Here is a 57,671-nt window from a genome sequence, read left to right as displayed (position 1 = left end):
GACAGACATCACTTTCTCCCCCGCCGCGACGTTGGCTGCGGGAACACCGTCCTCAACCATCCACTCCGCGCCATTACCGACAGGCACAACGCTCTTGCCCGCCCCTTCCGGGGCGTCGGCGGCTGAAACATCGTCCTCAATAACGGCCCCCGGCCCGCTGGCGGCTGAAACACCGGCCTCGGCGGCAGCGTCCGAGCTGCCTCCGTCCCCCGGCCGTATCGCGCTTTTTCTTTCCGCCCAGCTTCGTCGCATCGGCAGCGACCCCCTATGGTTGATGGGCCTGTCGCTGCTGGCGCTGTTGCTGGTGCGCGGCGGCTGGAACGTCGATGCGCGCATCGGGCTGGTGGATCAAACCGTGTATGTGGTGGTGGGCCTGCTGATTCTGGCCGCTTTCGGGCTGTTGGTGCTGGAACGGCATCTGGCGGCCGGCTCATCGGAACAATGGCCGGAAGCCGCAGGACTGATACCCTTGGTGCGGATGGTCATCGCGGTGCAACTGCTCTGCGTGCCCTGTCTGCTGTTTGCCGCTGTTGCCTCGCCCTGGCCGGGATATCTGGCGAGCCTGACCGGTTTACTGCCGGCGCTGGTGGCGCTGGAGCTGATGGTCAGGGGCGCGCTGTCGTTATTCAATCCCCGCCGGGAGCGCCGGGAGCCGCGTCTGATTGGCGAAAGCATGCTGGCGGCGCAATTGCGCTGGCCGCCCCGTCCGCTGCAGTTTTTCCAGCATGAGCTGCAGCAGCGCTTTGGTATTGATTTGCGGCAGATTTGGGCTTTCACCTTTATGCGTAAAGCCTCTCTGCCGATTTTGGCGCTGCTGCTGCTTACGGGCTGGCTGCTCACCGGCGTCACCGAGGTTGCCTTTAACGGCCGCGGCATTTACGAGCGCTTCGGCAAACCGGTGAAGGTGATTGCCCCCGGGCTGAATATCGGTCTGCCCTGGCCGTTCGGACGCGTCCTGCCGGTGGAAAACGGCGTGGTGCATGAGATCACCACCGGCTCGGCGGATACCGCCGCCGGTAGCGCGCCGGCGCCGGCGGAAGGTCCGGCGCCGGACAGCGCCAATCGTCTGTGGGATGCCTATCATCCCAGCGAGCGGTCGCAGGTTATTGCCGGCGTGGCGGGGGACAAGCAGAGCTTCCAGATCGTTAATATGGACGTGCGGTTCATCTACCGCATCGGGTTAAGTAATAAAGCCGCCCTGGCGGCTACCTATAATACCGCCGACGTGCCGGCGCTGATCCGCAGTACCGCCAATCGGGTGCTGGTGGACGATTTCGCCTCCCGCACCCTGGATGATGTGCTCGGCCATCAGCGGGCGGATCTGGCCGCTGAAATCGGCAAAGTGGTGCAGGGGCGGCTAGACCAAATGAACAGTGGGGTGGAAATCCTGGCCATCGTGATTGAGGCTATCCATCCGCCGGCCGGCGCCGCCAATGCCTACCACGGCGTGCAGGCCGCGCAAATCGCCGCGCAGGCGCTGATTGCCCGGGAGCGCGGAGAGGCGGCGGCACGTCTCAACGCCGCACAGCTGGAGGCCAGCCTGGCCGCCGATCAGGCCGCCGCAGCCGCCCATGAAAATCTGGCGCAGGCGCAGTCCGCCTCCCTGCGTTTCGGCGCCGAGCGCCAGGCGTGGCAGAACGCGGGGCAAGCCTTCCTCACCGAAACCTATTTCAGCCAGCTCGCCCGGGCGTTGGGAAATACCCCCGCGCTTATCCTCGATCATCGCATCGGCGCCGGCGAGCCGCCGACCCTTGACCTCAGAAGCTTTGTCGCCCCTATCGATCCGGGCGTCACCAAAGCCAAGCCGCAATAAATGCCGGAGAATCGTCTTTGAGTATGTCACAGCCACCCGATCATGACGTCCATGCTTCCCGCGCCAGGCTTTGGCGTCGCCTCGGCCTGTCCGCCCTGCTGCTGGTGTTTGTCATCGCCGCCGCCTGCCTGGTGCAGGTGCGCTCCGGCGAAGCGACGGTCATTACCCGTTTCGGCAATCCGGTTAGGGTGCTGTTGAAACCCGGCCTGGCCTGGCGGTTGCCGCTGCCGTTTGAATCGGCGATCCCGGTGGATCTGCGGCTGCGTACCACCTCCAGCGGATTGCAGGATGTGGGTACTCGCGACGGGCTGCGGATCATCGTGCAGGCCTATGCGGTGTGGCAGGTGCAGTCCGATGCGGATCACGTGCAGCGGTTTATGCGGGCGGTGCAGAATCAGCCGGACGAAGCCGCGCGTCAAATCCGCACCTTTGTCGGTTCCGCGCTGGAAACCACCGCCAGCGGTTTTCCGTTGGCGGATCTGGTGAACACCGACGGGTCGAAAGTGCGTCTGGCGGATTTTGAACAGCGGCTGCGCGGGCAGATTGAACAGCCACTGGGACAAACCTACGGCGTGCGGTTGGTGCAGGTGGGCATTGAACGCCTGACGCTGCCGTCGGTCACCCTGGGGGCGACAGTGGACCGTATGCGCGCCGAACGGGAAACCATCGCCACCGAGCGTACCGCAGAAGGTAAACGCAGAGCGGCGGAAATCCGTTCCGCCGCCGAGCGTGATGCCCGCATTATCCAGGCGGACGCGTCGGTGAAAGCGGCGTCCATCGAAGCCCAGTCCCAGGTGGCGTCGGCGGAAATCTACGGCAGGGCTTATGCCAGCTCGCCGGCGCTGTATGACCTGTTACGTTCCCTGGATACCCTAAGCAGCATCGTTAACAGCGGTACCCGCCTGGTGCTGCGCACCGACGCCGCGCCGTTCCGGGTGCTGGTGGAAGGGCCGCCGCGTTTGACGCCGGCTCCTCCCGGCACGCCGTCGGTGTCTTCCGGTACGCCGTCGGTGTCTTCCGTGGTGCCGCCGGACGCGGCGACGCCCTCAGCCGGATTGCGACAGCCATGAGACGGCCGTTGATACAAGGTATCGGCCGGGGCGGCCCCTGGCTGCAGGCCGGACGGCTGGCTTTCCTGGCCCTGTTCGGGGTTACCCTGCTTACCGCCGGCAGCTGGCTGCTGAGCAATGTGCGGCAAATCGGTCCGGACAGCCAGGCCGTCGTGCTGCGCTTTGAAGCCCTGCAGCGCATCGAACACGCCGGATTACTGCTGGCCTGGCCGCAACCTTTTGAACGGGTGGTAATACTGCCCGCCGCCGACCGGGTGATGGAGCGCCGGGTCACGGCCCTGTTGCGCTCGTCGGAGGCTCAGCAGGCGGATTACGGCGATGCCGTCACCAGTGATACCCTGGCGGGTTCCGGCTATTTGCTCACCGGGGACGCCGGCGTGGTGCAACTGGATGTGCGGGTGTTTTACACAATCACCGATCCCTATGATTATGTCCTGCAAGGCGAGCATATCCCACCGGCCCTGGATCGGCTGGTGGAGCGCGCCGCCGTGGTGGTGTCCGCCTCTCGGGATCTTGATACCATCCTGGTGGCCCGCCCGGAGCTGGTGAGTAACGACAGCAATGTGGTGGAGCGGCGGGAGCGGATGCGCGGTGATTTGCAACAGAGCATCAACCGGAGCCTGACGGCGCTTAAAGCCGCCGGCAGCGGCTTGGGCATTGAGATAGAGCGGGTGGATGTGCAGTCGTCGCTGCCGGATAAAGCGGTAAGCGCCTTTAATGCCGTGCTCACCTCCAGCCAACTGGCGGAGCAGGTTATTGCCGCCGCGCAAAACGATGCGGCGCGCGTGACCCAGTCCGCCAATCAGTCCGCCGATCGGACGCTGCAAATCGCCCAGGCCAGCGCCAGCGAGCGGCTGGCCAAAGCGCGGGCGGATACCGCGACTATCACCGGCCTGGCCAATACCCTGAGCAGCGGCACGGACCCCGACATCCTCTGGCGGCTGTACCGCGATCGCATAGCGATTATTTTCGCCAAGGCGGGTTCGGTAACCGGCATCGATCCTCATGAGGATGCGCATCTGATCCTGCAAGGGGTCGACAACGCCACAACGGTGAAAAAATGAGCGAACCGGCCAATACCTCCCATTCCCACGATCGCCACGAACAGCACGGTGGCCATGTACACCATGGCCATCACGGCCACCATCATGCCCCTATTACCGGCACCATGCTGACCCGCGACGAACAGCGCGCCATTGCCCGTCAACTGACGTTAGCCATGGTTGCGTTCGGCCTGCTGGCGCTGGGATTGCTCTGGCGCTGGCTCGCCCCGGAACAGGAGGGCGTCAGCCAACTGCTGCTGGGCCTTGCCTCGCTGCTGGTGGCCATCCCGGTCTTTCGTTCCGGCTGGTACAGTCTGTTGCATCCTACTCTGCACGGTATTACCGACCAGTTGATCGCCCTGGCGATGCTCGGCGCCTGGGCCACCGGGGATCTGCTCACCGCCGCGCTGCTGCCGATTATCATGATTTTCGGCCATGTGCTGGAGGAACGCAGCGTTATCGGTTCGCAGGAAGCCATCGACGCGCTGGGCCGTCTGACCCGCAGCCAGGCGAGAAAAATCGAGGCCGACGGCAGCGTGCTTGAGATAGACAACGATCAATTGCGCCCCGGCGATCGGGTGGAAGTCCGGGCCGGCGATCGCGTGCCGGCCGACGGACTGGTATTGGCCGGGCAGGCCAGCCTGGATACCGCGCCCATTACCGGCGAGTCGCTGCCGCTGGAGATCCGGCCCGGTATGACGGTATTCGGCGGTTCCATCAATCTGGACGGACTGTTGCGTATTGAGGTCACCCGCATTGGGGAAGAATCCACCCTGGGCAAGGTGATTGCCCTGATGCAGCAGGCCGAGGGATCCAAACCGCCCATTACCCGTCTGCTGGAGCGCCACGCCGGTCAATACCTGCTGCTGGTGCTGCTTATCGCCGCCTCCACCTGGTTCGTCACCAATAACGCCCAGGCGGTGCTGGCGGTGCTGGTGGCCGCCTGTCCCTGCGCGCTGGTGCTCTCGGCCCCGGCGACGGCCATTGCCGGTCTGGCGGTGGCGGCGCGCCACGGTATCCTGATCCGCAGCTCGGCCTTTCTGGAAGAGCTGGCGGATCTCACCTCGCTGATTATCGATAAAACCGGCACACTGACCCACGGCGCCCTGCGTTTGCAGGATATTCGCGCCCAAGAGGGGGAACAGCCGGAGCAAATCCGGCGGTTGGCGGCAAGCCTCGGCGCCACGAGTAATCACCCGGTCAGCCGCGCGCTGGCCGCCCTGATCCCGCAGGAAAATTATTATCCGTTAACGGATATCGCCGAGCGGCAAGGCCTGGGTGTCAGCGCCGCCACCGAGCAGGGAGAAGCGGTGCTGGGCCGCCCTGAACTGTTTGCCCGGCAGGGCATTGTAACACCGCCGGTGCCGGAGCATGACGGCCCCATCGTCGGCCTGGCCCTGGCGGGACGCTTCCTCGCCTGGCTGCTGCTGGCGGATACGGTCCGTCGGGAGGCCGCCGAGGCGTTAAGCGAACTGCGGCAACTGGGTCTCGGCCGGCAGATGCTGCTTACCGGCGATCGACGGAGCGTGGCGCAGAGCATCGCCGGGGCGGTGGGCATCGGCGAGGTCATATCCCAGGCGTTGCCGGAAGACAAGCTCACCCGTGTGACCGCCGAAATCCGTAGCGGTTTTCGGCCGATGGTGGTGGGGGACGGTATCAATGATTCGCTGGCGTTAAAGGCCGGTGTGGTGGGGGTTGCCATGGGGGCCGGGGGTGCCGATATCGCCCTGGCCTCGGCGGACGTGGTGCTGATCGGCAGCGATTTGCGCCGTCTGGGCACCTGCGTTCGGCTCAGCCGCCGCTGCCGGCGCACGTTGCATATCAATGTGCTGATTGGCCTGGGCTGGACGGTGCTCATCGTCGCGGCGGCGGCGTTCGGCCTGCTGGGCGTTGCCGGAGCGATGATCGCGGCGGTATTGCATAATCTCAGTACGCTGCTGGTGCTGGGCAACGCCGGCCGCCTGCTGCGTTTCGATGAGCCGCTGGGGCAGGTTGAGGGCAGGGACCCACGGCGGAAATAATGGCCGACTGGCGGAGCCTCCAGCCGCCATCCGGTCTTTCCGGCCGTTCGTAATGTGAGAACCGGGGAAGTCCGGTTCGTTCCTTTTCGCCGCGCCTCACCGGCGTACCCGTTCCAGGCTGCTCTGTGCTGTTGTTCCCTCCAGATAGTCTTCCCTAGGATTCAACCCGACGTCCATGCCGATTACCCTTGTACCCTGAGGGTCACAGGTCTTCCAGGGGAATCTGTTTCATTATTTCCACCCGCATCAGCAGGTGATAAAGCGGCTCCAATTGTTGGAAAGTCCGCTGCAGATGTGGCGCCAGGGCCTGCGAGAACAGGGATTCCACCGCTGTATCCGTTGCCATGACGGCGAAGGATTTAAGGTTGTACCAGGCGGCAAGGGCCGGATCTTGATCTTTAATCAGCGGTCGTTTGTAACGTTCACCCTCCAATACAAGGGAGGCGCGGCAGCAGGCCGCCGCCTTGGCGAACTCTTCCGGCTGGCGCAACATCAGATGGCGGAAGCGATCCATGGTGGCCTTGCTGGCGGAATAGTAGCCCAGTCCGTAGCGAAAACAGTCAGGGGAGAGTTCAAAAAAATAGACCGGCGCATCGGTCCACTCTTTTGACGGGCGTTTGAAGGACAGCCACATCCGGTTACGGAAAAGGGATTTGTCGTTGGAGAAGCGGGTATCGCGGTATATGCGCGACAGGGTTTTGCCGATGGCCGGGCGCGTCTCGAACCGGTCGTCGATTTTCAGCATGGCAGGCGCCAGGGTTTCCACCAAGGCCCGAAAGGGCGTCAGCAGATTGTCATGGTAGATGCCGCGATGGGACTCGAGCCACTCTTTGCTGTTTTCAGCGACGATTTGCCGCAAAAAGCCTAGCCCCGCCGGGGTGAAGCCTTGAAAAGAAGAAGATTGCACAATGTATGCCCTGATATAAATAGCAAAGAATCTACTTGATCTGCACGCCGGAAGTCCAACGGATCGTGCTCTCACGCGCAATCGGCACGCTCTCCCTTTAACACGCTCGGTTGCATGTTCGGTGATCGCGGGCCTACCGTGCCATGGGGCGCTCGGTCGGGCGGAAAAACCACGCCCGATTCGACCCCATCGCCACGGTCTCCCTTTAACAGGCCCGGTTGCACGTCCAGGGATCGCGGGCCTACCGTGCCATGGGGCGCTCGGTCGGGCGGAAAAACCACGCCCGATTCGACCCCATCAGCACGGTCTCCCTTTAACACGCTCGGTTGCACATTCGGTGATCGCGGGCCTACCGTGCCATGGGGCGCTCGGTCGGGCGGAAAAACCACGCCCGATTCGACCCCATTGGCGCGGTCTCCCTTTAACACGTTCAGTGCACGTTCGGTGATAGTGGGCTTATAGCGTGCGATCCTGCCTGGCGATATCCTCGACCTGGCGGATGGCCGCCGCGATGTGCGCCGGTGAGACGGCGTCAACCGCCAGCACGAAGGTTTCCTGCCCGCCGGCGGCAAATTCCGACAGGGTGGCTATGGCGGTTTCATGGTCTGTGGTAATGCCCAATGTGGCAAAATTGTAGGGGAAACCGTTCTTTTTATAAAAGGGCATGAGTTTTTTCACCTCATCCGCATCACCGGTGGCCACCAGCTGCACCAGTATGCCGTAGGCCACTTTGACACCGTGCAGTATGCCATGGGTTTCCGGCAGATAACTCAGGGCGTTGTGAATGGCGTGGGCGCCCGCCATGCGGCCATATTCTCCGCCGCAGCCGCCCACCATTCCGGCGACGGCGACCACCGCCTCCGAGACTCGCTGGAAGGCGGGGGTAATATTGCCCGCGTCCATGTCGGCCAATGCCGCAGGTGTGTCGGCAAGCAGCGTATCCAGTGTGGTTTTCGCCGCCGCCAGGCCCATGGTCACGAACAGCGACAAGCTGTCCCGGGCGTATTTCCGGGTTATGGCTTCGGCTTCGTACCATTTTGCCAGGGTATCGCCGATGCCGCCGACAAAATACGCCCTGGGGGAGGCTATCAGTAACGACAAGTCCAGGAGGACCAGATAGGCGGCGCGATGGTAATAATCCACCTGTTTAAAAGTGTGGTCAGGGTGGTAGACCGCGGAGAGGGGGGTATAGGCCGAACAGGTGCCCATGACCGTCGGGATAATGATATTTTCCACATTCAGCAGTTCGGCGGTGCCTTTGGCGGTATCCAGCGCGCGTCCGCCGCCGATGCCGATAATTACATCCGCGTCCCGCGCCAGTTCGGACAGCCGCCGCATATCCTCATGGCTGGCGGTTTCATCGTAAAACAGCACCGGGATATCCAATTTTCCCGGAAGAAACCGTTGAAAAGCCGCATAGGCGTGTTTACCGGTAATGATATAGGGGCGGTGGAATGGAGTTAATTTTTCCGGTAAATACCGCAATGCCCCCTCTTCGCAGATATATTGCCCCGGACCGCTCCGTACAACCTGGCTTAATCGCATTTTACTGCCCGCTGATATAAATAAAATACGAGTATAATCGTTTGGCGGCGCCTCCCGCCAGCGGAAGCCGCTTTTGCCGGTAAACAATCTTGCAGTCGAGAAGGAAGGACGAAATGAGTGAGGGGTCAACCGTTCCCCAGGCCGCGCTCTCCCTTTAACACGCCCGGTTCAGATTCGGCGATCGCGGGTCTACCGCACCATAGGGCGCTCCGGCGGGCGGAAAAACCACGCCCGCTTCGACCCTATTGGCGCGCTCTCCCTTTAACACGCCTGGTTCAGATTCGGCGATCGCGGCCGTGTTTTGCGGTTACACATCTTCCGGGTCTTCTTCAAACCAATGGTGGTACCGCTCCGCAACCTGGGTCAGGGAGAAAATCATTTCTTTCAAATGCTGATGCATTGCCTGTTCGGCGGCGTCGGCATCGCCGGCAATGATGGCGTCAAGGATCCGGCTATGCTGCTTAATCAGGCTGGCCGGCGGCGATTCTTTGCTGAGGGTAAGAAACCGCACACGATCCATCCCGGCTTTGATGTTTTCGATGGTGTCCCAGGCCAGCTCACAGTGGACGCTTTGTGCCAGGCCGCGGTGAAATTCATCGTCCAGCAGCAGGAATTCGTAGGGATCGTCTTTTTCCGCCGCCAGCTTCTGCTGATCTATCATCGCGCTTAACCGGGCGATATCCGCCGGTTTGGCCTCCGCCGCCGCCCGCCGGACCACCGCTATCTCGATGGCTTCACGAATAAAACGGCCGTCGGCGACATGGCGTGCGGAAATCTTACGTACAAAGGTGCCCCGCTGCGGCAGGATCTGGACCAGGCCGGTCTCCGCCAATTTGATAAAGGCTTCACGCACCGGCTGGCGGGAAATTTTATAACGGCTTGAAATTTCATTTTCCGACAGAGTCGAGCCGGGATGGATAGTACAGGAGACAATATCTAGGCGTAAGAAACGGTAAATCTGTTTACTCACTGATTCGTAAGCGGTGATGTCTCGACTAAGGGGCATAAGTATTTCATTTTTATGTAGGCATAGAAGAATTCGATAAGTCTAAAGAGGAGTTAAGTCCAGCGCCAGTCATTTTGACGATTGGCCGGGTTATCCGTTGCGCGGTATAGCGAGGCGACGGGCGTCAAAACCGTCCGTCGCCAGGAGTCTTCAGGAAGCGGAAACCGGGTTGCCCTGGTGTTTCGGCGGCTTGATCACCACCAATACCAGTAGGGCGCCCAGGGCGGCCACCACCCCGGCCAGCACAAAGGCGCTGTCGAATTTACCGGTATGCTGCACGATATAGCCGGTGGCGACCGGACCCACGATACCGGACACGCTGCCGATAAGATGAATAAATCCGCTGGCGCCTCCGACCCGGCTTTTATGCACCACGTCCTGGATGATGGCCCAGTAAATGGCGCCGGTGATATAAAGGAAGAAAATCGACACCGACATCAGCACCACCGCAGGTATCACGCTGCTTACCATACCCGCCAGCGCCACGCAAATCGCCGCCGCGAATAACGATACCACCAGCACGATCTTGCGCGACAGCAGCAGCCTGCCGGTGACGCGGAAAATTCTGTCGGAAATCCAGCCGCCCAGCGCCAATCCCACGAACCCCACTATCCAGGGGATCACCGTGGTCAGGCTCATTTGCTTGATATTCAGGTTGTGGGCCTGCACCAGATAGCTGGGGAACCAGCTCAGGAAGAAGAACAGGATGTAGTTATAGCAGAAGAAAGCAAAGGCGGTGACCAGAATAATCGGCTGGCGCAGATAATACCCCAGACCGTGGGCCGACTGGGCCAGCTCTTCATCGGCGCTGATGACTTCCGCTTTCATCTGATTTACCAGCAGTCGTTCTTCTTCGCTGACGCGCTTGCTGCGGGACGGATTGTCCGCGGCGAAAAACAGCCAGCCCGCCATCCACACCAGGCCGATGGCGCAAATCACCACAAACGCCGGACGCCAGCCGAACGCCAGGGCCAGATAACCTACGATCGGCCCGCTCACCGCCCCGCCCAGCGGTGAACCGGCGCTGAGAAAGCCCATGGCGGTAGCCGCCTGTTTCTTCGGAAACCAGCCGTTGATGGTTTTATTGGCGGAGGCGCAAATCGGTCCTTCCGCCATGCCGAACAGCACCCGCAGGATCATCATCGACCAGAAGCCGGTGGCGAAAGCGGTTAAACCGCAGAATACCGACCAGAGCGTTACCGCCAGACCCATGACCAGCTTGGGGCCGAATTTGTCCGTTGCCAATCCGCCGATAAAGTTGAACATGGCATAGCCAAAAAAGAAGCTGCCGAAAATCAGGCCGAATTGCTCGGGGTTTATGGACAGGTCTTTTTCTATCATCGGTACGGTTATCGACAATGCAACCCTGTCGATGTAATTGATCATATAGACCAGGAACAGCAGGAAAACGATTGTCCAGCGTAAGTTACGAAGCATAGCAACTCCGGTTCTTATAAAGAATTTGTGGCACCGAGGCGGGGTATATACCGCACGGGGCGTATCAGCCGATGGTGAGAATCACCTTGCAGCAGTGCTGCGGATCCTGTTCAAACAGCGTCATTGCCTGCTCGATTTGCGCCAGGGGCAGGGTGTGGGTCACCAGCTTGGCCGGCGCGATAATGCCGCGCTCCATCCAGTCAATCACCGCCGGGAAACGTTTACTGTTCAACCGCGAGGTAAACAGCGAGATCTCTTTGCTGGTGAGGCTTTGCTGCGTCACCGTGCACGGGTCGCCGGAGAAACCCAGCAAGCCGATGCGGGCGGCCGGTGAGGCCAGCGCCACGGCTTCCGACAGAATGGAGGGATGGCAAGCGGCATCCACTATCAGGGTCGGCTGCTCGCCGTTAAGCTGTTCCGCCAAAGGCGTCGCGCCATTATCAAGCGTAAGGTCGGCCCCGCTGGCGCGGGCCATCGCCAGGCGCTGCGGAATGCGGTCCACCACGATCACCCGCGCCACGTCATAAACGCCTTTTAACACCTGGATGACCGTCAGCCCCATGGGACCGGCGCCATACACCAGCGCCACATCCCGCGCCGTCGGTTTGAGAAAGGCGGTGATATTGGCGGCGATGGTGAAAGGCTCCACCAGGCTGGCCAATGAGTCTGGAATGGCGGCGGGCAGGTGGTAGGCGTTATCGGCCGGGGCGCAGGCATACTCGCTGAAACCGCCGTCGCGGTGTACGCCTATCACCTGCAATGAGGTACAGACATTCGGGCGCCCTACGGAACAGGGGTAGCAGTGGCCGCAACTGACCACCGGGTCTACCGCGACCCGTTCGCCGATGCGACTTTTGTGCACCCCGGCGCCCACGGCGTCGATCACGCCGAAAAATTCATGGCCGATAACCCGGGGATAACGGGCGAAGGGATTATGTCCGCGCCAGATATGCACATCGGAGCCACAGATGCTGGCGGAGCGGATTTTGACCCTGACTTCACCGTCGGTGGGTTGCGGGATATCCCGTTCCTGTAAAAACAATTCACCCGGCTTATTGATGACTACACTTTTCATGACGGTCGTTTTCCTTTTTTTCTAATCTCTAGGGCTTAAAAGCTATGTCTTAAAGCTATACCTTAAAAATAATGCTTCCATTCTTCCATACAAGTATTCTTGAATGGAAATCAGAAGCCCATCACAAAATTAGCCTGCGAATGAGAATGTTTTCGGTACGGAAGACTGATTCCACGAAAGTCGGACGGCCTGGATAGCGGTTAACGTCGACGGAGGCAGACGTCGGATTTGACCGACGGCGTGTGAACGCCGGATGATTCACGCGCTGCTCTTTTAGGGGAGTAACAACAGGTGGGAGCAATCCGCCGAAGTAGCATTGTCGTGCTTTTCCGGCGGAGTATCAGTGCGGGTGGCCGTCGCCGAATTGTTAACGTTGTGCTTTTCCGGCGGCGGTTGTCAATGATGGGAATCTATCGAAACGGCGGCTCGTTGAAGGTGCGCAGCTTGCGGGAATGCAGGCGATCCCCCTCCGCGCGCAGCAGTTCGATGGCGCGAATACCGATTTGCAAGTGTTCTGAAATGGCGCCGTCATAGAAGCGGTTCGCCTGGCCCGGCAGCTTGATTTCCCCGTGCAGCGGCTTATCCGACACGCACAGCAGGGTGCCGTAAGGCACCCGGAAGCGGTAACCCTGGGCGGCGATGGTGGCGCTCTCCATATCCACCGCCACCGCGCGGCTGAGATTAAAACGCAGCGCCGAGGCGGAATAGCGAAGTTCCCAGTTACGGTCGTCGGTGGTTACCACGGTGCCGGTGCGCAGACGCAGTTTTACCTCCTCGCCGGGCATGCCGCTGACGGTTTTAGTGGCGTCATACAGGGCGCGCTGCACTTCGGCGATGCTGGGAATGGGAATATCCGGCGGCAGTACCGCGTCCAGCACATGATCGTCCCGCAGATAGGCGTGCGCCAGCACATAGTCGCCGATCATCTGGCTTTCCCGCAGACCGCCGCAGTGGCCGATCATCAGCCAGGCGTGGGGACGCAATACCGCGAGATGATCGCAAATGGTCTTGGCGTTGGACGGGCCGACGCCGATATTCACCAGCGTAATGCCCCGTCCCAGGCGTGAAATGAGATGATAGGCGGGCATCTGATGATTTTTCCAGGCGAGATCCGAGACCGCCTGTTCGGGATTCAAGGTTTCGGCGGTCACATAGGTGCCGCCGGCGCAGGATAGCGCTTCATACGGGCTGTCGGCATCGGCAATCTGGTCGCAGGCCCAGCGCACGAACTCATCCACATAACGGGTGTAGTTAGTGAACAGGATGAAGGGCTGGAAATGTTCCACCGGGGTGCCGGTATAGTGTTTGAGGCGTGCCAGGGAAAAATCGGTGCGCAAGGCGTCGAAATGAGATAACGGGAAGGTTTTGGCGTAGGTGAATAACCCGTCGGCGGTCTCATCGCCGATTTGCGACAGCTCGGTGGTGGGGAAATGCTGCGCAATGCCGGCGCTCATGGAGCGGTCGAGACTTAAATCGGAACCGTCAATCACATAGGGAAACGGGATTTCATGCTGCGACGGCACCACTTCTATGCTGGCGGCGTATTCACCCTCCAGCATTTCCAACTGATGTGCCAGGTAGTGCCGAAAAAGCTGGGGATGGGTAATGGTGGTGGTGTAGCAGCCCGGTCGGGCAAAACGACCATAAGCCCGGTTCTTGGGATGGCCCGGGGACACCCCGTCCCAGTTGACCCGCAGTTCGGGATAGGCGAACAGTCCATCGGCCCGCGCCCGATTGTCCGGAAGTCGGCCGTCCATTATAAAATCCTTGATAGCCTCACGCAGCGCCGTCACCGCGCCATCGTACAGCGACTCCAGTTTATCCAGGGCCTGGGCGGCGGTAAAGTTTATACCGGATGTAGAGTTATCCATTTTGTCTCCTTGGTTTTACCACTACGGCTATTTTCAGATATCTTCTTTTCCGATGGCTCTTAAGAATATAACAGCAGGCATTATGTTGATTTTATCATTTCATTGCCCTGTACAGGCCGCTTTCTCCCGGGATTATTGATAAAATTTCCCGCGGGGCATTTCTGTGGCGGCCCTGGCACAGGTAAATCACCGCTGTCAATCACCGCAGGCAGGCTGCCGCCAATGTCATAGTGTGCTTCTGTGGATTGAAAATGCTTTGAGCGGTATTAATATTTCCAATGGGAGAGTTTGAGACGATAATCCTTACCTTAAAGGGCTCAATTCAATTACACTTTTGGCGACGTTAAGATCAACGCCGGTCAGGTCAGCGCCGGTCAGATCAACGCCGGTCAGGATAGCGCCGGTCAGGATAGCGCCGGTCAGGATAGCGCCTGTCAGGTCAGCGCCGCTCAGGTCAACCCCACTTAGATCAGCTCTGGTCAGGTCAGCGCCGCTCAGGTCAGCTTTGCGCAGGTTGGCTCCGCTCAGGTTGGCCCCGCACAGGTTGGCCTCGGTCAGGTTTGCCCAACTCAGGTTTGCGTTGTTCAGGCCGACCCCGTTCATGTTCGCCTTTCTCAGATTCGTGTTGCCCAATTTAGCGTTTGTCAGGTTAGCCCCGCGCAGGTCAACCCCTATTAAATCGGTATTACCCAGTTCAGCTTCAGTCAGGATCGCCCACCTCAGGTCAATCCCTTTCAGGTTGGCCGCCGACAGGTTGGCGCTGTGCAGATTGGCTCCGCGCAGGTTAGCATGGCGCAGGTCAGCGCTGCTCAGGTCAGCCTCTGGCAGATCGGAGCTCATTAGGTTAGCATTCGCCAAGTCAATATGCCCCCTATCCGTTAAGGTTACGGATCTATGGGGAAGTCCGGTTCGGCGCTCGATCAGCAAAACGGTGCTGATGCGGCAATACATTTTTTTATCCACCGTTGACTGAATACTTTTTCCGTCCTTGTTCACCTCAATGGTGACCGGACCCACTTCAAGATGATTTTCTTCCGGCAGGGTGAAGGTCAGGGTGTAGCCGGCAAAATCGACGCTGAGCCGCGCGGGGATTTTACAGGAGTTACCGGCCGGGTACGCCAGGTCCAGGGCGGTGGCCAAGGCTTCAGAGAATGAATCATATTGCTCGGCGCGCTGCGTGCGCAGATAGCCGAAAGTAAAAAAATTAAGGATATGCTCCAGGATACCCTGAGGAGAGGTGGCCTCGTCTCTTGCCAAGTCGGTACCGATGCCGGAAATATATTCCGCCATCGAGCTTACACGGGCAATATTCATATTAATTGATGACATTATCCCTCTTAAGCCTCTGTGGCTGACTTATCAATACGTCTTAGAATTCAAGATGAATGTAACACGGTAAAGGAGAATGAGACTTTCAGAAAATACCCACTTTTTATGCCCGGATAAACATGGGCGAAGAGAAGCCGCGTGGGGTAAGAGCAACCGTATCATTACCATGCGGAACTGCGGTAAGATGGTGATTTCCGCATCATGATCGGGGAATACTCGTTTAATCACAGGGTTATAACATGATTCAGGATATCACTTTTGATAACCGAAAAATAAGCCGTGGGCAGTTGCGGGAAGACATCGTCCTGAATTGCCGTTTTCTTCGCTGTGACTTTGACCATGCGGATTTGTCGGAGTTACAGTTTATTCACTGCGTGTTTTATGATGAGCAGCAACAGGCCGGCTGCTCCTTTCAGCGGGCGAATATCAAAGATGCCTGCTTCAGGCACTGTGATTTAACCATGGCCGACTTCAGGAATACCGAGGCGCTGGGGTGTGAAATCCAGGAGTGCAAGGGGCAAGGTGCCGATTTCCGGGGGGCCAGCTTTATGAATATGCTGACCAGCCGCAGCTTTTTTTGCAGTGCTTCACTGACGCAAAACAATTTCAGCTATGCCAATTTCCAAAACGTTATCCTGGAAAAATGCCAACTGACGGGAAACCGTTGGAACGAAGCGAACATCCTGGGCGCCAATTTCAGCGGTTCCGATATGTCGGAGAGTGAATTCGGCCATATAGAGTGGCCGTCGGCGAATTTTACTCACTGCGATTTGACACATTCCGATCTCGGTGATTTGAATCTGCGCAAGGTTAATCTCGACGGGGTGAAAATCGACAGCTGGCAGCAGACCCAGCTGTTGGAAAAGCTGGGCATTATTGTGGTGAATGCCTAGCTCTTTTATAGCATGGCGAAGTCCGTCCCGGGCGGGACGGACTTCTGCAATTAGTATCTTTCCAGCCAATGGGCATAGGGCGCCGGCAGTGTCCAGGAGGGACGGTCGATACCCAGTTCCCGTGCGGCATAGTAGGACCAGTGCGGATTGGCCAAGTGCGCCTTGCCCACCATCACCAGATCCAGCTGGCCTTCGGCAACGGCTTTTTCCGCCAGATCCGGCGTGCCGAAGCCCCAGGCGGAAGCTACCGGAATGCCGGTTTCTTCACGCACCCGCTGTGCGATGGGGCCCATAAACGCCGGTCCCCAGGGAATGTTGGCGTCGGGAGTGGAAAAACCGATGCTGACGCTGAGCAGATCCAGTCCGGTGGCTTTAAAGCGACGGGTCAGTTCGATGGATTCGGTCAGGGTTTCCTCATCGCGGCCGTCGAATTCAATGACGCCGAAACGGGCGGTGAGCGGCAGATTTTCCGGCCACACCTCACGCACCGCCGCCAGGGTTTCCAGCATGAAACGGCTGCGGTTTTCCAGGCTACCGCCGTACTGATCGTGGCGTTGGTTGGAGTGCGTCGAGAAAAAACTCTGGCCCAGATAGCCGTGGGCGAAATGCAGTTCCAGCCATTCAAAGCCGGCGTCGCGGGCACGGCGGGCCGCCGCGACAAAATCATTGCGTACCCGGGCGATATCTTCCAGGGTCATGGCTTTCGGCTGTTTGGGTAAATTGGCTCCGAATGCGATAGCGGACGGCGCGATGGTCTGCCAGCCGCGAGGATCGCTGTCGGCTGTATGATCGTCGCCTTCCCAGGGGCGATTGGAGCTGGCCTTGCGGCCCGCATGGCCTATCTGGATGCCGGGTACCGCACCCGCTGCTTTAATGGCTTTTACCGCCGGTACGAAGGCCTGCGCTAAATCGTCGTTCCAGATGCCCGCGCATCCGGGGGTGATGCGGCCTTCCGACGCAACGGCGGTGGCTTCGACGATAACCAGTCCGGCGCCGCCGCGGGCCAGGGCGGCCAGATGTACCTGATGCCAGTCGTTGATAAGGCCGTCATCGGCGGAATACATGCACATCGGCGGAACGGCGATGCGGTTGCGGAGTGTGACATCCTTAAGCTTGAACGGTTGAAAAAGTGCTGACATGAAAACTTCCTTTTGAAAGTGGGATCGAACTTAGTAATATTTCTATATTTCGATATTATTCGAATAATGGATTTCTGGCAACCTTTTAGGTATAGTTAATTTATGAGACCTTTCAAACATCCTACCGCCAATGAATTCGTCCTCGAGCGTGTGCTCTACGCCCTGAGCGATCCGCTGCGTCTGGAAATCGTTCGGCGCCTGGCCACTCTGGGCGAGGCCAGCTGCGGTGAACTGGACGGCGGGCGGCCCAAATCCAGCGTTTCCCATCATTTTCGCGTTCTGCGCGATGCCGGGCTGGTGTTTACCCAAAACGTCGGCACCACGCATATGAACCATCTGCGCAGCGAAGATATGCAGACCCGCTTCCCCGGCTTGCTGGACGTGATATTGTCGCAGCGGGTTTAACTTTATTGCGCTTTCCCCCCGGCAGTGATAAAAAATTCTTCCCGTCGTTGATAAAGTCGCGATGTTGCTACGATGGAACTGCGATGGAACAGCAGCGAACTCACGGCGCAACAGTAGCGAGAAAACGATGACCAAAAACCGAATCCTGCGTGACGCCCTGGCGGGCGGAAAACTGCTTACCGCCATGGCGGCCCATAACCCCTTGGCGGCGAAGCTGGCGCAGGACGCGGGGTTTGATGCCATCTGGGGCAGCGGTTTTGAACTGTCCGCCAGCTACGCGGTGCCGGATGCCAGTATTCTCTCCATGGGCACTCACCTGGAAATGATGCGCGCCATCGCGTCGGTCACCGCTATCCCGCTGATAGCCGATATCGACACCGGTTTCGGCAACGCGGTTAACGTCAGCTATGTGATCCCGCAGTATGAAGCCGCCGGCGTCTCGGCAATTGTCTTGGAAGACAAGACCTTTCCCAAGGATACCAGCCTGCGCGCCGGGGGCCGGCAGGAACTGGTGCGCATCGAGGAATTCCAGGGCAAAGTGGCGGCGGCGGTAAATGCCCGCCGTGACCGGGATTTTATGGTCATCGCCCGAGTGGAAGCTTTGATCGCCGGCCTGGGCCAGGCCGAAGCGTTGAAACGCGGCCTGGCCTACCAGGAGGCGGGGGCCGACGCGGTGTTGATTCACTCCAAACAAACCACGCCGGATGAAATCCTCGCTTTCATCGCCGCCTGGCCGGGACAGGTTCCCCTGGTACTGGTGCCCACCGCCTATCCGCAGCTCACCGAGGCCGATATCGCCGCCTTGGGTAAAGTGGGCATCGTGATTTACGGCAACCATGCCATTCGCGCGGCGGTGGGCGCCATGCGCAGCGTTTTTGCGCAAATCCGCCGGGACGGCGGTATCAGTGAAGTGGATAAAACCTTGCCCGCGGTAAAAGAGATTATTGAATTGCAAGACGATGCGCGTATGCGCCGCATCGAAGGGAAGTTTTTACGATAGATGAGCGGCAATCAGGCCCTGATTTACATCAGGGCCACATTTTAATGACATAAACGTACGTTATGCCGCCGCTGAATTGGGATTATGCAAAAACAACATGACTAAAACCCCATTAACGTAAAGCCTTTGATGGCTCTCACGGTTTAGCCGGATATTCTTCAGTAAGATAAAAATGTGTATTATTCAGTGAAAAGAGAACGATCGTGGAAATACAACTTTTGCATGAATTTGTTTTATTGTCGAAAACACTGAATTTTAGCAAAGCCGCGCAGAAGATGAATATTACCCAGCCGGTATTAAGCCGGCATATGAAATATTTGGAGGAGTATTTTGAGGTCAGCTTTTTTAAACGCGATACTCATAAGGTTGAACTGACCAGCGCCGGGCAATTATTTTCCGAAGAAGCGGGTAAAATATTGTTTCAATATGAAACATCGGTATCGGCGATTCAGTCATTTACCGGGAAAAGCCGGCGCCGGCTTGCCGTCACTTTTCTGGGGGAGGCTATCCATAAATTTTTAATTACTTTTCTAACGCAGTTTCGCGCCAAGCATGAGGATATCGTCATAGAATGCCGCGACAGCGAGCTGGAAGAAGCCCTCTCTTTACTGGATAGTCACACCAGCGATATGGGATTTCTTATCAGACCTAATTTTATGGTCAATGAATCGAGATTTTGCACGCTGCCTTTTCAAACCGATCCGCTGTGCGTGGTGGTCAATAAATGCCATCCCCTGGCCGGTCGCGGCAGTGTTTCCCTGCGTGAGGTCAGCAAATGGCCGATAATGCGGGTCGATCCCCGGGAGTTTTCCCTGTCCGATGAATACAGCACCCGCTTCTTAACTATTCATAACATTGATTTCACCCTGGATAAAGAATATCCCAATCTGAAGACCTGCTGTTTCAACCTGGAATTTACCGACCGCGCGGTGCTCCTGATGCCCAGGCACCGGGGATATCTGGCCGGCCAGAACTGCGTCATGCTGGACATTGTCGAAGAGGACTGCTGGTTCAATCTGGAACTGGTATGGGATAATAAAAATACTAATCCCTCGGTGGCGATATTTCTGAAAGAGTTTAAAAACTTTTTAAAACAATAAGTAGAGTTGTGCCATCCATACCCCCCGTAAATGTATTTAAATAAAATCCTCATTTACAACCAAATCCTAATGTTAATTTAATTACACGGCCGCCTATCTATAGGCGGCTATATTCTTCGCTAAAGATCGCTTGTTTTCGGCAGCGTTGCCAAAACGGTTATGTTGAAAATGCATAGCCGAAAATATAAAAAGAATTTCCCTCGTTTTGCGGGCGATGGTACGTTTTTATTGCCAGAAAGCGCCAGATCTCAATGTGAATTACATGACTTAAATCTGTGTCGCTTCCAATAAATTCTTATAAAGCCATAAAGGAGTAAACCATGGCGATTAAAGCCAATTACGAGTCTGATCATGGAAAACGTAAAGAAATGTCCCATAAGGAATTGGGAACAATTCCCCATATGCGTTTCGAAGAGTATTCGGAAAAACTGAAACACTGCTTCACCATGAAACGGGAAAACGGAATTCTCGAAGCCCGGCTGCATACCAACGGCGACAGCCTCCAATGGGGTGCTCCCGCGCACCAGGCTCTTCACTACTTTTTCGACTGGGCCGGCAGGGATCCGGACAACGAGGTCATCATCCTCGGCGGGACGGGAAAGGACTTTATGAAGGGTATCGGCCGGCTTGACGAGAAGGGCAACTGGGGCCCGGCAACCGAGTTCAACTCCGCGCCGGAAGAAGCCTGGAAGATGTATGCGTATCAATATTATGACGGTACCAACGACATCGAAGGCCAGGTGTTTGATGTGGAAGTGCCTACCATCGGCGTATGGAACGGCGCCGCTTTCCACACCGATCTGGTGCTTTTCAGCGATCTTACCCTTTGTACCGAAGATGCGTGGACCACGGATATGCACTTCCGGGTCAACATGGTCCCCGGCGACGGCATCGGCATTGCCTGGCGGGAGCTGATGGGCCGCAAGAGATATGCCTATGCGGAACTGACCGGCGAGATCATCACGGCCCGCAAGGCCCTTGCCCTCGGTATGGTCAACGAGATCTGCCCCGATACGGAATCTTGCTATGCCCGGGCCCGGGAAATTGCCGAACTCATCATGTGCTCCGGCAGCCGTGTCACCCGCCGCATCACCACCCAGCAGCTCCGGAAAGCCTGGAAGGAAGATATCGCCAACGAGCTTCGCAACGCCTTCTCCACCGAAATGTTCGTGACCGCTACCGAACACAGTCCCCACGAAGTCAATTACTGGCACTGGGCGCACGAAGAGGCTGAACTGGTCAAGGCGGCCGAGAAGAAAGGTAAGGTTATCCGTCCGCGTGTCAATGGCGGTCAGGAAGAAGACGAAATCAAGTAATAGGCCTGTCTCCTTTGGTTCGGTAACGGATTACCTGTTATCGCATGTCGCCGGAGGTGGCCGTCTGTACGGTCACCAAACTGAAAAAACGGTGCATTGTCGACAATCGTTGTTGCCGCTGCATCGTTTTGGCAGCACGCGGGGTACTGGCCCGTCATCGCCCGGATCGGGGCGTAACGCCCTGGATGCCGGTGTATCCGGGTAACCTTTTACCGGCAAAAAAACTCATACAAATCGTAAGCGGGGCAGGTCCATGAATATAGGAAACGACGTCATCATTTCCGCCGCATTGACCGGCGCGGTGACACCAAAAGACATCAATGAAAATATCCCGCTGACACCGGAAGAAATTGCCGCGGACGCTTATCGCTGCTGGCAGCGGGGCGCCGCCATCGTCCATCTCCATATGCGCGACGATGGAGGGCTGGGTACGATGGACAGCGGGAAATTTGCCGAAACCATCCGTCTGCTGCGCGACCACCATGACTGCGATGTGATTATCAACTGCACCACCTCCGGTGATAACCGGGCCAGCGATAAACAGCGCCAGGAACATGTGGCCAACCTGAACGGGATAGAAATCGCTTCCTGGGACGCGGGGTCTTTTAACTGGATGCCCGGCGGCGTGTTTATCAATTCCCCGCAGTTTTTAGGCGCTCTCGGTGAAGTGCTGACCGCCCGGGGCATCAAACCCGAAGTGGAAATTTTCGATGCCGGCATGCTGGGCATCGCCGATTATTTTGTCCAGCAGGGCAAGCTGCCCAGGCCGCTGCATTACCAATTCTGCCTCGGTGTGCCGGGGGGAATGCCCGCCACGGTGGAGAACCTGCTTTATCTCTCCGCGCATATTCCTCCCGACGCCACCTGGTCGGCGTTCGGTGTCGGCAAAGCCCATATGCCCATGTTGTACGCCGCCATAGCATTGGGCGGACACGTACGCGTGGGTCTGGAAGACAACGTCTATTTCAGTAAGGGCGTAAAGGCGTCCAACGCGCAGCTGGTGGAACGCGCCGCACAGGCAATCCGGCTATTCGGCAAAGAGGTGGCCACACCCGAACGGGCAAGAAAAATGCTGGGGCTCCGGCCGTTATAAACCAGGCCATCCACGGCCTCTTCCTATGGGTCTCGCAGGCATGCAAAAGAAGGTTGTTATGAGAGAAGCAGTCATAGTATCGGCGGTTCGTACCCCGGTGGGTAAATGCCGCGGCGTGTTGGCGCCGGTACCGGCGCATATTCTGGGCGCGCTCGCCGTAAAAGAAGCAGTGAACCGGGCGAACATCGAGCCGGAAAGCATAGATGATGTCATATTCGCCAACCTGATGAATAACGAAATCAATAACATGGGCCGGATGGTGGCGTTGGAAGCCGGCCTGCCGGTTTCCGTGCCGGGAATTACCCTGGATCGCCAGTGCGCCGCGTCGCTGAACGCGCTGGCCTATGGCGCCATCCAGATCATGGCCGGTTTCGCCGATGTGATTGTCGCCGGCGGGGTGGAAAGCGATTCCCGCCGCACCTGGTCGCTGGAAAAAACCGACAACGCCTATTCGGTGCAGCCGCCGCGGTTTGTGGATATCCATACCTCGCCGGATAGCCTGGGCAACCCGCCCATGGGTATCACCGCCGAAAATGTGGCCGCCAAGTATGGCTTGACCCGCCGCCAGCTCGACGAGTTCGCGCTGCGCAGCCATCGGTTGGCCGGCGCCGCCTGGCAGACGGGCCGGTTTGACGAACAGATCGTACCGGTGCCGATAACCGATAAAAAAGGCCGGTTAACCCCGGTATCACGCGATGAGCCGCTGCGCCCCGATTGTTCCCTGGAAGCCCTGGCGTCCCTGCGGCCCAGTTTTAAAGCGGACGGCGTGGTGACCGCCGGCAACAGCTCGCCCATGAGCGACGGCGCGGGGGCCATGGTGCTGATGGAACGCTCGCTGGCGGAAAAACGCGGCCTGGAAATCCTCGGCGTTTTTCGCGGCTATGCGGCGGCGGGAGTGGATCCCAACCTGATGGGGCTGGGTCCGGTTCCCGCCACCGCCAAACTACTGAAGCAGGCGGGTCTGGCGGTGAGCGATATCGATTTATGGGAGTTGAACGAGGCTTTCGCCGCTCAATCCATTGCCTGCATCCGGGAAATCGGGATGGATCCCGCGCGGGTCAATCCCAATGGCGGCGCCATCGCCCTGGGGCATCCCCTGGCGGGCACCGGGGCGATTCTTACCGCGAAAACCCTGTATGAAATGAAACGCCGCAACCTGAACAAAGCCGTTATCACATTCTGTGTCGGTGGCGGCCAGGGCGTGGCGGTATTGCTGACGAGGAATTAATCATGCCGGGAAAATATGCCTCAGCCGATGAAATCACGCGCCTTTTCAAAGACGGCCAGACGCTGATTTGCGGTGGGTTCGCCAATTGCGGGGTCCCCAATCACCTGATCCAATGCGTGATCGACAGCGGCGCCAGGCACTTCACGCTGATTTCCAATGATTCCGGCGACGCCGATCTCACCATCGGCCGCCTGATTCATCATGGTCTGGTGGATAAGCTTATCGCCTCGCATATCGGTCGCAATACCGAAACCGTGGCGCTGGTGGAGGCCGGTAAAATCCAATTGGAGCTGGTACCCCAGGGCAGCCTGGCGGAGCGAATTCGCTGCGGCGGCTCGGGATTGGGGGGCGTTCTCACCAAAACCGGCCTGGGTACCGTGGTGGAGGAAGGGAAACATCGGGTGGTGGTGAACGGCGAACCGTTTTTGTTGGAAACCGCGCTGCGGGCGGATATCGCCCTGGTGCGCGCCCGCACCGCCGATCCGCTGGGCAACCTGACCTATCGCGGCACCATGCGCAACTTCAATCCCCTGGTGGCCAAGGCGGCGCAGATGACTCTGGTGGACGCGGACATGCTGGTGGATCTGGATGAATATGGCGTGGATCGCATCGTTACCCCCGGCGTGTATGTGGACAAGATCCTGACAACCCAAGGAGAAAACAAATGAATGCCCGTCTCAGGATAGCAAAACGCGCCGCCGGGTATTTTTCCGCTGGCGATGTGGTCAATCTGGGCATCGGCATTCCCAGCCTGTGTGGCGACTATGCGGTGCCCGGCGTGATGTTCCATACCGAAAACGGTCTGGTGGGCATGGGCCCGCTGACCTCGGGACTGCTGGCGGTGGAAGGGTTCTGTAATGCCACCGGCATGCGTTTTGTACCCATGCCCGGTGCCAGCTCATTCGACAGCGCGGAATCTTTCGGGCTGGTCCGTTCCGGCAAACTGGCGGCCTCGGTGCTGGGCGGCCTGCAGGTGGCGCAAAACGGCGATCTGGCCAATTGGGCGCAGCCCGGCCGGGTGTTCGGCATGGGTGGGGCGATGGATCTGGTGAACGGCGCCCGGCAGGTGATTGTCACCATGGAACTGTGCGCCAAAGACGGCGCAAGAAAAATCGTCAACGCCTGCAGTTATCCGCTGACGGGTAAACACTGTGTCAATCATATCGTCACCGAACAGTGCGTCATTGACGTTACCGACGACGGACTGGTGCTGGTGGAACTGCTGGAAGGCTTGACCCCGGAGGATATCCAGCGCCAGGTGGAGCCCCGGCTGATTGTGGCCGATTCCTTGAAAACCATGGAAATATAACGTCCGGAGGACCCCGTGATGAAAGACGCTTCAGGCATGTTCGCGCTGGATTACGACGCAAGGGATAACGTCGAACCTGTGCCGGAATGTTGGAAAACGTGCGTACCATCCCGATAAACCCACAACGCATTCCCGGGCGGGGCCCGACTGCGTACAACGAGCTTACCATTATGACTGGGCAAGAAAAAAACCTGGCGCTGCCACATAAGATTATCGAACTTGCTACCCGGGGGGACGATCACCTTTCCGCCACCAAAAGTAGTTTTGGGCCCCATGGATGGACCATTATTTTTTTCCAGGCCCTGATGTTCTGGCTTGCCGCCGGCGCCGTGACCCACGGTCTGAATGTGATTCTGCCCGCCCTGTCCAAAACCTTTAACCTGGATTACAACGCGCTGCTGGCGCTGGCGACCCCTGCCTCCTGGGCTTCAATCCTGGCGGGTCCACTATGCGCCAGATTGTGTGAAAAGAAGGGGCCCAAATTCAATATCGTTTTCTGCCTTATCGCCTGCGGATTGTGTTTCGGCCTGCTGGGCTACTGGGGGACGCTGACCGGGTTCACCGTACTGTTTGCCGGGGTCTGTTTTTTCGGTACCGGCTTCGCTTATATGGGCGGAACCGCCCTTATCGCCAACTGGTTTATCCGTAAACAGGGTCTGGCGCTGGGCTGGTGCACCATGGGACAGACCTTTTCCAGCGCCTTTTTCGTGCCGGTGCTGGCCGGTTTCTTCTCATGGTTCGGCGTTCATAACGGATTTTGGGGCGTGTCGCTGGTGATGTTCGTCACCGCGCTGCTGGTGGCGGTATTTGCCGCCAACAAACCGGAAGACATCGGCTGTGCCCCCGACAACGCGCCCATCACAGCCGAGGAGCTGGCCGAACGGGTCCGCGAACATAAAGACTATATTTGCCCGGTTACCACCGGCCAATTGCTGCGCATGAAGGACGTCTGGTTCATGGGCATCGCCACCGGCGGTATCTATATCATGCTGGTAGGGGTGGTAAGTCAGATGGTGCCCCGGTTGATGGGCATGGGATTTGAACTGAGCACCGCCATCTTTTATATGACCCTCTCGGCGCTGTTCGGCACCTTTGGCGCCTATGGCTGGGGTTGGCTAAACCAAAAGGTGGGGATTAAAGCGGCCATCATGATTTACACCCTGTGGTGGATGGTGTCGGTGGTTATCAACATCTTCCAGTCCAATGCGCTGACCCTGTGGATTTCCCTGCTGATGATCGGTTTTAGCCTGGCGGGCGCCACCAATTTAAGCACCGCGCTGATTGCCACTAAATTTCCACGCAGAACCTATATCCGGGCCATCGGCATTATCGCGCCGATCCAGTCCATTGTGCGCTGCTTCGCCTTTTCCATTTTGGCGGTGGGGTTGACCTATCTGGGAGGATATGCCGGTGCTTATCTCCTGCTGGTGGCGGTAGGCGCCGTGACGTTGATTTTAATTTGGCAAACCGATGTGACGCCCATAGAAAGCCTGCCGGCTACGTCCGGCGCACAAACGGACATTCGTTAAAGGAAGAGAATGAATTAGATAAGATTTTTCCCGAATCAGAACATTATGCAACCTATCAAAAAAAGACATTAAGACGTTGGGTAAAAGTATTGCGAACAATATGCCGGAAATCATAGCGGCTGGGCTTATTTATCCGGGGAAAATCGGGCGCTGAATAATAATAACAGGCGTCTTTTAAAAAATTCATTTTATGAAGTGGCATTTTAAAATAAACGGGCAGGGAAATCTGCGTCCCATGAATAATTCAAGACTGTATAGCTCAAGGGCGAAAAATTTATTGTTCAAGGTGACCCGGCGTTCTTGGCGCCGTTTATAAAACAGGTTTCCCTGGAGAAATAAAATGAGATTCATCAAGAGGTCAATATGACGGGAATTGTTATTGCCAGTGCCGTGCGTACCGCCATCGGCAGCTTTGGCGGCGGTCTGGCTTCGCTGGCGGCTCCTCAGCTGGGCGCGCTGGTGGCGCGGGAAAGTATCAGGCGTGCCGGTATCCAGCCCGATATTATCGATGAGGTTTTCCTCGGCAATGTCCTGCAGGCGGGATTGGGCCAAAACCCGGCCCGTCAAGCGATGCTGCATGCCGGCATTGATGAAAAGACCCCGGCAACCACCCTGAATGTTGTCTGCGGATCCGGCTTGAAAAGCGTGATCCTGGCGTCTCAGGTTATCGCCGCGGGCGATGCGCAGATTGTCCTGGCGGGGGGGATGGAAAATATGTCGGCGGCGCCCTATCTGCTGGATAAAGCCCGCTGGGGATACCGGATGGGGGATGGCACTATTACCGACAGCATGGTACATGACGGACTATTTTGCAGTATTAATCAATACCATATGGGCATCACCGCCGAAAATGTCGCCGCCCGTTATAACATCAGCCGGCTTGAACAGGATAGCATCGCCCTGCGCTCGCAGCGGCGGGCGGTGGCGGCCATTGGCAACGGCGCGTTTCGTAATGAAATCCTGCCGGTCATTCTGCACGGCAAAAAAGGCGACATTATTCTCGATACGGATGAACATCCCCGTGGGGATGTCAGCGCCGAGGGCCTGGCCAGACTGCGTCCGGCTTTTACGCCGGAGGGCAGCGTCACGGCGGGTAATGCCTCCGGCATCAATGACGGCGCGGCCGCGCTGGTGGTAATGAGCGAAGCCCGGTCCCGCTCGCTGGATATCCGGCCGTTGGCGCGGATCCGTGGTTATGCCACCTGCGGCGTCGATCCGGCTTTTATGGGCATCGGGCCGGTGCCGGCGGTACGCGCGGCACTGAAGAAGGCCGGCCTGGGTATCGGTGATATTGACCTGATTGAGGCCAATGAAGCCTTTGCCGCACAGTTCGCCGCGGTGGGCCATGAGCTGGGGCTGGATGAGGACAAGACCAACGTCAATGGCGGCGCCATTGCCCTGGGCCATCCGATCGGCGCTTCCGGCGCCAGGATCCTGGTAACGCTGTTATACGCTCTGGCGGCCCGGGACAAAACCTTCGGCCTGGCAACCCTGTGTGTCGGCGGGGGACTGGGGGTGGCGGTCGTGGTGGAGCGCCTCTGACATCCATCTTGCCGTCAAATGGAAAAGTATTGGCAATATATAAAAATGATGGCGGAAATAATATAAGGCAAATGGGCAGGCGGTTAATTCATAAATGTATTTAAAATACAAAAATGCATGATTATTATTTTTGCGGGCTAGTCTTATATCCCGATCTTGACGATGACTTTTATAGCCGGGATTAAAACCTGACATAAAAAGCGCGGTGAAGTTGGAAATGACGTGTAATAGAGCTAATTGCAATCATTTGACTTTAGGTACCCGATCAAATCGGGTGCGGATTAATATTGGCACCAACTTTGCTCAATATCGTAGGTAAATAAAACTTATATAAGCGGATCGATATTCTATGAAAAACGATTATGTGAAAAAAAGATTACCGGCTCTCGTTGCGCTCATTCTGGGCTGCTCCGTGGGTTTTTCGGCCAATGCGGCCGTTACCGCCGGCGACTATACGGCGTCGGCCAAAGGCCTGGACAGCGATGTCAAGGTCACGGTTTCCATTGATCAAGCGGGAACGATTAAAAATATCGTCGCCGATGCGTCCGGTGAAACCCCTGAATTGGGGGGCGTGGCGGGACCCCAGGTGGCCAAGTCCATCGTTGATCATCAAAGCCTGGACGTAGACGGCATGACCGGCGCCACCGAAACCAGCGATGCCGTGAAGCAAGCCACCAAGGCGGCCTTGCTGCTGGCCGGCGCGGATATCGGCAAATATACCGGCGGGACGGCAAAAACCGCCGCCGCGCCTGTTGCCGATGAAGAAAAAACGGTGGATGTGGTGGTGATGGGGGGTGGGACTTCCGGCACCGCCGCCGCGCTCGCCGCCGAGGAAAAAGGCGCCAAGGTATTGGTGGTGGAAAAATCGGCGGTGGTGGGGGGCAGCGGCAATATGGCCAGCGGCTTTTTTGCCGTGGAGTCTTCGCTGCAAAAATCCGAAGGCATGAAGTACACCGCTGCGGATCTGACGCACCGGCTGCTGGAATATAATCATTATTTATCCAACGGTCCGCTCACCGAAGCCATTGTGAATAAATCCGGTTCAACCGCCGATTGGATGGCAAAGCACGGCGTCAAGTTTGATATCAAGTCGGTGGCCAAAGATGCCAATCAGGAACAGCAGGCTCACCGGGATGATCCCATCAAGGCGGATATATACCATCACTATCTCGATACCAACGCCGCCTACAAGAGTCTGTATACCAGTTTCCTGCAATCCGGAGGGGAATTGATGAAGAATACTGCCGCAACGTCGCTGATTCAGGATAAGGACGGCCAGGTGACCGGCTTAGTTGCCCAGAAAGCGGACGGCGGCAAATTAATTGTCCATGCCAAGGCGGTTATCATTGCCAGCGGCGGTTTCGGTGGTAATGAAAAAATGGTCCGGGACGTCATGAATACGCCGAATATTCACGTACTGGCCTGGCCGAATCAGGGTGAAGGCACCAGGATGGCCTGGGCGGCGGGCGGGGCGCAATGGAACCTGCATTCCGCATTGATTCATGCCTGCAAATTGGTAGGCATAACCTCATCCGCCGCGGCCGATCAGGGGAATGCCGAAAACGATAGCCCGCTTATCTGGCTATTGAAATCACCGTTATTATGGGTGGACGCCAACGGTCAGCGCTTCGGCGATGAAGGCCTGGTCTACGATACGGCGTATTGGGCCAACGTGTCGTATTCGGTGGGCGGTAAATATTACATTGTTCTCGATAGCCAGACCTTAAATGCCTATACCAAGAAATCATTCCCCTTCGCTTTATCCGGCGCGGGACCGGCCAATCCACCCAAGGGCGGGGATTTTGTGGCCTTGGCGGATGCCGCGGTTGACGGCGGTAAAAGCAAAAGTATCTTCAAAGGCCAGACTATCGAAGAATTGGCGAAAAACATGGGCGTGGAAGCCGGCCAATTGGAAAAAACCGTCTCACATTATAATGATTTGATCAAAGCCAAATCAGACCCGGATTTCGGCAAAAAACCCGCTTACCTGGTTTATCCGGTTAAATCCGGTCCCTTCTATGCGTTCGAAACCCAGGTGGTCAGTTTAAGCAGTATCGGCGGGGTACGGGTTAATGCCAAATTACAGGTCACCGATATTAATGCCAAACCTATTCCGGGATTATATGCGGTAGGGAATGTTGCGGCAGGTTTTTATAGTGGACCGGGCTATCCGCCCTATGAAGGTTTAGCCAACGGTTTTGCCCTGAACTCCGGCCGTATTGCCGGCGAAAATGCGGCGGAAACCGTAGCCATGGCGCATTGATAGGCCGCCGGGGGTGCATTGGGGTGCAATATGGAAAAACGGGGAGTGGACTATTTCCCGGCCCCCGGCCATAGGTTCAAAATAGCGTTGGTTTATTGAACGGTATTTATTATTGAAATTGACGGCATTATCGTTTACCGGAGATTTCCGGTGAAAAGATGACGTATTGCTCCCGCATTATTTCCATTAAGGGGTTGGTATGGGCGTTTCGCGTCGCGGGTTTATTATGGGAATAGGCAGCGCGGTATTGGCGGCTAATTCGGTAAATCGTATTCTGGCGGAAGTCATTAACCCGCAAACCCTCGTCATTGGCAATATCCGCTATGGCATGATGCATGATGAAACCAAGTGCATCGGCTGCCGTGCCTGTATTTTGGCTTGCCATCGAGTGAATAAGGTTCCGGCGGAGGTCACGCGGCTGGATATTCTGGATAACGGAACATACCGGGAGCTGAATAAAAACTCGCGGCAGTTTGTGCGTAAATCCTGCCAGCATTGCGATAACCCGCCGTGCGTGGCGGTTTGTCCTACCGGCGCGTCCTATAAAGACCCCAAAACGGGCATTGTTGATGTCCATCACGATCGTTGCGTCGGGTGCCGGTACTGCATTGCCGCCTGCCCCTATCATGTGCGTTTTATCCATCCGCTATCGAAAACGGCGGATAAGTGTAACTTCTGCCGGGATACCAATCTGGCCGCCGGTAAGCCACCCGCCTGCGTGGTGATTTGCCCGGTGAAGGCGTTGACCTTCGGCAATCTGGACGATCCCGACAGTGATATCGCCAAACTCATCGCCAGTAAAACCGTATACCGAAACAAACTTTATTTAGGCACTTCCCCCAAGCTTTATCATATTGCGGGTAAATTTGGAGAAATACGAGGATGAACACTGCCTTTCATTTCGATACCCTGGTCTGGGATTGGCCGATAGCGGTTTACCTGTTATTGATAGGTATTTCATCCGGCATGGTCATTATAGCCGTTTTGCTTAAAAGACACATCCTGCTAGTGAATGCCGCCAACGACGGCGTCATTCAAGCGACGACCATTATCGCGCCGTTGACGGTCATTCTGGGCTTGGTGATCCTTATTTTTCATTTGGCGCGCTCATGGACATTTTGGTATTTGATGGTGTTCTACAATCCCCATTCAGTTATGTCCCTGGGGGTTATGCTGTTTCAGATTTATATGGTGGTGCTGATACTGTGGATAATCGCCATTTATCAGGGAAAGATCAACAATATTATTAAGCTAGCCTGGTTAAACCGGCTGGTGCGCCTTATCGCCGGATGGGAACGCGGGCTTGATGTCATTATGGTCTTTTTGGCCGTCCTGTTAAGCGTCTATACCGGCTTTCTACTGCTGGCCTTAAAATCCTACCCGTTACTGAACAATCCGGTTTTGCCTTTGCTTTTCCTGGCCTCCGGCCTGACCTCGGCCGTTGCCATGGCGATATTGTGCGGACTGGTGTTCTATAAACAATCGGTTCATTCACCCTCGCTGGCCTTTATTCATAAACTGGAGTTGCCGCTAATCATCGCAGAGCTCGGTCTGCTGGTGGTGTTTTTTATTGGCCTGATTTTTGGCGGCGGGCAGAAGGAAGTCGCGGCGTTAACCGCGTTAAGGGGATTTTGGGGCGCTGTTTTTTGGCTGGGTATAGTGGGGCTGGGTATTTTATTACCCATCGCCTTGAAGTTGTTGTGCAGCGAACGTATTAAATTCAATAAGACTTACCTGGTGACCATGTCCGGTATCGGACTGTTCAGTGTGTTCATGCTTCGCATGTTTATATTGTATGCGGGACAGATGGTAATGGCATAAATGAACAACTCAACCTGGCTTCTGAGCATTGCATCATTAACCTTTTTTATGCAATCACTGGATACCACCATGTTATATCTGGCTATCCCTTCCATGGCGGAGGCGTTACATCAGTCCTCCCTCAGCATGGGGATGGTGGTTGTTTCTTATATGCTGACGGTGATGGTTTTTACGCCGGTATGCGGATGGCTGGCGGATACCTATGGTTATCGGCGAATCTATCTATTATCGTTGGGCTTATTCACCTTGGGGTCTTTTTTATGCGCCTCGGCGGATATATTAACCGGTCTTATCCTGGCGCGTTTTTTACAGGGCATCGGGGGTGCATTAATGTTGCCGGTGGTGCGGGTGGTCATTTTGAAAACAACCTTGCCGGCGGAAAAGTTATCCGCCTTGAATAAAATCACCTTATTGGGATTGGGGGGTACGTTGCTGGGACCGCCGTTAAGCGGGTTCCTGATAACCGCATTCTCCTGGAGAATGATTTTCCTGGTAAATATTCCCTTCTGCCTGATCTGTTTTGCCCTGGCAAAAAAATATATGCCGGGGCAGATAAAATCAAACCTGCGAGGAAACTTCGATACGATAGGATTTATGCTGGTGGTGCCGGCACTATTATTTATCTTGCTTGGCTTGTTGGGTATCGGTAAGCAATATTTTACCAGCATGTGGGTAATGACATTCTTTCTGATAGCAATGGTGTTGTTATATAGCTATAAAAATCACCAGGGAAAAACGCTTGAGCCGTTATTGGCGCTTTCGTTGTTTCGGCACAGAACCTTTGCCGTGGGCATCGCCAGTAACATTTGCGTACGGATTTTTTTAGCGTCGGTACCTTTGGTCCTGTCGCTGATGATGCAACTGGAGTTTAATTATTCCCCGGCGGGGGTCAGTATGATTATGCTGTCGCTGGCGGCAGGGTCGTTGAGCGCCAGGTTCCTGCTGCGACCGGCATTGGAACGGTGCGGCTACCGGTGTTTATTGCTTATTGCGACGACGGCCAGCGCGACGTTGATTTACTCCTTGACCCTTTCGCTTCTAAACGGTTCACTGGATATTATTGTTATATTGATATTTATGTTAGGGGCTTTTACCTCTGTTCTCTATGCCACCATGAATACTTTGACGTTCAGTGAGTTAACGGATGACACCTATAATGCCGGCAACAGCTTGCTTATACTGAGTCAACTACTTTCAATCATAATAAGCGTTACGTTAACATTCGCGTTACTTCGTTATGTTAACTACGCAGATAATGTAAGGGGACTGGAAAATTACCATGTGTCATTTTTATTGATGAGCCTGGGACTATTTTTATGTTGCTTTATTTTTTTACGTCTGGATAAAAATGATGGCGATGTTTTTATCCAGAGAGCACAGAAATAAAAAATGTGGCAATTTAAAAAAATATTGCATGCCTGTAATATTGGGTAGGCATGTTGAACTAATGATTAGAATAAAATACGCTTTAAGAATAATAACCATAGTCGGAAAATAACGCGCTGATAACTCGGCAGGAATAGGGCATGTTATCACCGTCGGACCGTCATTGAATATATTAATGATCGGCCGTTTCCGTCCTATTACATCAATGGGATAGAACAATGAAAATAACACCTCATAATATATGGACCAGAATGCTATGTTCCGGCGCGATCCTGTGCGGCATGGCGCTGACGAGCAGCCCGGCGTTTGCCGCCGACGACGCGGAATCCTCTGACCGCCCGCTGTCCGACGAGGGGGCATGGCTGTCGGATCACGGGATCACCCCGCATATCATGGCGTCCCAGCTTTGGTTGGGCAACCCCAGCGCGGGTACCAGCACCCACGAGACCTCGGCCTATACGATGTTTTTCGCCGGCGCGGATTTCGACCTGGATCGTATGGGGTTGATCCCCGGCGGTACTATCCACTTCATGCAACTGTGGGTGCCCTTCAGCCATAATACTTTATACGGCAATAGCGCCGGTGGTCTGTTGGCCGGCGACCCGCCGCCCTATATCCCCAAGGTCGCGCATCTGCTGCGTTTCGGTTATGAACAGCAGCTGTTTAACGACCGGCTGTCCATCGAAGTAGGCAAGAGCAACCCCGGCCAGTTTGTCGGTTTCACCAACTGCAATGTGCAGTCGTCCTGTGTGAATACCGTACTGAATAAGACGGCGGGGTTCGGACCCGCGCCTTATGCCGGCTGGGGCGCGCGCGCCACCTACCACTTTACGCCGGCGCTGGAGTCCAACATCGGCGTCTGGCGCACCTATCAGGCGTTTCCGTTCACCAACGGCTGGGAACGGTGGGACGACGACTACGATTCCGGCAGTACCTTGCTGGTGGCCAATGTAGCGCGGCGCGTCAGCTGGCAGCAAGAACCCTATCCCTTCAACTGGGAGGCGCTGGCGTTCCACAACAATCTGCAATACAACGACGCCTACTCCACGGTGAACGGCACCTCAAAAGTGTACGATAGCAGCGCCGCGGTGCTCACTCACAAAGGCGTCTCCGGCTTCTATCTCACGGCAAAAAAAGCCTTTTGGCGGCGTGACGGCGGGGCCGATCCCCACAATCCCGCGCCCAGCGCCGTGAGTGTGCACGGCAGCGTATCGCAAACCTTGCAGTCGGATGCCTACACCGGGATAGCCACGCTGGCTGACGCCGGGCTTATCTGGTCGGGACCCTGGCGGAGCCGTCCCAATGACAGTTACGGCCTGACATTCCGCTGGGGCAGGCTGACGGACGGAGAGCACCGCTACTTGCAGGATATGTTCAATTCCGAGGGCGGGACGGGGTGGCGGGTACCGCGTAACGAGCAGCAGTTGAGCATCGACGCGTCCTTTATGCTGACGCCGGAGGTCAATTTGACGATGACCGGTTCCCGTGTCTGGAACAACACCAATTACCAGTATGCCTATACCAGCGTCAGGCCGGAGGATGGCTATACATTCTGGATCCAGGTCAACGTGATGCTGGAAAAACTGCTCGGTCTGTGACGGCAACGTACAGGAGAAATCGCCGGCCCGTCTTGGTGCCGGCAATTCGCGTTTACGGCTATCATTCCTGATAGCACACCAGCTCCGTATCATGACTGGATCTTCTGCGTCCCATGCCCAAGGATTGCAGTTTCCGGGCAATCGTGGGTTGGGAAACCCCCAAGGCGGTAGCAATATGATAGGTGGTTTTATACTTTTCCACTGCCAACATCAGCACGGTCCTTTCAACGTACGACATAATGTCCGGCAGGGATTTATTATCATGTATTTGTTTGGAACAAAAATCGGATAGTTCATCGTCGATATTATCGGTGCTCAATAGGTAATTTTTTTTATTTAACAGTGGGGAGATTATCTCTTCAGTGATAAAATTTTCCTCAGAGCAAATATATAAGTATTCAATGATATTTTCCAACTCCCTGATATTTCCAGGCCAAGGATAATTGACTAATATTTTTAACGTTTGTGTGGTAAATCGAATTATTCTGTTATAAATGGCGTCAAATTTATGCAGAAAGTATTCGATCAATATCGGAATGTCGGCTTCCCTTTCTCTTAAGGGGGGTAAATAGATTGGAATGAGACTGAGCCTGTAAAACAGGTCCTCACGAAAGTGTTTTTCGGCAATCTTTTTATCCAGATCCGAATTAGTCGCGGCAATGATCCGTATGTTTAAACTAATAGGCTTGGTGCCGCCCAAACGAACGATCTCTTTTTGCTGCAAGACGCGCAATAATTTAGCCTGGGCCTCAAAAGGCAAATCGCCAATCTCATCAAGGAATATTGTTCCTCCGTTCGCCTGCTCAAAAAAGCCGGCTCTGCTTGATGTGGCACCGGTGAATGCCCCTTTTTCATAACCGAAAAGCTCTCCTTCTATAAGGGCAGTCGGTATCGCCGCACAATTGAGTTTGATAAAGGGTCTATTCGCTCGTAAGCTCATTCTTTGGATATTCTCGGCAACCACCTCTTTACCCGTGCCGGATTCCCCACGAATTAAAACAGTCGCGTCTGTCTTTGCGACTCTTAGCATGATCCGCTTCAATTCTTCCATGGGTCTGCTGATACCGATTAAATTGTCAAACGGGAAAGGGGTAGGTAAACATTTTTTTTCCAGCAAATCATGATAAGAATCGAAAGAATAAATTGGATAATTAAATTTGGTATGTAATTTTTGAAAAAAAGATTCTGCATAGAGAATTGAAACCACATGCTCAATCTCGTTTTCTTCATCGAGCACCGGCATGCCGGATACAAAAGCCATTTTTTCGGGTAAAAGATGATGAACAAAAAACGCCATTGCCTCTTTTTTTTGTTTCAACACTTCTGTGGTAATTGCGTGTTTGAAATATTTACCTTCTTTAATGATATCGTCGATTGTTCGGCCAAGGATCGCATCAGCGTCTATGATGGGATTTTCCCGTAAGTAAGCCTGGTTAATATATTCCGTTACGCCGCTGGAGTCGGTGATGTAGATGGGACACTCCAGGGTATCGACGATTTTTTTGAAATCAATCGCGGTCTCGTTAGCCGTTTGAAGAAAATTTCCGCTGGACATGATGGCCCTCATGAAAACCGGTGATTGAGAAAATATCCTATCTTCGGTCAAAGGTCTTGATGCCGGCATACATGAGCAGGAACTTTGACGCTGATACATTATTGTATTAACAAAATACAATAATTAATGTTAGATGACGTTATAAATAAAATAGATTGCAAGTTATGTGAAATAAATCACATATCTACTCCAGCTAAACCGGCCATAAATATTTTTTGACAGTAAGTAATAAGAGTGTAATAAGAATAATAAATTGATGTTTAATATGAGATAATGGTTCTCATTATCTCATACATTTCCTGAAAGCAGAGTAAAGTTCCAGCGGTAGATTAATGATATTTCATGCCATCAATCTCAATGTTGTATTAAGACCGCATTATGCTTGGGTGCCTGAGTTTCCAGAGAATGAAACTTTTACCCCTTGCCGGATAGCCATTGTTCCTCCATTACCTGGCCACCAGGCCGATAGCCAGCGCGATGGCGATCCCCACCAGGGGCGATGTGCGGCACAGCAATAATATCGTGCCCAGAACCACCATCGCCACCCCCAGAGGGTCGGTGGCGGCGTGGACGGCGAGGGCGGCGGTGGAAGGGATCAACAGGGCAATTACCGACAGGCTCAGGGAGTGCATCACCGCGCGAAAGCGTGGCAGGTGTAACAGTCGGCTGCGAACCCTATCGAGTATAATGACCAGAAAGGGCGGGATAACCAACGCCAGCGTGGCTGCGCCGGCGCCCTTGACGCCGCCGATAAAATAGCCCACCACCACCAGATACAGTCCGTTGGGGCCGGGTGAGATATTACCGATGGCGAGGGCATGCAGCAGCAGGTTGTCGGCCGGTAATCCGGCGCTCTGGATCTGGCCGCGCAGGACGGGCAGGGAGCTGAGGCCGCCGAAGCCGATAAGATTGGCCACCAGTACCGTCAGGAAAATCCGTTCCAGGGTCACGGTTTCGGCTGCTCCCCGGAAGAGTCGTCGTCGGGCGTTGATTTTTCAAGCTTAATGAACAGGCCGGGCAGCAGCAACCCAAGGACTATGGCGATTGCCATGACCACCAGCGGGTTAGCGATGAGAAACGCCAGGCCGGTGTAGGCAATGACGATGGCCGCCGTGGGGACACGATGACGACCGGCAAAAATATCCCGCAGCAATTGCAACGACATCGCGATGGCGAAACCCGCCGAAGCGGCAACGATGGCGTGCAGGGGCGTTACAGTGGAGGGCAGGCCGCTTATAAACTGGTAGAGTTTCGACAGGGCGACGGTGATGACCAGTGCGGGAGTCAGCAGACCCGCCAGTCCGGCGAACATACCGGGCACACCGGCCACCGCACGGCCGATAAGCAGGGTTTGCGCCAGGATGCTGATACCGGGTGTCAGGCGCGACAGCACCACGATGTCGATGAATTGTTGTTCGTTCATCCAGCCGTGACGGACGCAGGCTTGGCGCATGGCGGCGATTGTAGCGCTACCGCCGCCAAACGCGGTCGACCCTATTTTTGCGAAGACGACCAACACCGCCAAGGCACCGGACAAGGGGTGGCGATGCTGAGTTCGTCGTCTTTGCATTGCCCTCTCTCTTATCCTGATGACTGCCTCAGGCGGCGTTACAACTTAAAACTTCCAGCTACGATCAATGGTGGCGATATCGATTTCAACGCCATCCGGATCCAGGAATTTAAAGAAACGCGGAGGCACTTGCTCTTTATCTTCACCGTACCATTGAATGCCGTACTCTTTCAATGCTTCCATGACGCCGACGATATTATCGGTTTCGACACCGATGTGATTTGGGCCTAAGGTACCCTGAGCCCATGGAGCGAACTCCACACGTTCATCCGGGCAGAGCAGCGAATAATTAACTTCTCCATCGCTCATGTCGATTGCTCTACCCGGATAATGACCTGGGGTACGTGCTGGGCCCAGACGTTTAAAACCGAGCACTTTTTCATAAAAAGTGGCTGCTTTTTCCAGATCTTTGGTTACTACACCTATGTGGCGAATACGCATCCTATCTCTCCTCATTATAACGACAATGTCTTCTATAAGGAAAATCTGTCCTCATGAAGGACAAACTGGATATTGCAACGTACTTTGCATGAAGTCAATACTGAGATGTTCTTGTTGTGGACAAAAGATCACAAAATTGACAGTATTGTCTGACTTACAGAATATAACAAAGGGGTGATATGTGCGCGACGGTCCAAATTCCAGCGGTGGCAGCGAGCCTAGCTACCCCATCTCTTCGGTAGATAACGCGCTGCGCTTGTTGCTGCTGTTTCGTGAGCAGCAGAGCATGCGCCTTACCGAAGCCTGCAGCTATCTTGGGGTGGCTCATTCCACCGCCCATCGTTTGCTGGCGATGCTGATTCATCGGGGGTTCGTCCGCCAGGACGATTCCAGAGCATACCGGCCGGGGCCGATGCTGGTTGAGATCGGTCTGGCGGTGGTGCAGAAAATGGATGTCAGGATGCATGCGCGCCCGTTCCTGGAAAAGCTGGCGAGCAAATTCGGGGAAACTGTCCATCTGGTGACCCTCGAAGGGGATAAGGTACGTTATATCGACGCGGTAGAGAGCGATCGGACGCTGAGGGTGATTGCCCGTACAGGTCAGATCTTGTATGCCCACTGCACCTCGGCGGGCAAAGCGATGCTGGGGGAGCTTACGCCGGAGCAGGTTCGCGCTTTGTACGCCAATAAGAAATTATTACCGCAAACCGCCAGCTCCATCAAGTCCATGGATGCGCTGGAAAGCGCCCTGGATGATGTCCGCAGCCTGGGTTACGCCACCAATTACGAAGAAAGCGAGGAAGGTGTGGGGTCGGTGGCCATCGCCCTGGTGAACGCCGCTAATCGTCCCGTGGCCTCACTGGCGGTGGCGGTACCGGTCAACAGGCTGGTGCCCGAGATGCAGGCCAATATCGTCAGGGCTTTGAAGGAGGTACGGCAGCAGTTCCGCGACCTGCCCGCCTGACCATCCACTTTCATATGATATAGCATAAGGCGTGATAAACGCCCTGTGCCCGGGACGGCATAACTGATCAGGTCATCGGTGATGCCGTTTTTTTTGTCACAAGACCGACATCTCCTTGCCCGATTTTAGTTCATCCGGGGACGGAAAAGATTCCTCCATCACATTGTGGAAAGTTAACCTGCAACTGTTCTTGACGCCCGCTTCAATTTCTCTTATATCTCGGCAATGATGTCTATAGAAAAGAAATAATGTCTGGTATGCGGAGGTATTGAATGCGTCGTGCTGATGTTGCATTTGGAATCGTTGTAGCTGTAGTGGCGGCTGCCGTATTAGTTATTGCCTGGCAAATGCCTTTTTATTTGAACAATGTCCCCGGTCCGGGATTTTTGCCCAGAATTGTTGCCGGCGTATTACTGCTGTTGGGGGTGATACTTATCGTGCAAAGCCTGCGTCCTGAAATTCCGGAAGTCCGTGCGGTGGGTTTGGTGAATCCCATCGAAGCTAAAACGCACGGAAAACCGGAACCTGCTGTAAAGGCACAAGATTTTTTCCCGAAACGCACAGTAGCAGTTTTCCTGGGCTATGTTGTCTCTGTTCCGCTTTTTGCCGTGATTGGGTTTGTGCTTACGGGCATGCTGCTGATGGCCTATATCCTGCTGTTTATTGAAAAACGGCGTCATTACGGTGCATACATTGCCATTGTTGCGGTACCCATAGTCATTTATCTCCTTTTCGCCCAGGTGTTGAGTATCGAACTGCCTAACGGCCCGTTCAATACCGGTATCCTGGGGATCTGACGGTCTAAACAGAGAGAACTATCATGGACTTACTCTATCATATGCTCGACGGTTTCGGGGTGGCGTTGTCGCTTACGAATTTGATGTGGATAATCATTGGTGCGCTATTGGGGACGCTGATTGGTATTCTGCCTGGCTTGGGCAATCCGGCGGCGACCCTGGCCATCCTGCTGCCTTTAACGTTACGCTTGCCGCCTGCCACCGGCCTTATCATGATGGCCGGTATTTATAATGGGTCCAAATTCGCCGGCGCGACCACTGCAATTCTGTTAAATATCCCTACCGAAACATCATCGGTGGTGCTCTGCTATGACGGCCATGAATTGGCCAAACAAGGCAGGGCGGGCGCCGCGATGGGGATGTCCGCCATTTCCGGTTTCATCGCCAGTACCTGCGGTGTTATCGGATTGACGTTTGCCGCCCCGATTGCCGCCAAAATTGCCATTGATTTCGGACCGCCGGAATTCGCCATGCTGATGATCTTCGGCTTGCTGCTGGTGATTTCGCTGGCCGGCAAGTCTCCGGTCAAAGGGCTTATCTCGATGTTTTGCGGGCTGCTGGTGTCCACCATCGGGGCGGATATTTTCTCCGGTGTCCAGCGGTTCACCTTTGGCAGCGTGAACCTGTATGACGGTATTGAATTTCTGGTCGTGACCCTGGGGCTGTTCGCGGTCGGTGAAGTGTTGATCAACACCGGCAAGAGCATGAAAAAGGGCAAACCGGTAGAGACGCCGAAAAGATTACGCGAATACCTGCCCACCTGGGCGGATATCAAACAATCACGTCTGGCGATAGCCATCGGTACCTTGGTCGGCTTCTTTATCGGCGCATTGCCGGGCGGGGGCTCCACCATCGCGTCGTTCGTGTCTTATGCCGTGGTGAAAAATACTTCCAAGAATTCGGATAAATTCGGTACCGGCATGATCGAAGGCGTGGCGGGTCCGGAAGCGGCCAACAACTCCGAATGCGGCGGCACCATGATCCCGCTGCTCAGCCTTGGTTTACCGGGCAGCGCCAGTACCACCGTCATGTTGGCCGCCCTCATTTTATATGGCATCCAACCCGGCCCATTGCTATTCACCAACCATCCGGAAATCGTCTGGCCGGTTATCGCCAGTCTGTATCTGGGCACCATCACATTGCTGGTTCTGAACCTGCCGATGATTCCGCTGTGGGTACAGATACTGCGTATTCCCTACTGGTTGCTCTATCCGATTATCCTGCTGCTGGCGGTGGTCGGTGCCTACAGCGTCCGTGGTTCTATTTTCGATGTGTATCTGCTGATGGGGTTCAGCGCCTTCGGGTATATGTTCCGCCGATTGGGCGTACCGGCTGCGCCAATGCTCATGGCGTTTGTGCTGGGACCTGAGGCTGAGTTGGCTTTCCGTCAATCGCTGATGTTGTCGAATAATAATTTGTCCATTTTTATCGATCGGCCGATCTCCGCGGGGATTCTCGGTGCGATTGTCATTATCGTGCTTTTCTCGATTTACAGCAGGATGAAGCAGCGGCGCAAAGTGTTGGCTTTACGCTGAAGCTTTATTTTGAAAAAAACGGGCGCCCGTAGAGTAACCCGAATAACAGGAGATAAATATAATGATGAGATCATGTCGGATGGTATGTATTGCCGCTGCGGGGTTATTAGTGACCACCCTGGTGGCGTGTAACGGCAGTGGTAGTGATAATTCAAAGCCGGCCAATGTGCAGTTTGTCGTGGATACGGGTCCGGGCGGCGGCAGCGATTTATTCGCCCGCCAGGTAGTGAAGATTGCCCGCCAGAATAAGATAATGGACGATAACTGGCCGGTATTGTCCCGGCCGCAGGGCGGCGGTTTGGGCGCCATGAACTTCATGGGTGAAAAGAAAGGCCAGCCCAATTATGTCGCCGCCTTTTCCTCTAAATGGATTTCCAGCGGCCTTACCGAGCCCAATGCCACCACCACCGTCAAGGATTTGACCGTTATCGCCATGCTGGCCGACGAACAGCAGATTGTAGCGGTTCCCGCCAACTCGCCCTATCACAATTTCCAGGATTTCCTGAATGCGGCAAAACAGAACCCGGGCCAACTGGTGCAGGTAGGCGGCGCCTATCAGTCCGTGGATAACCTGCTGGCGCTGCAGATAGAGGCCAATACCGGCACCAGTTGGAAATATCTCTCCTTTGCCGATGGCGGTCCCCGTATCACCGCGATGCTGCGCGGCGATGCCCAGATCATGATAGGCGCGCAGACCGACTTTTCCGAACAGGTAGCGGCCGGGCAACTGAGATTGATAGGTATCGTGGGTAATGAGCGCAATAAAGCCTATCCGGATGTACCGACACTGGCCGAACAGGGTGTCCCGACTCAGGGTATTCCCGATCAATTGCAATTCCGCGGTATCGCGCTGCCCCCGGGAGCGAAGCCCGAAACCATCGCTTACTATCAGAACATTTTGGCCAAACTGGTCGCGACCCCGGATTGGGGCAAGTATATGCAGGAAGAAGGCGACAGAACGCAATTTTTCACCGGAGATGAATTGAAAAAAATGTTGGATCAATACACTCAGGACGTCCAGAGGTTGATCAAGTTGCAGAATTTGAAGGGGAATAAATGATATGTCTATTGATATGACTGAAGTACCGCGGCCAGCCACAAAAACGCGTCAACTGGGTATATTTGCGGCGTCGCTCAGCTATTCCGCTCTGCCGCCGGAAGTCATTCATTATGCCAAACGCGCGTTTGTGGATTGGAGCGCCGCGGCGATTGCCGGCGCGGGAGAGCCGGGAGCACGTAAGCTCCAGAATGTGATTTCAACCCTGGGGCAGGGTGGACCGGCAAACATTATCGGTACGTTATTGACCGCCAATGCGCCTTACGCCGCGCTGTGCAATGCGTATGCCTCGCATTTGCTGGACTATGACGATGTGTTCAATCCCATCGAAACCACCATACATCTGAGTTCCTGCGTCTGGCCGGCGGTGGTGGCCATCGCGCAGCTGCGCGGACTGAGCGGGCAGGACATGATTACCGCCTATGTCGCCGGTTTTGAAATCGGCGCACGGGTGGCGCAGGCCGCGGGACCAAGCCATTATCAAAGCGCCTGGCATGTTACCGGGACCATGGGGCATGTCGCGGCGGCGGCGGCGGCGGCCAATGCCCTGAAGTTGTCTGCTGAAGCCGCCACCCATGCCCTGGGGTGCAGCGCCACCCAGGCCGCCGGCGTGCGAGAAATCTACGGCAGCGATTCCAAAGCGCTGCACCCGGCAAAAGCGGCGATGGACGGCGTCGTGTCGGCGCTATTGGCCGAAGCGGGATTCACTTCCACGGATACGGCCATCGAAGGCCAGCGCGGGTTGTTGCAGGCGGTAAGTAAGGATCCCGACAACGAGATGCTGGTGGCGGGGCTGAACAGCCAGTGGCAACTGCCGAAAAACGGCCACAAGCTGTATCCCACCGCATCGCTGACCCACGCGCCCATTGAAGCGGGGATCGCGGCATCAAAAGATCTGACCGCCAAAGGGGATATTGCCGGTATTGAACTGCACTTGCATCCCTTCACCTCGGCGGTGACGGCGCTGGTCCATCCGGCTAGCGGACCGGAAGCCCGGTTCAGCACGCCCCACTGCGTGGCGGTGGCCCTGGCGCATCATGGCCTGGGGCTCGGGGATTTTGACGATGCCACGTTAAGGGATCCTTTTATCACTCATTTGCGCTCCCTGGTGCGTATCGTTTCGGAGCCGACCATGGATAAACGCGGCTGCCGGCTGGTCATTCACTGGGCGGACGGCACGATTTCCGGTTATGAAGTGCTGCGTAACCGGGGGACGCCGGACGTGCCGCTACTGGATCAGGACCTGTCGGATAAGCTTGTCACGGCGGCGGGCAGTGTGATGGACGCCGCCAGTGCGGCGGCCTTGGTTGAACAATGCTGGGCTCTGGAAGAAGTAAAGGATATCAATCAGATTGTACAAAAAATGATCGGCACATTGTAACAATGATTGCCGCGTACGCAGGATAGGCGTCCAACCGGCATTGTCGTGCCGGTATGGATACCAACGGCATAAGTTGAATATTAACCCGAAACGTATACGGCAGGGGTAGTTATATAAATAAAATAGATGAGGGCTATAATAATGATGAAGCGCAACATTATGGCAATGTTTATTCCAGCTTTATTGGCAGCAGGTGCGGCTAATGGAGCGGAAATATATAATAAAGACGGCAATAAATTAGATCTGTATGGAAAACTCGACGCCGAGCATTATTTCTCCAGCGCCGCAGACGGCGGCTTTGCCGGCGATGGCGATCAAACTTATGTTCGTGTCGGTTTCAAGGGCCAGACCAAGATTAATGATCAGCTCACCGGTTACGGCCAGTGGATTTATGAATTCAGCGGCAATTCTACCGAAAGCGGTCCGGACAGCACTGCCAACAACCATACCCGTTTGGGCTTTGCCGGCTTGAAATACGCCCATTACGGTTCATTCGATTATGGCCGTAACTACGGAGTGGTTTACGACTCTCTTGGCTGGACCGATGTGTTGCCGGAATTCGGTGGCGATACTAAATACACCGATAATTTTATGGTTGGTCGTACTTCCGGTGTGGCGACCTACCGCAACACCAGCTTTTTCGGCCTGGTTGACGGCCTTGATTTCGCTTTGGAATACCAGGGCAAAAATGACCGCGCCGACGATCCGAAACGCTCTAACGGCGATGGTTATGGCGGTTCGGTTACTTACGTTTCATCAATGGGACTGGGCATCGTCGGTGCCTATGCCTCATCCGATCGCACCGAAGCTCAGCAAGCCACCGATTACGGCCATGGCGACCGTGCGGAAGTGTGGTCGACCTCGTTAAAATACGACGCTAACAACATCTATGTGGCGGCTACTTATGAGGAGACCCACAATGCAACCTGGTTGACGAATAATCGTATAACTGATGCGGCAGGCGATAACCCGTCCGGTTTTGCCAACAAGACACAGGATGTCCTGCTGGTGGCTCAATATCAGTTCGACGACGGACTTCGCCCGTCCCTTGCTTACGGCCAGTCCAGAGCGAAAGATATTGAAGGCGTCGGCGACACCGACTTGTTCAAGTATTATGAAATCGGCGCCACCTATTTCTTCAATAAAAACATCTCCACCTATTTTGACTACATCATCAATGTACTAAATAAGAATAATAAGTTGGGTTATTCATCCGGCGATACCGTGGCGGTTGCCCTGGTGTATCAGTTCTGACCTCGAATATCTATAGTCGCTTTTACCGCGACTATAGATTAAGAAGACGCTGATACTTATGTTATTGATGAAGCGATATCGATGAAAATAGTGCCGAATTCATCCACTCGCACCCGGCCCGAAGGGCCGACGACAATCGTGCACTCCTTTTCCTCGATAATTGCCGGGCCGTCGAACGCCATGCCTGCCCCCAGCGCGTAACGATCGTAGATAGGGGTCAGGGTAAAGTCTTTCAGCTCGGGGAAATAGACCCGGCGTTTGCCTTTCTGTATCTGCGCGGTTCGGGGAGCATGCAGCCTGGGCAGGCGAATATCGGGATCGTGGCCGCTCACGGTGGCGCGACAGGTGATCAGCTGCACCGCCAGGTGCCGGTGTTCATGGCCGAACTTTTTCCGGTGGGTGGTATAAAACAGCTCGCAGATGCCGCGGTAATCGCCGGTTTTCACCAGTTCTTCCGGAATATCCAGGGTCATCTCGTGGCCTTGGCCCTTGTGGCGCACATCCAGCTGATACTGGACTTTTACCTCCTCCGGCCCCTGGCTCAGTTTGACACCCGCCAGCAGCGCCGTGCCTTCCGTCACCATTTCCTCAAACAGCGCGGCAATCTGCGGCCAGGTTTGACCGTTCACTTCCACCACCAGGGAGCGCGCATAGTCAAAGGCGATGCCGGATGTCACCAGACCCATTGCCGACGCGGCGCCCGCACCGTTCGGCACGATGATGCCTTTCATGCCCGCCGAGCGCGCCAGTTCATAGGCATGGGCCGGACCGGCGCCGCCGAAGGCAAACAGATAGAACTTTCTCGGGTCGTCCCCCCGTTCGACGATATGTACTTTCATCGCTGAAATCATGCTTTGGTTAACAATCTCATAGATACCGCTCGCCGCCTTCTCCACGGAAATATTCAGCGGGTCGGCGATGTTTTCCCTGATGGCGGTCCTGGCGGCCTGTTCATCAAGGGTCATGGCGCCGCCGAGGAAATAGCCGGCATTCAGATAACCCAGCACCAGGTTACTGTCGGTCACCGTCGGCAACCGGCCGCCCTGGCCATAACAGGCCGGGCCGGGCTGTGCGCTGGCGCTGCGCGGACCCACTTTAAGCAAGCCCATTTTATCCATGGCGGCGATGCTGCCGCCGCCGGCGCCGATTTCAATCAACTCTATAATCGGCATTTTCACCGGCAGGCCGCTGCCTTTTTTAAACCGCGCCACGCGGCCGAATTCAAAGGTGCCCGACTTGGCCGCTTCATACTCTTTAACCAATCCGACTTTGGCGGTGGTACCCCCCATATCGAAGGTCACCAAACTGGGAATACCCAACTGCCTGGCGTAAAAAATCGCCGCCAGGACCCCGGCCGCCGGCCCTGACTCCAGCATGCGGATAGGGTATTCCTTGGCCACGTCGACCCCGGTGACGCCGCCGGCCGACAGCATCATATACAGTTTATTGCGGTAGCCGGACTCGGTCAGGGTGTGGGAAACCAGGTCCAGATAGCTGGCGGTAATGGGTTTGGCATAGGCATTCGCCGCCGTGGTGCTGGTGCGTTCGTATTCGCGAATTTCCGGCGCCACCGACGATGAGGTGCTGATGGTGATGCCCGGCAGCTCTCGCGCCAGTATGGCCGCGACCTGCCGTTCATGACTGGGGTTGCGGTAGGCGTGCAGGAAGACAATGGCCACCGAGCGGACCTCCAGAGCGGCCAGCTGTTGCGCCAGGGCAATGACCTGCGCTTCATTGACCGGCGTGAGAACCTCCCCATCGCTATTGATGCGCTCGTCAACTTCGAAGCGCAGATTGCGGGGGATAAGCGGCGCCGGTTTGACCATAAACAGATCATACAGGTCATAGCGGACTTCGCTGCCCATCTCCAGGGTATCGCGAAAACCTTGAGTGGCCACCAGCGCGGTTTTCAGGCCGCGCCGTTCTATCAGGGCGTTGGTGATAAGCGTGGTGGCATGAATGGCCACTTCAACGGACGCGCCGTCCAGTCCGCTTTTTCGCAACAGCAGAGAGAGACCCTGGTTGACGCCGCGCGCCGGGTCGTCCGGGGTGGTGAGGCACTTCTCCAGTATCATCTCTCCGCTGGTTTCATCCGTCAGGACGAAATCGGTAAAGGTGCCGCCGATATCAAAACCGAGGCGATATTTGGCTGTCATCATGTTGTCCCATATTACCTAATACGAAAGGAGGCCGGGTTATTTACCGGTATAACCATAGATGTCACCGGCGGCCTGACGGCTCACCAGACCGAGCTCGATGTCGGTTTCCACCAGGGCACGGTCGCGCTCAAGGGGATTGCCCATGCCGCCGCCGCCGGGCAGGTGCAGGGTCAGCATCTGGCCGGGCTGCAGGGCAAAGGGATCCGGCTCGATATGCCGACCGTCAAGGAGCACCGCGCCCAATCCGCCGGGATGGCCTTCCAGTAAACCGTCCGAGGGATAGCGGGTATGGTCGGGACGCACGGCGACATGCACCGGCTTATCCGATTTGGTTTCGATACGCATAATGGAACCCAGGCCGCCGCGGTATTTGCCGGGACCGCCGGAATCCTGGTGGTAGGCGCGCTCGCGGATCAACACCGGGCCGTTGGCTTCGATGATTTCCATCGGCGTCACCATGGAGCAGCCGGGAAAGGCGATGGTGGAGTGTCCGTCCATGCCGATTGACGCGCCTTCGCCGCCGTTGGGCAGCATGTGTACCACGAACGGCGCCCCTTCATCGTCCTGGCACATAAAGCGTACGAACCAGAACGAACCGCTGGTGGCCTGCACGGCGTTGGGTATGACGCCGGCCAGAGCGTTATAAATGGCGGTGTGGGTATGGAAGCTGGTGCGCGACCGTGCCTGCACCGCGGCGGGACGCTGGGCGTTAAGAATGGAACCCGGCGGCGCATAGCTGGTGATGGGGACGAACAGCCCCTCGTTATTGGGCAATTCCGGACACAGACTGCATTTCAGCGCCAGCAGCGAGTGCGCATGGGTGGCATTCATCACCACGTTAACGGCGGTGTCCGGGTTCTGCGGGCTGGTACCGGTATAGTCCAGATGCAGGCTGTCGCCATCGACGGTAATGTTGAGCACGATGTTTGTCGGACTGGTGACCCCGTCGCAAAGAGCCTTGCCGCGGTATTCGCCATCGGGGATCGCGGCGATGGCATCGCGCATCGCATTGGCGGAACGGTTCAGAATGAAATCCGCCACCGCATCCATTTTCGCCCCGCCATACTCTTCCAGCATGGCGTTGTAGCGTTCGGCGCCGATGCGCGCCGCGCCGACAATGGCCCCCACATCCCCCAGCACCAGCTTCGGATAGCGGACATTGGCTTCGATGATGCGAATCAGCTGCCCGTTGGGTTCGCCGGCTTCATAGAGTTTGCTGGGGGGGATTTGCAGCCCCTCTTCATACAGATCCCGCGCTTTCAATTCGTCATGACTGCCGCCGATATCGGAAATGTGCGCGGCGGAAGCAATGAATCCGACGATGCCGCCCCGATGGAAAATCGGCAGGACGATATAAAAATCCGGCAGATGACCGTGGCAAAGCCAGGGATCGTTGGTGATGAGAATATCCCCTTCCTTTAAGGTTTCCGGCGGGAAAATTTCCAGCATCGAGCGGGTTGCCGACGGTAAAGAGCAGGTGAACGCGGGTACGCATATCTGGGATTGCGCAATGGAGCGCGCCCGGCGGTCCAACAGAATGACCGCATAATCACGTGATTCGCTGACAATGGTTGAAAAGGCGGTGCGCAGCAAAATCGCGTCAACCTCGTCCATCATGGCGATCAGTCGGTCCCATTGGATTTGCAGGCCGAAAGCATCTTCTTCTTCAGGGACGGTTGAGGTCATAGGGATGTCAATATTCATTTATTTAGCGATCCTAATCTTTTTCCGGGCAAAACGGCCGCCATGGCGATAGCGGGTTCATTTCCGCTCCCCGTGACGCATGCCGGGAATCTAATAATGGGACAAACATGTTTATTCCGGCCGGACCAGGCGACAGGACGCCGGGGAAGGGCCGTTACCAGACCTCTTCCAGCACCCGCATCCAGTTACCGGACATGATTTTTTCGATTTCCCGCTCATGAAAGCCCTGTTTACCCATGGCATCCCACACCGCCGGGGTTTTTGCCATGGACTCGTAGCCTTCCGTCACATGGGTCCCGAATCCATACCAGGGGCCCAGCGAGCCGGTAATATTGGGATACAGGCCGTTTTTACCCCAGCGGGCTTCCCACTCTTCCTCGGTTTCCCCGTTGGCCTCCGGCAGATCGCTGGCAAAGGCGACATGGTCGATACCGCCTATCTTCACCATATAAGCGACATGGGCCGCCAGGTCGTCCAACGTGGGGCGTTTATCCCAACGGACAATGGGCGACCACGACACTGCGCCCACCAGACCGCCGTTTTCGGCCACCGCCCGGATCACGCTATCGGGTTTGTTGCGCGGGCTGGGACAAAGGGCATAGGCATTGCCGTGACTGATCACCAACGGACGCTTTGCCGCCCGGACAAAATCGGCGCTGGTGCGGTGACCGCAGTGGGAAAGGTCTACCAGCAGGCGCTGTCGTTCCATTTCCGCCAGCCAGTCATAGGCCGCTTCGGTCATGCCTTTGTCGGTATCTCCCACAAAGGGCGCGCCATAACCAAAGCGGTTTTTTTCGTTATAGGTCGGCTGGATGATCCGCATGCCCAGCTGCTTGAACGATGCCAGGATGCGCACATCGGGTTCGGCCATCAGCGTATTCTGCGCGCCGAAAATCACCCCCACCCGGTGCTCGTCATGGGCCTGCCGTATTTCGGCCACGCTGGTTACCACCGTGGCGACATCGGGCATGGCCTCGATAACGCGGCGTGCTTCTTCAAGCTGGATAAGCGCATCGGCCAGTTCCGCATCGGGGTGGATCGCGGTCAAATTGATGGCGGAAACGCCCCCTTCACGGGTACGGATAAGCTGTTCACGGGTCAAGCCGGCGCAATTCAGGCCGTCGATAACCAGTGGGCGTGAGGATGTATTGTGAGAAGACATGGATTACCTCATTCATAAATTTACTGCGTTAAGCCTTTCCCTGCGGCGGGCGGCATAGAGCCGTAGCCGTGCTTCCGCGACGGGAGAGAGCTTATTGGGATCCTGGAACGCCTCCTGCCATAGAGGCAGTTCCAGGCGTCGATGGCAGGCGACGGAGGTGCCGTCGCCCACCGGTTTTAACAGCGGTTCATCATGGCAGCATTTATCCACCGCGAAGGGACAGCGGGGATGAAAACGACATCCTCCCGGCACATTCACCGTGGTGGCGACATCGCCGGGCAACGTCTGCCGCCTGGCGCGGTCACCGGGGTTCGGCCGGGGGATGGCCGAGATAAGCGCCCGGGAATAGGGATGGGCGGGGGCGTTGAAAAAGGCGTCTTTCGGCGCGATTTCGACGATTTTACCCAGATACATCACCGCCACGCGGTCCGAAATGTGTTTCACCACCGACAGATCGTGGGAAATAAACAGATAGGATAAATTCAGGTCCCGCTGCAGATCGGACAGCAGATTGATGATTTGCGCCTGGATGGAGACGTCCAGCGCCGATACCGGCTCATCGCAGACTATCAATGAAGGTTTCAACATCAGCGCCCGGGCGATCCCCACCCGCTGCCGCTGGCCGCCGGAAAATTCATGGGGATAACGGCGGGCATGGTCAGGAGAGAGCCCGACCTGCTTGAGCACGTCGGCCACGCGCCGCTGCCGTTCCGCGACGTTGATGCGGTTGATAATCAGCGGCTCTTCAAGAATGTCATGGACCCGCATGCTTGGGTTTAACGATGCAAACGGATCCTGAAAAATGATCTGGAACTGTTTGCGAAAATCCCGCAGCGCGCCGCCGCGCAGTTGATTAAGGTCGGTATCCGCCAGACGAATGGATCCCGCGCTGGGGTCAAGCAGCTTCATCACCAGGCGGGCGGTGGTGGACTTGCCGCAGCCACTCTCACCCACCAGCGCCAGGGTTTCACCGTACGCCATATCGAACGACACGCCGTCCACGGCCTTGACCACGGTATCCTCCTTGCCGAAACGGCCTTTCGCCAGGGTGAAATGTTTTTTGAGATCGTTGACCTGCAAAATGGCGCGGCTCATGGCAGTTCTCCTGACAGCGGAATATGAAAGCAGGCCGTCAGATGCGCGTCGCGTTGGGACGCCAGCAGCGGACGGCGGTGAGCGCAATCCTGTTCCATAAAGACGCAGCGGGGGTGAAATCGGCATCCGGCGGGCATCTGCGCCGCCGGCGGAACGACGCCCTCGATGGCCAGCAGCCGGGTTTCCTCCTCCTCCATGCGGGGAATACTGCCCAGCAGACCAAGAGTATAGGGATGGCGGGGATCGTCGAACAACGCCCGGCAAGCGGTGTATTCAATCAGCTGGCCGGCATACATCACCGCGACGTTATCGGCCATCTGGGCCACCACGCCGAGATCGTGGGTGATAAGGATAATGGCCATATGGTTCTTTCGCTGCAGTTCGCGCAGCAGGTCGAGAATCTCGGCCTGCACCGTGACATCCAGGGCGGTGGTGGGCTCATCGGCAATCAGAATATCCGGTTCGCAGGCAATCACCATGGCAATGGCGATGCGCTGACGCATGCCGCCGGATAACTGATGAGGATATTCGTCAAAACGCTGCGCCGCCGCCGGTATCCTCACCTGCTCCATGGCCGCGATGGCCCGTTTTTTCAGCGTCTGGTTCGAGGATGCCCGATCGTGGACGCGCATAGCCTCCACTATTTGGAACCCGACGCGCAGCAGCGGATTGAGGCTGGTCATCGGCTCCTGGAATACCATGCCGATTTTGTTGCCGCGCACCGCGCGCATCCGGGCCGGCGAATGGGCCAGCAGGTTGGCGCCCCCGAACCCGATCACCCCGGTTGTTCTCCCCGGCGGCGGCACCAGTCCCATCACGGCCAACGACAGCATCGACTTGCCGCAGCCGCTTTCACCGACGATGCCTAGAGTTTCGCCCCGGCGGACCGCGAGATTGATATCATCAAGAATGACCACAGGGTGTTCTTCCGTACCGAACGACACCCGCAAATTTTTGATCGCCAATATTATCTCTTCATCAGTGCCTCCCGGCGACGATGATAGGGTCATATCATGCATGGCTATTTCCTCCCTTCATCGGCTAATCTCGGGTCGAGTGCGTCACGGACAACATCGCCGAGAATATTGATGGCCAGGATAACGGCGGCGATGGCGATGCCGGGAAATACCGAGGCGCCCCAGGACACACTGAGGTAATTCTGGGCTTCGCTGACCATGCCGCCCCATGTGGGGGTAGGGGGCTGGATCCCCAATCCCAGAAAGCTCAGGGTGGCTTCGGTGAGGATCATATCCGACAGCTGGAACGTGGCCATCACGATGCTGGCCGACAGGACATTCGGTCCGATATGGCGGAAAATAATTCGCAGCGGACTGGCGCCGATGGAAACCGCGGCATCCACATACTCCAGGTTGCGCACCGACATCACCGACGAACGCACGATGCGGGCAAACTGCGGCCAGCCCGAAATGCCCATGATGAGAATGAGCGCCGGCAGGGAGGCACCTATCACCGCGACAATGGCAATCACCAGCAGGATAATCGGGAACGCCAGCTGCATGTCGATGAGGCGCAATACCACCGCGTCGGTGGCCCCGCCGTTATAGCCGGCGATAAGCCCGACACCGGTCCCGATGACGCAGGAGATCACCACCGCCGACACGCTGACGAACAGCGTGGCCCTGGCGCCGTAAACAATCCGGCTGAACACGTCGCGTCCCAACTGATCGGTGCCGAGCCACCAGGCCTCTTTACCCCCCAGAAATGCCGGCGGCAGCAGCCGGCGCAGCAGGCTTTGCTGATAGGGATCGTGCGGGGCGAAAATCCCCGGCGCGACGGCCCACATCACGGCGATAAGGATGATGACCACGCTGATGAGATTGAGGGGCGAACGGAGCCGGGCGCCGATAAACCTCGTCCGCTTTGGAGACGGTGGGATGGGAATGACCATGGGTTCGGTACTCATTTCAGGCGGATCCTCGGGTCAAGCAGGGCGGACAGCACATCGGCGGCAAAATTCGCCAGGATAAAAATCACCGCAAAGAAGAACACCACCACCTGCACCACCGGATAATCCCGCGCATAAATAGCCTGGATAGCCAGGCGTCCGATACCGGGCCAGGAGAACACGGTTTCGGTGATGATAACGCCCCCCATCAGCACGCCGAACTGCAGGGCGATAACCACCATCACCGGGATAAACGCATTGCGCGCCACGTGACGGGTGACCACCAGAAGTTCGCTCAGTCCCTTGGCGCGGGCGGTGCGGACAAAGTCCTGGCGCAAAACATCCAGCGTGGTGGAACGCATCACGCGCGCCAGCAGGGCTATCAGCGTCGCGGACAGCGTAATGGAGGGCATGATCAAATGAAGAAGCCCGCCCATGCCGCCGGTGGGCAGCCAATGCAGCGTGACGGAGAAGATAAGGATTGCCACCACATCGAGAAAAAAGGTCGGCACCGCCTGCGACAGCGCGGCGATACCGCGGATAAGATAATCTATCCAGGTGTTGCGATAATAAGCGGAGCCGATCCCGGCCGGAATACCCACCGCCAGGGCAATGGCCAGCGTGGTGACCGCCAGCTCCAGGGTGGCCCCCAGCCGTTCAAACAGCAGACTGACCGCCGGTTCGCCAAAGCGCAGCGAGTTGCCGAAATCGCCGTGGAACGCCTTGAAAAAAAAGGTGATAAACTGCTCAAACAGCGAGCGGTCCAGGCCGTTTTTAATACGAAATGCCTGCTTCGCCTGCTCGGTTGCGTCCACAGGCAGGAAGAGTGTCGTCGGATCGCCGCTTAACCGGGTAATAAAAAAGCAGGCTACAAATATGCCCAATAATGAGGGTATAATATAAAGGATCCGACGCAGGATATAATTTGCCATGATTAACCTGCGTAATGTCAGTGAGAAGACGCGGATGGTGCTCTTGCCCTCATCGGCAAGAGCGCTTTTTTAGCTTATGGACATGCCGCTGATAACCCATCGCTGATCGCCCCGGGGGGCAAATCCTTTAACTCTGCCGGCCAGGCCATACAGATCCGTCGCCTGGTACAGATAGAGTACCGATGCGTCGTCAAACATCACCTGAGACGCCTGGTGATAGATCTCAGCGCGCTTGCCGCGGTCGGTTTCATGGGCTCCGGCGTTGATGAGCTTATCGAGCTGAGGATTATCCACGTAGGAATAACGCCAGTCCGAACGGTACTGCGCCATCTGCAAATCGGGATCATCCCCCGGTGCCAGTCCCACCAGGCCGATAGGTTGTAGCTCCCGGTTACTCAGCTGGCGCAGAAACTCTCCAGGTTCCAATGAAATCATATTGGTTTTCACGCCGACATCGGCGAACATCCCGGCAATGGCTTCCGCCACTTCCTTGTCCTGGGCGTAACGCCCGGTGGGAAACTTGAAGTCGATTTGAAATCCATTGGGATAACCGGCTTCGGCGAGCAGCTGCTTGGCCTTTTTCGGATCAAAGGGGTAGTCGTCTAGATTGGGGTTGTAGCCCAGTTCGTTGGACCGCAGCAGCTGACCGTGCAGCAATCGTGCGTTGCCCTGGAATAGACCGTCGATAATGCCTTTTTTATCCACGGCATAATTGAGGGCCTGGCGGACCCGGCGATCCTGGACCGGGCTTTTTTGATTGGGCAGACTGGACAGATCCAGGGTAAATATACGGTAGCTCGGCACGTCCTTCAGGTTCAGGCCGCTCTGACCCTTGATCTGGGCGACGGCCATAATCGGCACGTTGGTGGCGATATCGCATTCACCGTTCAGCAAGCTTGACGCCCGGGACATATCGTCCGGAACGGTGCGCAGAACGACGCTGTTAATCCCTTTCGGCGACTCACCCCAGTAGTGCGGATTGGCGGTAAAGGTAATCCGGCTGTCGCGCACCCACTCTTTGAGCAGGAAAGGACCGGTACCGATGGGTTTTGCGCCAAAACCGTCGGCGCCCCCCACCTGCGCCCAATATTTGGGCGGCAGGATAAAGACCTGGCTCAGCGCCAGCTCCAGGGCCGGGTAGGGGAATTTCATATGCAGGATAACGGTTTGGTCGTCAACTTTTTCCACCTTGTCCATCAGTTGCGAATACTGTCCATAGGCGGGGGTCACCGTCACGTTCATAAAGGTTTGAAAAGAGAACATCACCGCATCCGCATCACATTTTTCCCCATTGGAAAACAGGATGTTTTTACGCAGGGTGATTTTTACCTTTAATGGATCAACCAACTCATATTTTTCCGCCAGCACCGGCACGCAGTGGCTGGCGGTAGGTTCAATCCAAAACAGGGATTCGACGACCAGATTCCCGGCATTGATCTGTTCCTGGGTGGTGGAAAAATTGGGCCACAGCGATACCGGATCGAAACCCTGGGCAATGGTCAATACTCCCGGCTCGGCGGCGAACGCCATCCGCATGGATGCCAGCGGCGTTGTTAAAAACATCGACCCGGCCAATAACTTACTGAACGATCGTCTGGTCATTCCCATAGCTGATTCCCCCCTGTTGAGTGTGAGCAAATGAATTAAATAAGGTATGCCGAGTCCATGGAGATAGACGTTGCGCCGATTTCCGGGAACACCGTCTGCCTTGACCAGAACGGGTCCCCCACCCGATTACCGATGGCGCACGCTTCTTGCCAAAGGCTTCTTTGCATGCTTTTGATTAAATTCGCGTCCGCCGCGGTAACCGGGTACGAAATGGACATGGCAATCTTTTCGTTGTGCCAGATGTCATGTATGGCGAGTCCCATGGCCGAAATGCTCGGATTCAAACCGTTTACCAGGCTAACCAGCCCTTTTTCCCGGATGCTGCCGAGCACGTTGAGAAATTTCTTTTGCTCAGCGCCTTTTGCCACGGTTGAACCCAATTTAGCCAGCACTACCTCATCAGGCTCACAGGCGAATAAGGCCAATCCCAGCGCGGTGGGCATCGCGGCCATTTTGGCGCCCACCTCATGCACCAAACGCAGGGGATGAGACCCGATTTTGACCCGCAGCAAGACGATATCGATGTCCGACAGCGCCGCCGCATAGCCGACAAAATGATACTGTTCGGACAGCCTTTCGAGGGCGGCATCGAGTTCATCTATCAATGAACTTCCTTCCAGATAGAGCTCCGCCAGGGCGAGAACCCCGTGCCCCACCACATAGCCGTTTTCGTTGTGGCGGCGCTCCACGATGCCGGCATCGCACAGGGTTTTCATCAGTCGGGACACGCTGCTTTTCGGCACGTCCAATTCACGGCAGACCTCACCGACCCGTAACACCGGTCGTTCTTTATTAAACAGGGATAAAATTCGCAGGCCTGTATCGAGAGAACTCATATTTTGTGCCATATAGAGCAACAGTGATGTTATATATGGTACAGATGTGCTTTTTTTGGTCAAGAATTTTTTCTTGACTTTTATCAATTATAAGAAAATGCAATAGATGCAGAATAATCCGCTAAGCGAGGCACGGCCTGGGGTAGAGGGTAATTCTTGCTACCCATGGCTCCGGGCGCGATATTTGTTTATATTATGACCCCATCCGCGAGGGAGCCCTGATATGACCAATACGAAGCACGTGCGTTTACCGCAGATTGCCCTGACCGGGCGTGTGCTGGGCAAGTTGCTGTCCGCGTCCCCCGATGACGGGGAATGCCGGTCGCTATTAGCCGCCCTGGCGGACCCGGGCTGGACTGATGAATGGCCTTATGGCGAGCATCAGGAACTGGACGCTATTGCTGTACTATTGACCGCCGGGCTGGCGGCCACGAAAGCCGAAACCCCGGCCGAGGCCTATCAGCGTCTGTTTATCGGCCCCTATGCGCTGCCGTCGCCTCCCTGGGGTTCGGTTTATCTGGACAGGGAAAACGTGCTGTTCGGGGAATCCACGCTCTCCCTGCGGCGCTGGCTGCGGGAAAACGGCATTGCGATGCAGCTGCCCGGCAACGAGCCGGAAGACAGTATCGGCACACTGCTGTTGCTGAGTGCCTGGCTGGCGGAACAGCGGCATGACAAACTGTTGGATATCCTGCTGGCCCAGCATCTTTTCCCCTGGTGCTTTCGTTTTCTGGAACTGCTTGAGGACCATGCCGGCCATCCGCTTTACCTGGGATTGGCGAAACTGGCCCGGGTCAGCCTAAATGATTGGAAAGCCTCCTGTACGGTCGAGATTGCCGCACCGGATTTATATTTTTGATCGGGCAGCCCGTGGCTGGGTTTTTGTCCTTGTCCGCGCTGATGGACATGTTCTCCCTTTAACACGCTCGGTTTTAGCTTCAGTGATGGCGGGTCTACCGTACTGTGGGGCACTCGT

General features: G+C 56.2%; 48 protein-coding genes (1 of these 48 running past the window's edge). 27 read left to right on the top strand and 21 right to left on the bottom strand.

Annotated features, from left to right (window positions below; genetic code table 11):
* The 4 genes from HB631_RS13635 to HB631_RS13620 all read left to right on the top strand — a co-directional run.
* Positions 1 to 1,813 carry the 3' portion of an SPFH domain-containing protein gene (locus HB631_RS13635; RefSeq protein ID WP_255556993.1) on the top strand. Its footprint begins 269 nt before the window's first position, so 1,813 of the gene's 2,082 nt are visible here — the last part of the coding sequence; its start codon lies off the left edge, out of view; the stop codon is at positions 1,811 to 1,813.
* Between the two features lie 23 nt (positions 1,814 to 1,836).
* Entirely contained in the window at positions 1,837 to 2,883 is a 1,047-nt protein-coding gene (locus tag HB631_RS13630; protein ID WP_213991713.1) for a protease modulator HflC, read from the top strand.
* Positions 2,880 to 3,947, top strand: a complete 1,068-nt coding sequence (locus HB631_RS13625) for a protease modulator HflK (protein ID WP_213991712.1) — start codon at positions 2,880 to 2,882, stop codon at positions 3,945 to 3,947. Before HB631_RS13630 ends, HB631_RS13625 begins: the two co-directional genes overlap by 4 nt.
* Positions 3,948 to 4,051: 104 nt before the next feature.
* Complete coding sequence (locus tag HB631_RS13620) at positions 4,052 to 5,947, top strand: cation-translocating P-type ATPase (RefSeq protein WP_213991878.1); 1,896 nt, start codon at positions 4,052 to 4,054, stop codon at positions 5,945 to 5,947.
* Between the two features lie 202 nt (positions 5,948 to 6,149).
* On the opposite strand, the gene HB631_RS13615 is transcribed toward HB631_RS13620, so the two are convergent.
* The 7 genes from HB631_RS13615 to HB631_RS13585 form a co-directional block, all read right to left on the bottom strand.
* Entirely contained in the window at positions 6,150 to 6,854 is a 705-nt protein-coding gene (locus tag HB631_RS13615; protein WP_213991711.1) for a TIGR02453 family protein, read from the bottom strand.
* Positions 6,855 to 7,310: 456 nt separating this feature from the next.
* The gene (locus HB631_RS13610) at positions 7,311 to 8,399 is read right to left on the bottom strand and encodes an iron-containing alcohol dehydrogenase family protein (RefSeq protein ID WP_213991710.1); all 1,089 of its coding nucleotides are present in this window, start codon (positions 8,397 to 8,399) and stop codon (positions 7,311 to 7,313) included.
* Between the two features lie 307 nt (positions 8,400 to 8,706).
* Positions 8,707 to 9,405, bottom strand: coding sequence for a GntR family transcriptional regulator (locus HB631_RS13605; RefSeq protein ID WP_213991709.1), 699 nt, complete (start codon positions 9,403 to 9,405; stop codon positions 8,707 to 8,709).
* Positions 9,406 to 9,555: 150 nt separating this feature from the next.
* On the bottom strand, positions 9,556 to 10,842 hold the full coding sequence (locus tag HB631_RS13600; protein WP_213991708.1) for an MFS transporter: 1,287 nt from the start codon (positions 10,840 to 10,842) through the stop codon (positions 9,556 to 9,558).
* Between the two features lie 64 nt (positions 10,843 to 10,906).
* Positions 10,907 to 11,917, bottom strand: coding sequence for a Zn-dependent oxidoreductase (locus HB631_RS13595; protein WP_213991707.1), 1,011 nt, complete (start codon positions 11,915 to 11,917; stop codon positions 10,907 to 10,909).
* A 410-nt stretch (positions 11,918 to 12,327) separates the two neighbouring features.
* Positions 12,328 to 13,788, bottom strand: a complete 1,461-nt coding sequence (locus tag HB631_RS13590) for an AMP nucleosidase (protein WP_213991706.1) — start codon at positions 13,786 to 13,788, stop codon at positions 12,328 to 12,330.
* A 303-nt stretch (positions 13,789 to 14,091) separates the two neighbouring features.
* Positions 14,092 to 15,117, bottom strand: a complete 1,026-nt coding sequence (locus tag HB631_RS13585) for a pentapeptide repeat-containing protein (protein WP_213991705.1) — start codon at positions 15,115 to 15,117, stop codon at positions 14,092 to 14,094.
* 239 nt (positions 15,118 to 15,356) lie between these two features.
* Between HB631_RS13585 and HB631_RS13580 the strand changes: the two genes are divergently transcribed.
* Positions 15,357 to 16,010 carry a Qnr family pentapeptide repeat protein gene (locus HB631_RS13580; RefSeq protein ID WP_213991704.1) on the top strand — a complete coding sequence of 218 codons (654 nt, stop codon included), beginning with the start codon at positions 15,357 to 15,359 and terminating at the stop codon, positions 16,008 to 16,010.
* Positions 16,011 to 16,060: 50 nt separating this feature from the next.
* Here HB631_RS13580 and HB631_RS13575 read toward each other — a convergent pair whose 3' ends face one another.
* The gene (locus tag HB631_RS13575; RefSeq protein ID WP_213991703.1) at positions 16,061 to 17,149 is read right to left on the bottom strand and encodes an NADH:flavin oxidoreductase/NADH oxidase; all 1,089 of its coding nucleotides are present in this window, start codon (positions 17,147 to 17,149) and stop codon (positions 16,061 to 16,063) included.
* A gap of 102 nt (positions 17,150 to 17,251) precedes the next feature.
* On the opposite strand from HB631_RS13575, the gene HB631_RS13570 reads away from it, so the two are divergent.
* From HB631_RS13570 to HB631_RS13500, 15 genes are all read left to right on the top strand, one after another.
* The gene (locus HB631_RS13570; RefSeq protein WP_213991702.1) at positions 17,252 to 17,554 is read left to right on the top strand and encodes a helix-turn-helix domain-containing protein; all 303 of its coding nucleotides are present in this window, start codon (positions 17,252 to 17,254) and stop codon (positions 17,552 to 17,554) included.
* A gap of 127 nt (positions 17,555 to 17,681) precedes the next feature.
* Entirely contained in the window at positions 17,682 to 18,554 is an 873-nt protein-coding gene (locus HB631_RS13565) for a phosphonopyruvate hydrolase (RefSeq protein WP_213991701.1), read from the top strand.
* Positions 18,555 to 18,757: 203 nt separating this feature from the next.
* Positions 18,758 to 19,654 (top strand): LysR family transcriptional regulator, encoded by an 897-nt coding sequence (locus HB631_RS13560; RefSeq protein ID WP_213991700.1) that lies wholly within the window; start codon positions 18,758 to 18,760, stop codon positions 19,652 to 19,654.
* Between the two features lie 320 nt (positions 19,655 to 19,974).
* Positions 19,975 to 20,970: an enoyl-CoA hydratase/isomerase family protein gene (locus HB631_RS13555; RefSeq protein WP_213991699.1), complete on the top strand. Its 996-nt coding sequence runs from the start codon at positions 19,975 to 19,977 to the stop codon at positions 20,968 to 20,970.
* Positions 20,971 to 21,223: 253 nt separating this feature from the next.
* Positions 21,224 to 22,063, top strand: coding sequence for a 3-keto-5-aminohexanoate cleavage protein (locus HB631_RS13550; protein ID WP_213991698.1), 840 nt, complete (start codon positions 21,224 to 21,226; stop codon positions 22,061 to 22,063).
* A gap of 58 nt (positions 22,064 to 22,121) precedes the next feature.
* Complete coding sequence (locus HB631_RS13545) at positions 22,122 to 23,291, top strand: thiolase family protein (RefSeq protein WP_213991697.1); 1,170 nt, start codon at positions 22,122 to 22,124, stop codon at positions 23,289 to 23,291.
* 2 nt (positions 23,292 to 23,293) lie between these two features.
* The gene (locus HB631_RS13540; RefSeq protein WP_213991696.1) at positions 23,294 to 23,959 is read left to right on the top strand and encodes a 3-oxoacid CoA-transferase subunit A; all 666 of its coding nucleotides are present in this window, start codon (positions 23,294 to 23,296) and stop codon (positions 23,957 to 23,959) included.
* Positions 23,956 to 24,600 (top strand): CoA-transferase, encoded by a 645-nt coding sequence (locus HB631_RS13535; RefSeq protein WP_213991695.1) that lies wholly within the window; start codon positions 23,956 to 23,958, stop codon positions 24,598 to 24,600. Before HB631_RS13540 ends, HB631_RS13535 begins: the two co-directional genes overlap by 4 nt.
* 170 nt (positions 24,601 to 24,770) lie before the next feature.
* Positions 24,771 to 26,129: an MFS transporter gene (locus HB631_RS13530; RefSeq protein WP_213991694.1), complete on the top strand. Its 1,359-nt coding sequence runs from the start codon at positions 24,771 to 24,773 to the stop codon at positions 26,127 to 26,129.
* A gap of 363 nt (positions 26,130 to 26,492) precedes the next feature.
* The gene (locus tag HB631_RS13525) at positions 26,493 to 27,671 is read left to right on the top strand and encodes an acetyl-CoA C-acetyltransferase (protein WP_213991693.1); all 1,179 of its coding nucleotides are present in this window, start codon (positions 26,493 to 26,495) and stop codon (positions 27,669 to 27,671) included.
* Positions 27,672 to 28,020: 349 nt separating this feature from the next.
* Positions 28,021 to 29,934, top strand: coding sequence for an FAD-dependent oxidoreductase (locus HB631_RS13520; protein WP_213991692.1), 1,914 nt, complete (start codon positions 28,021 to 28,023; stop codon positions 29,932 to 29,934).
* Positions 29,935 to 30,133: 199 nt separating this feature from the next.
* The gene (locus HB631_RS13515; RefSeq protein WP_213991691.1) at positions 30,134 to 30,820 is read left to right on the top strand and encodes a 4Fe-4S dicluster domain-containing protein; all 687 of its coding nucleotides are present in this window, start codon (positions 30,134 to 30,136) and stop codon (positions 30,818 to 30,820) included.
* Entirely contained in the window at positions 30,817 to 31,755 is a 939-nt protein-coding gene (gene nrfD, locus HB631_RS13510; protein WP_213991690.1) for a cytochrome c nitrite reductase subunit NrfD, read from the top strand. The genes HB631_RS13515 and nrfD overlap by 4 nt, the downstream gene beginning before the upstream one ends.
* Positions 31,756 to 33,141: an MFS transporter gene (locus tag HB631_RS13505; RefSeq protein WP_213991689.1), complete on the top strand. Its 1,386-nt coding sequence runs from the start codon at positions 31,756 to 31,758 to the stop codon at positions 33,139 to 33,141.
* A gap of 218 nt (positions 33,142 to 33,359) precedes the next feature.
* Positions 33,360 to 34,739 (top strand): carbohydrate porin, encoded by a 1,380-nt coding sequence (locus HB631_RS13500; RefSeq protein WP_255556988.1) that lies wholly within the window; start codon positions 33,360 to 33,362, stop codon positions 34,737 to 34,739.
* 61 nt (positions 34,740 to 34,800) lie between these two features.
* On the opposite strand, the gene HB631_RS13495 is transcribed toward HB631_RS13500, so the two are convergent.
* The 4 genes from HB631_RS13495 to HB631_RS13480 form a co-directional block, all read right to left on the bottom strand.
* Complete coding sequence (locus HB631_RS13495; protein WP_213991688.1) at positions 34,801 to 36,294, bottom strand: sigma 54-interacting transcriptional regulator; 1,494 nt, start codon at positions 36,292 to 36,294, stop codon at positions 34,801 to 34,803.
* Between the two features lie 446 nt (positions 36,295 to 36,740).
* Positions 36,741 to 37,244 (bottom strand): chromate transporter, encoded by a 504-nt coding sequence (locus HB631_RS13490; protein ID WP_213991687.1) that lies wholly within the window; start codon positions 37,242 to 37,244, stop codon positions 36,741 to 36,743.
* Complete coding sequence (locus tag HB631_RS13485; protein WP_213991686.1) at positions 37,241 to 37,864, bottom strand: chromate transporter; 624 nt, start codon at positions 37,862 to 37,864, stop codon at positions 37,241 to 37,243. Before HB631_RS13485 ends, HB631_RS13490 begins: the two co-directional genes overlap by 4 nt.
* A 45-nt stretch (positions 37,865 to 37,909) precedes the next feature.
* Entirely contained in the window at positions 37,910 to 38,305 is a 396-nt protein-coding gene (locus HB631_RS13480; protein WP_132922276.1) for a VOC family protein, read from the bottom strand.
* Between the two features lie 181 nt (positions 38,306 to 38,486).
* Between HB631_RS13480 and HB631_RS27305 the strand changes: the two genes are divergently transcribed.
* The 6 genes from HB631_RS27305 (at position 38,487) to HB631_RS13450 (ending at position 45,293) form a co-directional block, all read left to right on the top strand.
* On the top strand, positions 38,487 to 39,269 hold the full coding sequence (locus HB631_RS27305; protein WP_213991685.1) for an IclR family transcriptional regulator: 783 nt from the start codon (positions 38,487 to 38,489) through the stop codon (positions 39,267 to 39,269).
* Between the two features lie 272 nt (positions 39,270 to 39,541).
* A complete protein-coding gene (locus tag HB631_RS13470; protein ID WP_213991684.1) occupies positions 39,542 to 40,066 on the top strand; it encodes a tripartite tricarboxylate transporter TctB family protein in 525 nt (174 codons plus the stop codon).
* Between the two features lie 23 nt (positions 40,067 to 40,089).
* Positions 40,090 to 41,601, top strand: coding sequence for a tripartite tricarboxylate transporter permease (locus HB631_RS13465; RefSeq protein WP_213991683.1), 1,512 nt, complete (start codon positions 40,090 to 40,092; stop codon positions 41,599 to 41,601).
* A 61-nt stretch (positions 41,602 to 41,662) separates the two neighbouring features.
* Positions 41,663 to 42,661: a tripartite tricarboxylate transporter substrate-binding protein gene (locus HB631_RS13460; RefSeq protein ID WP_213991682.1), complete on the top strand. Its 999-nt coding sequence runs from the start codon at positions 41,663 to 41,665 to the stop codon at positions 42,659 to 42,661.
* A 1-nt stretch (position 42,662) separates the two neighbouring features.
* Complete coding sequence (locus HB631_RS13455) at positions 42,663 to 44,039, top strand: MmgE/PrpD family protein (protein ID WP_213991681.1); 1,377 nt, start codon at positions 42,663 to 42,665, stop codon at positions 44,037 to 44,039.
* Positions 44,040 to 44,180: 141 nt separating this feature from the next.
* Positions 44,181 to 45,293: a porin gene (locus tag HB631_RS13450; RefSeq protein WP_275955689.1), complete on the top strand. Its 1,113-nt coding sequence runs from the start codon at positions 44,181 to 44,183 to the stop codon at positions 45,291 to 45,293.
* Positions 45,294 to 45,349: 56 nt separating this feature from the next.
* On the opposite strand, the gene HB631_RS13445 is transcribed toward HB631_RS13450, so the two are convergent.
* The 9 genes from HB631_RS13445 to HB631_RS13405 all read right to left on the bottom strand — a co-directional run bounded on the left by HB631_RS13445 (position 45,350) and on the right by HB631_RS13405 (position 56,695).
* Entirely contained in the window at positions 45,350 to 47,452 is a 2,103-nt protein-coding gene (locus HB631_RS13445) for a hydantoinase/oxoprolinase family protein (protein WP_213991680.1), read from the bottom strand.
* Between the two features lie 36 nt (positions 47,453 to 47,488).
* Positions 47,489 to 49,156, bottom strand: a complete 1,668-nt coding sequence (locus HB631_RS13440) for a hydantoinase B/oxoprolinase family protein (RefSeq protein ID WP_213991679.1) — start codon at positions 49,154 to 49,156, stop codon at positions 47,489 to 47,491.
* A 154-nt stretch (positions 49,157 to 49,310) separates the two neighbouring features.
* Positions 49,311 to 50,318, bottom strand: a complete 1,008-nt coding sequence (locus HB631_RS13435; RefSeq protein ID WP_213991678.1) for a membrane dipeptidase — start codon at positions 50,316 to 50,318, stop codon at positions 49,311 to 49,313.
* A 12-nt stretch (positions 50,319 to 50,330) separates the two neighbouring features.
* Positions 50,331 to 51,413, bottom strand: a complete 1,083-nt coding sequence (locus tag HB631_RS13430; protein ID WP_213991677.1) for a dipeptide ABC transporter ATP-binding protein — start codon at positions 51,411 to 51,413, stop codon at positions 50,331 to 50,333.
* Positions 51,410 to 52,432, bottom strand: a complete 1,023-nt coding sequence (locus HB631_RS13425) for an ABC transporter ATP-binding protein (protein WP_255556986.1) — start codon at positions 52,430 to 52,432, stop codon at positions 51,410 to 51,412. The genes HB631_RS13430 and HB631_RS13425 overlap by 4 nt, the downstream gene beginning before the upstream one ends.
* 2 nt (positions 52,433 to 52,434) lie before the next feature.
* Positions 52,435 to 53,337, bottom strand: coding sequence for an ABC transporter permease (locus HB631_RS13420; RefSeq protein WP_213991676.1), 903 nt, complete (start codon positions 53,335 to 53,337; stop codon positions 52,435 to 52,437).
* The gene (locus tag HB631_RS13415) at positions 53,334 to 54,251 is read right to left on the bottom strand and encodes an ABC transporter permease (RefSeq protein WP_213991675.1); all 918 of its coding nucleotides are present in this window, start codon (positions 54,249 to 54,251) and stop codon (positions 53,334 to 53,336) included. Before HB631_RS13415 ends, HB631_RS13420 begins: the two co-directional genes overlap by 4 nt.
* Positions 54,252 to 54,320: 69 nt before the next feature.
* Positions 54,321 to 55,859 carry an ABC transporter substrate-binding protein gene (locus HB631_RS13410; protein WP_213991674.1) on the bottom strand — a complete coding sequence of 513 codons (1,539 nt, stop codon included), beginning with the start codon at positions 55,857 to 55,859 and terminating at the stop codon, positions 54,321 to 54,323.
* Between the two features lie 35 nt (positions 55,860 to 55,894).
* The gene (locus tag HB631_RS13405) at positions 55,895 to 56,695 is read right to left on the bottom strand and encodes a helix-turn-helix domain-containing protein (protein WP_213991673.1); all 801 of its coding nucleotides are present in this window, start codon (positions 56,693 to 56,695) and stop codon (positions 55,895 to 55,897) included.
* A gap of 223 nt (positions 56,696 to 56,918) precedes the next feature.
* Here HB631_RS13405 and dmsD point away from each other — a divergent pair, with 223 nt between their 5' ends.
* A complete protein-coding gene (gene dmsD, locus HB631_RS13400) occupies positions 56,919 to 57,554 on the top strand; it encodes a Tat proofreading chaperone DmsD (protein ID WP_213991672.1) in 636 nt (211 codons plus the stop codon).
* Positions 57,555 to 57,671 lie beyond the last annotated feature (117 nt).

Origin of the sequence: Sodalis sp. dw_96, from assembly GCF_018449575.1 — a bacterium.
Classification (GTDB): domain Bacteria; phylum Pseudomonadota; class Gammaproteobacteria; order Enterobacterales; family Enterobacteriaceae; genus Acerihabitans.
The sequence above is the reverse complement of the archived record's forward strand: the minus strand, read 5'-3'. Positions and strand labels throughout refer to the sequence as shown.

Coding starts and splice junctions, on each gene's coding strand:
- HB631_RS13535 (WP_213991695.1), top strand. CDS start 23,956: ATGAATGCCCGTCTCAGGATAGCAAAACGCGCCGCCGGGTATTTTTCC.
- HB631_RS13565 (WP_213991701.1), top strand. CDS start 17,682: ATGACCAAAAACCGAATCCTGCGTGACGCCCTGGCGGGCGGAAAACTG.
- HB631_RS13590 (WP_213991706.1), bottom strand. CDS start 13,788: ATGGATAACTCTACATCCGGTATAAACTTTACCGCCGCCCAGGCCCTG.
- HB631_RS13405 (WP_213991673.1), bottom strand. CDS start 56,695: ATGAGTTCTCTCGATACAGGCCTGCGAATTTTATCCCTGTTTAATAAA.
- HB631_RS13570 (WP_213991702.1), top strand. CDS start 17,252: ATGAGACCTTTCAAACATCCTACCGCCAATGAATTCGTCCTCGAGCGT.
- HB631_RS13450 (WP_275955689.1), top strand. CDS start 44,181: ATGATGAAGCGCAACATTATGGCAATGTTTATTCCAGCTTTATTGGCA.
- HB631_RS13465 (WP_213991683.1), top strand. CDS start 40,090: ATGGACTTACTCTATCATATGCTCGACGGTTTCGGGGTGGCGTTGTCG.
- dmsD (WP_213991672.1), top strand. CDS start 56,919: ATGACCAATACGAAGCACGTGCGTTTACCGCAGATTGCCCTGACCGGG.
- HB631_RS13620 (WP_213991878.1), top strand. CDS start 4,052: ATGCTGACCCGCGACGAACAGCGCGCCATTGCCCGTCAACTGACGTTA.
- HB631_RS13515 (WP_213991691.1), top strand. CDS start 30,134: ATGGGCGTTTCGCGTCGCGGGTTTATTATGGGAATAGGCAGCGCGGTA.
- HB631_RS13430 (WP_213991677.1), bottom strand. CDS start 51,413: ATGAGCCGCGCCATTTTGCAGGTCAACGATCTCAAAAAACATTTCACC.
- nrfD (WP_213991690.1), top strand. CDS start 30,817: ATGAACACTGCCTTTCATTTCGATACCCTGGTCTGGGATTGGCCGATA.
- HB631_RS13445 (WP_213991680.1), bottom strand. CDS start 47,452: ATGATGACAGCCAAATATCGCCTCGGTTTTGATATCGGCGGCACCTTT.
- HB631_RS13530 (WP_213991694.1), top strand. CDS start 24,771: ATGACTGGGCAAGAAAAAAACCTGGCGCTGCCACATAAGATTATCGAA.
- HB631_RS13500 (WP_255556988.1), top strand. CDS start 33,360: ATGAAAATAACACCTCATAATATATGGACCAGAATGCTATGTTCCGGC.
- HB631_RS13470 (WP_213991684.1), top strand. CDS start 39,542: ATGCGTCGTGCTGATGTTGCATTTGGAATCGTTGTAGCTGTAGTGGCG.
- HB631_RS13610 (WP_213991710.1), bottom strand. CDS start 8,399: ATGCGATTAAGCCAGGTTGTACGGAGCGGTCCGGGGCAATATATCTGC.
- HB631_RS13580 (WP_213991704.1), top strand. CDS start 15,357: ATGATTCAGGATATCACTTTTGATAACCGAAAAATAAGCCGTGGGCAG.
- HB631_RS13575 (WP_213991703.1), bottom strand. CDS start 17,149: ATGTCAGCACTTTTTCAACCGTTCAAGCTTAAGGATGTCACACTCCGC.
- HB631_RS13485 (WP_213991686.1), bottom strand. CDS start 37,864: ATGCAAAGACGACGAACTCAGCATCGCCACCCCTTGTCCGGTGCCTTG.
- HB631_RS13550 (WP_213991698.1), top strand. CDS start 21,224: ATGAATATAGGAAACGACGTCATCATTTCCGCCGCATTGACCGGCGCG.
- HB631_RS13600 (WP_213991708.1), bottom strand. CDS start 10,842: ATGCTTCGTAACTTACGCTGGACAATCGTTTTCCTGCTGTTCCTGGTC.
- HB631_RS13595 (WP_213991707.1), bottom strand. CDS start 11,917: ATGAAAAGTGTAGTCATCAATAAGCCGGGTGAATTGTTTTTACAGGAA.
- HB631_RS13420 (WP_213991676.1), bottom strand. CDS start 53,337: ATGAGTACCGAACCCATGGTCATTCCCATCCCACCGTCTCCAAAGCGG.
- HB631_RS13625 (WP_213991712.1), top strand. CDS start 2,880: ATGAGACGGCCGTTGATACAAGGTATCGGCCGGGGCGGCCCCTGGCTG.
- HB631_RS13460 (WP_213991682.1), top strand. CDS start 41,663: ATGATGAGATCATGTCGGATGGTATGTATTGCCGCTGCGGGGTTATTA.
- HB631_RS13505 (WP_213991689.1), top strand. CDS start 31,756: ATGAACAACTCAACCTGGCTTCTGAGCATTGCATCATTAACCTTTTTT.
- HB631_RS13480 (WP_132922276.1), bottom strand. CDS start 38,305: ATGCGTATTCGCCACATAGGTGTAGTAACCAAAGATCTGGAAAAAGCA.
- HB631_RS13435 (WP_213991678.1), bottom strand. CDS start 50,318: ATGTCTTCTCACAATACATCCTCACGCCCACTGGTTATCGACGGCCTG.
- HB631_RS13540 (WP_213991696.1), top strand. CDS start 23,294: ATGCCGGGAAAATATGCCTCAGCCGATGAAATCACGCGCCTTTTCAAA.
- HB631_RS13425 (WP_255556986.1), bottom strand. CDS start 52,432: ATGCATGATATGACCCTATCATCGTCGCCGGGAGGCACTGATGAAGAG.
- HB631_RS13545 (WP_213991697.1), top strand. CDS start 22,122: ATGAGAGAAGCAGTCATAGTATCGGCGGTTCGTACCCCGGTGGGTAAA.
- HB631_RS13410 (WP_213991674.1), bottom strand. CDS start 55,859: ATGGGAATGACCAGACGATCGTTCAGTAAGTTATTGGCCGGGTCGATG.
- HB631_RS13440 (WP_213991679.1), bottom strand. CDS start 49,156: ATGAATATTGACATCCCTATGACCTCAACCGTCCCTGAAGAAGAAGAT.
- HB631_RS13525 (WP_213991693.1), top strand. CDS start 26,493: ATGACGGGAATTGTTATTGCCAGTGCCGTGCGTACCGCCATCGGCAGC.
- HB631_RS13555 (WP_213991699.1), top strand. CDS start 19,975: ATGGCGATTAAAGCCAATTACGAGTCTGATCATGGAAAACGTAAAGAA.
- HB631_RS13605 (WP_213991709.1), bottom strand. CDS start 9,405: ATGCCCCTTAGTCGAGACATCACCGCTTACGAATCAGTGAGTAAACAG.
- HB631_RS13415 (WP_213991675.1), bottom strand. CDS start 54,251: ATGGCAAATTATATCCTGCGTCGGATCCTTTATATTATACCCTCATTA.
- HB631_RS13495 (WP_213991688.1), bottom strand. CDS start 36,294: ATGTCCAGCGGAAATTTTCTTCAAACGGCTAACGAGACCGCGATTGAT.
- HB631_RS13455 (WP_213991681.1), top strand. CDS start 42,663: ATGTCTATTGATATGACTGAAGTACCGCGGCCAGCCACAAAAACGCGT.
- HB631_RS13520 (WP_213991692.1), top strand. CDS start 28,021: ATGAAAAACGATTATGTGAAAAAAAGATTACCGGCTCTCGTTGCGCTC.
- HB631_RS13585 (WP_213991705.1), bottom strand. CDS start 15,117: ATGTCATCAATTAATATGAATATTGCCCGTGTAAGCTCGATGGCGGAA.
- HB631_RS13630 (WP_213991713.1), top strand. CDS start 1,837: ATGTCACAGCCACCCGATCATGACGTCCATGCTTCCCGCGCCAGGCTT.